This window comes from Anaerospora hongkongensis (genome assembly GCF_004339805.1).
Lineage (GTDB): Bacteria > Bacillota > Negativicutes > Sporomusales > DSM-15969 > Anaerospora > Anaerospora hongkongensis.
Genome location: NZ_SLUI01000013.1, coordinates 57,672 through 115,342, shown reverse-complemented (window position 1 = coordinate 115,342; position 57,671 = coordinate 57,672). Strand labels below are relative to the sequence as shown.

Genomic DNA, 57,671 nt, shown 5'->3' with positions numbered 1-57,671 from the left:
CCAATAGTTCGGCCTCTTCGGTAACCGCACTAAGCGGGGTATTAATGGCCAGTAATAAATCAGGATGCTGATCGTCAGTTCCCACAATACCACCTGCGGCGATGATATGCTCGGCAACCGTCTGGCCAAAAGGCTGGTCTTCATAACGGGGGATTGTCGAGCCGGCAGTTCCGAGGGCATAGTGCACCACGATTACCGGCTTGGCATTGCTGAGCGTATTATAAGCGCGGGCAAGCAATACCATGCCTAACTGGTCAGCTCCGGGGAAAGAAGCAAATTTATCAACAGACAAGTCCTGGGCGAATTGCTTTAGCATACGGCCTTCCTTATGGGATTGTGAAAAAACTGCCGTGTCGTCGCGGCCGGCAATGAAGTAGTCGATCACACCTGTACGGGTAAGCTCGATTAGCTGGGTATTAATCTGATAGTTTTTGGCCCGCCGGCTCATCCAATCTGCCAGTATGTCAGCAGGGAGACTGGCAGCAGCCGTACGCAATTCCCGCTGTTCAGCCTCTGTTAAACCTGCGGCCTCTGCCTTATCCTGCAAAGACGTAACCTGAAAAATTGCACTGCCATATTGGCCATAATATGCTGGCTCCACAGGGCTGCCGCTTGCTTTAGGAGAACGCATAACTGTGCTGAACGTATATAAAGGTGTTTGCGGGCAGATCTTTTTTAGCTGATTGAAGCGTTTTAACCGCCATTCGAGCACAATGCTGCTAAAGTCATGAACGCGGGAATCTACTAAGCCGCCATAGATCAGTGAGTCAGCAGATAGTACCAGGGCATCGGCCTGTTTTGCATTGGCAAAGACCCATTCCCAGAGCTGTTCCGGTTCGCCTTCCCGGCTGCGTCCGGCTAAGAATTCTTTTGGGGGAACCAGAATATCATATTGCGCTGCTGTTACCGTGTCTGCAGCCGATTGCAGGCTGACAGGACGATCGTCTGCAGGAACATACAAAATCGTTTTCGCCGCTGCAGGGGGAGTTACTGCCAAAAATAAGCATAAGAAAAGAATATGCCATAACATTTTTTTCATCTAGTCAGTCACCTTCTATTTTTTATCTACATTCACTCTATACTACATAATGAAGAAAAATCCTGTCACTATTTGGCATTTTATAAACAGCCAGCCAATTCTAGCTAGTTATAATATAGTTTCGCTATGTACGCATTTGATGTGTGCTTGCTATTGTAAAGGGAATTATCTCGCGCAGCAGGCACTTAATTAGCGCTCACAAAATCAATAAACAATTTTGTTGCCTTTGATAAGTACCGCTCCTTATTCCAGGCTAAAGCAATTTGATAGGTGAGAGGTTCGGTTAAGGGCCGGGTAATAATCGTGCCGTGCTTCTGCGCCACCTCATCAACAAGAAAAGAAATACCCACACCTTGTTCGACGAGGCTGCGTACCGTTTCAATCTGACTTGAGCTGAATACGATGTTCGGATTGAACTGGTGCTTATTGCATTCTGCCAAAATAAGCTGACGGCTGTAGGAATCTTCTTTCAGCAGTACAAACCGTTCATTGCGCAGGGCGGTAAAGGGAATGGCATCAAGCGCGCTTAAAGGATGGCCGGGAGGAAGGCAGACGAGGAGTTGACCGGTTGTAATAGCGACTGTTGCCAAACAGGTTGATGTAGTAGATGTGATCATAATTCCCAGTTCAATTTCACCGCGCTCCAGATAATTCGGAATGGTTAGTGAGCCAGCTTCTACTACAGTCAGTTTAAAGTTGGGATAGAGTTTCTGGAAACTGGCAAACAAAGTGGGGAAGGGAAATGCACCAATGGTAGATGGAACGCCAATCTTGATAGATCCCTTTTGTAAGATGCGGTAATCATTCATTTCGACGGTTGCATCATGCAGGCGGCTTAAGATATCATTGATGCGCCGCAAAAAAACCTGACCCTCTGTAGTCAAAATGATTTGCCGTTGTGTTCTGTCAAATAGAGTAACGCCAAGCTCTTCCTCCAGTTTTTTGATCGCAATCGTAATGGAAGGTTGAGCCACGTGCAATTCTGCTGCCGCTTTTGTAATGCTGTTGCAGCGGCAAACCATTTGAAAGTATTCCAGTTGTCGCAGTTCCATAGTTTCCCTCCGATAGATAGTTACAAACTATTCTAACATAGTTTATCGATATTTTTAATTAATATAATACGGGATTATACTATAGTTAACCAATTGGTTCTGGAACTAATGTCTAACTAAAGGAGTGATAATGATGGTGCATGCAGGTGCTGCAAAAATAGAGGTAAGCTCGCGAGAGCAGATAATTGAACTGGCAATGAATGATTTAAATTGCGGAAAGCTTACCAAATTAATTATGTCCCGTCATTCCATGGTAAGTGATGATATTCGTTATGCAGCATTTAATTGGGCTGATTTTAACATTTTTCTTAAACTCGGGGAACAATAGGAATTATTTATAGTGAAATTTTTGGCTTGTCAGTAATGCGCTGACAAGCTTTTTATTTACAGGCAGAGTGTTTTAATTTTTTACATGGAAAAATAGTGCTGAATGCCGTACAATAACAATAATGCAAAGCAGAAGGAGGGGAAGAATTTGCGTTATGAGGGTATTGTATACCGTCCGCCCAGTGAGGCTGACAGTCTGCTGATTCAGGCAACTATTGGCTGTCCCCACAATAAATGTACTTTTTGTGCCATGTATAAAGATAAAGCATTTCGGATACGGCCGCTAGAAGAAATTAAAGAAGATTTACGCCTGGCACAAGCTCATTATGGTACTGCGGTCAAGTCGGTTTTTTTCCCTGATGGGAATACGATTATTATGAAAACCGAGCAGCTAGAGGAAATATTCCGTTACACACGTGAGTTGTTTCCTGCTTGCAGTCGCATTACTTTATATGGCTCAACGCAATTTATTAATCTGAAGAACGCCAGCGAACTGGAGCGGTTAAAAAGTGCCGGATTAAGCCGGATACACTCTGGTATCGAAAGCGGTGACGATATTACCTTAAGCCGGATTCAGAAGGGGGCAGATGCGGAAGCGGTAATTACCGCTGGGAAAAAAATTCGTGCTGCCGGTATTGAACTTAGTGAATATGTCATGATTGGGATTGGCGGCCGAGAACGCAGCAGGGAGCATGCAGTTGCCAGCGCCAGGATTTTAAATGAAATTAATCCTGAGTTTATTCGTTTGAGAACCTTTATTCCCATGGAGGAAACTATACAAAAGGAGCGATGGGAGGCAGGAGAATTCGGTCTGCTCAGACCTCATGAAGCTTTACGGGAGACGGAAGTATTGATTGCGAATTTACAGTCCACAAGTCTTTTGTATAGTGATCATGCTTCCAACTACGCTTACGTAAATGGGCGCTTGCCTGAAGATAAGCAGGAAATGATTGATACGATTCATAAGCTGCTTGCAATGCCGGAAGAAGTTTTCCGTTTGCCCGAATGTGGCGGACTATAAAAGGAGGCTGGTGAAATGCCGCAAATTATGATTCGAGGTATGGACCAAAAGGATATTCAACTGATCAGCAAGCAGCTGGTAACAGAATTAACAGAGTGTATCGGCTGCCCCAGAGAGTACTTTACGATTGAATTGCTGCCAACGATCTTGATTGCCGACGGGGAAATCAGAAAAGGCGATCCTGTTGTACAGGTCAATTGGTTTGACCGAGGGCAGACTGTTCAGGATCAGGCGGCTGCCATCCTGGACAAGCACATTCGCGGTGCTGGTTATCATCAGGTGGAAATTTATTTTCTGGTGCTAAGTGAAACCAAATACTATGAAAATGGATGTCATTATTAGAAACTGGTTTAGGCGGTCTGATTTCTTTTGAAGTCAGACCGTTTGTTTTTTTGAGGCTGTTATACTCGTTCAATTAGCAACTCCCATGAAAAGCAAGGATACCTTGTCTTGCGCAGGGGAATTATAATTTTACCGGGATGAATTTTTTCCGGCAAGGAGATGGTTGCATGGAATTCGCCGGATATATCATTATTTTTTTTGCAAGAGTGGCTGATGTATCGCTTGCCACTATCCGAACGATTATGCTGATGCGCGGCCATAAACTGCTGGCCGGCGCCATTGGTTTTGTGGAAATTCTTATTTACATTGTAGCGCTCCGCTATGTATTTAACACGCTGAACGAATGGACCAGTCTTATTTTTTATGCATTAGGCTTCTCCACAGGCAATATAGTGGGGGTGTGGCTGGAAGAAAAGCTGGCAATGGGTTTTCTTATCATGTGGGTTATTACTCAGCAGGATGGTGTATCGTTCGCCGCTCATCTGCGTGAGCAGGGTTTTGGAGTTACACTGGTATCCTGTCAGGGGAAAGAAGGCAGCTACCATTTACTCAATGTTGTATTAGAACGCCGACGTTTGCAAAAACTGGAGAAATTAATCTTTCAGTGGGATGAAAAAGCGTTTGTTACGGTATCGGATGCACGGGCAATACGAGGTGGTCATTTTATTACGACACGTTAAAATACTTAGAAAAGTACTTTTGACAATTATTATAAAAAAAAAGTATAATAAACTAACAACTTTCATTAGATATTCAGGTTGTCTGATACTGGATAAGAGATTGTCATCAAGGTAGCAGGTGAGGGCTGGGGGGAAAGCTTATGATGAACAGCATTGTGCTTGAGGTTGATTTGGATAAAATCAGAACCAATACGTCCCGCATTGTTGAAAGTTGTCATGCCCAGGGGATCGCTGTATTGGGAGTAACGAAAGGATTTACGGCCATTCATCAAATTGTCGCAGCGATGATTGAAGGCGGCGTAGATGGCTTAGCGGACTCAAGGCTGGAAAATATTGAAGAGCTTAGAAGCAGGGGCTTTGGACAATCCATAACACTGCTGCGAATACCGCGACTGAGTAATGTGAAAGAAGTGGTGCGTTACGCTGACGTCAGTATTAACTCCGAAGTGACTGTAATTGAAGCACTGGGGCAAGCGGCTCGTCAGGCCGGGCGAGTTCATCAGGTTATTCTCATGGTAGATGTCGGTGATCTTCGCGAAGGCGTTTTACAAGGTGATGTAGTTGAGACGGTAGCGCGCATATCGCAAATGCCAGGGGTGCACCTGCAAGGACTAGGCACTAATATGGGTTGCTTTGGCGGGATTTTGCCTGAACAGGACAACTTGAGTGTACTGGTTAATTTAAAAAAAGCCGTAGAAGATAAGCTGGGTATAACAATTGATGTTATATCAGGCGGCGGGACGTCATCGCTACTGCTGGTTGAAACGAAAAAAATGCCTGCAGGGGTAAATCAGCTGCGAATCGGCGAAGGAATATTGTTAGGAACAGATACCACGAACAGCAGGATTATTCCCGGTCTTTGTCATGATGCTTTTCGCCTGCGGGCTGAAGTTATTGAAGTGAAATATAAGCCATCGGTACCGATTGGCAATGTTGGTCGTGATGCCTTCGGCAACATTCCTCATTTTGTGGATAAAGGGATTCGTAACAGAGCCATTCTGGCTTTAGGGAAGCAAGACGTTAACATTGATGGAGTGGTGCCGGTAGATGCCAATATAGAAGTTATGGGGGCAAGCAGCGATCATTTGATAGTGGATATAACCGATTCGCAGCGAGAAATATATGTTGGCGATGAACTTTCTTTTCATTTGACCTATGCGGGCCTGCTTTCTGCTTGTGATTCCAAATATGTTAAAAAGGAATTTAAGGAGAAAAAATATGATTGAAGAAATAGGTACGGTCGAGGATGCGGTAATCAGCCGCTTAGTTGAAATGGACAGGGAAGCATTTGGCAGCGGCGGCATGAATGAATGGCATCTTGTGCCGCTAATTAGGCATGGACGCGTTTTTGCCATCAGGCGTGATGGGGAAATAGTCGGAGCGATTCAATATATGCTGGATTGGGATGAACCGTATAAAGCTTATTTAGTGGGAGTTTCCGTCTGCAGGCACTGGCAGGGCAAGGGAGTAGGTACGCAATTGCTGACAGAAAGCTTCCGGCGTTTAATTCGTTATGGGCTAAAGGAAGTGGAACTAACTGTAGCTCCGGAAAATACCCGTGCGGTTAAGCTGTATGAAACAAAATTCGGTTTTGTTACGACCGGCTTCCGCAAAGCAGAATACGGCGAAGGAGAAGACAGGCTGGTGATGAAATGCCGCCTGCCGGCATAACTGTCCTTCTGCAAATAAGCCTGCCCCGAATCTTTGCATAAGGCAAGATTCGGGGCAGGCTTATTTTAATCAATAACGGGATTCATTAGTGTTCCGATATCGCTGATTGTTAATTCCAGCATATCACCAGGCTGCAAAAATTGTGGCGGTTTCCGTGCGGCGCCAACGCCTGCAGGTGTTCCTGTTGAGATAATATCGCCAGCTTCCAGTGTAATGCCTTGCGACAGTGTGCTAATTAGCGTTGGTATGGAAAATAGAAAATCTGCTGTTGAGGCATGCTGCCGTGTTTCGCCATTAACCTTTAACGATACAGTGAGATTACCGGGATTGGGAATTTCACTTTTATGTACGATACAGGGCCCCATCGGTGCCGAGGTATCGAGACTTTTTCCCCGGAACCACTGGAGGTGCTGCTTTTGCAGATCTCTGGCGGTAATATCGTTTAGTATGGTGTAACCAAAGACATAGTCCATTGCCTCTTCCGGCTTGACATAGGAACCGCGTTTGCCGATAATTACTGCCAGCTCTACTTCGTAGTCAAGTGCTTTCGTAACTAAACTATGGCATTTTATCCCGGCACCGGGGCCGATTACGGTAGTTGGTGCTTTCGTAAAAATGACCGGATGCTGGGGAATGGCTATGCTGGGATCTGTAGTTTTGTCAAATTCCATAGCATGTTCCGCATAATTTTTCCCAATACAAAAGATGTTCTTTAAGGGACGCGGGATTGGCGCCAGTAAATGTACCTGGTCTAATCGTAGTTCAATTTCGCTGACCGGATCATCGGCTGCCTTTGCCGCAATTGCCCGAACCTTTTCCAGAGCGGTATCGCCTTGCTCAATTAGACCCAGCATAGTGGACGGCAGTTCTGTCTTCCCTAAGTAGCGGCGCTCACCTGCCAGCAGAGGGATAACGTGCTGCTGATCGGGGCCTGTCAGTAAACCAATGGCAGCCTGGCCGGCAAATTTATAAGAAATAAAGCGCATGACGGACCTCCTTTGTTTATAAAAGGATTTTCTATCACCGTTATACCATAATTTTCTAATAAATGATATAGCTATAGCTTAATAGGTCCCAGCATTTAGTAATTTCACTGCTTGCCGAGCGTTTTGCTGTAAGCAGGATTCTCAGCCGGCACGGGGAACCAATAATTACGAAACCTATTTCTGTTTTAACCGAGAGAAAAGTTGTTGAGGTGATATGTTTGACCAAGTATAAAGTAGTAATGACCAACAGACTAATGGAACCGGCTTTACAAAACATTTTGGCTAACTGTGAAGTAAAGCTATGGGAAAAGGCAGAACCGATACCGCGCGAACAACTGATAGAGTGGCTTAAAGATGCTCATGGGCTGATCGCCAGTGGGAATGTCCGGGTAGATGAAGAACTGCTGCAACATGCCCCGGAACTTAAAGTTATTGCTCAGGCGGCTGTTGGCTACGATAATATTGATATTGCTGCCTGTACCAAAAGAGGGATTCCCTTTGGCAATACTCCAGGAGTCTTAGTAGAAACAACAGCGGAATTAACTTTTGGTTTATTGCTTTGCGCAGCACGCCGCCTGCACGAGGCCTGGAATTTTGTTAAAGGCGGGCATTGGGTACCAGGTAACAATATTTCTTTCGGTATGGATCTTACAGGAAAAACACTTGGTGTTGTCGGTATGGGACAAATTGGTGTTGCTGTGGCAAGAAGAGCGCGGGCTTTTGGCATGAATATAATTTATCACAATCGGAACCGACGCTCTGATGAACCGCAAATCGGTGCTGTATACCGCAGTTTTACAGAACTGTTGACTGAGGCCGACTGCATTATTGTATTGACACCGCTTGCTGCTGAAACCAGGGGGTTGTTCGGCCGGAAGGAATTTGCCCTAATGAAGAAGACGGCTTATTTTGTTAATGCATCACGGGGGGCGGTTGTTGATACGCCGGCATTACTAGAAGCGTTGGAAACTGGAAAAATTGCCTATGCTGCACTTGATGTAACTGATCCTGAACCACTGCCAGGAAATCATCCGCTGCTAAAACTGCCGAATATTCTTATTGCACCGCATATTGGCAGTGCGACAGTGGAAACGCGTACGGCTATGGCGGTGCTCACTGCGGATAATTTGTTAGCCGGACTGGCTGGCAAGCCGCTGCCGGCGTGCGTTAACAGGTCAGTTAATTATTAATGAAAAATGCCTGGAGACTGCAGCGCTGCAGTCTCCAGGCATTTTATACTAGCAGTAGGAGTAATAGATTCTGGCAATGCCGCAGGCAGTAGACGCTGGCTTTTTGCTGTTGATGACCTGATGGGAATCAATCAACAGGCTTACGAGAGTAAGGAGATGGTTTGAACCAAAAGAAAAGATTGCACAACGCATCATAATCCCTCCAATTTTAAATGAATTAGTGTTTTGCATGCAAAATATATACGTAAAAAAATAACGTGGAGTCTTGTAGTAATGGTTTGCGTAAATATATTTTGCTTGCAAAATAGTTTCTGGCTTTAGTATAATTCAATATACGATAATGTCAAGATTAAAATTTACTGAGAATGACTGAGAAAATATTTGCAAACTTTTCAAAAAACAACTAAAATAATAGTATGAATGCAAAATATTAGCCAACAAAGTAAAAAGGTAGGATAAATGTGCTAGAAATATTTGATAATGTTTGTATGTTACTTGCTAAGTCAGAACAAAAACACTTCCAGTTCACCAAAAAACTGTTAGAAGAGCATGGTCTCGGCATAACGCCAGGTCAGTTGGTAGTTTTATATGCTCTCTATAAGGGTGATGGGGTTTCGATTACCGAATTGAGTAAGAAAAGTTATTTGGATAATTCAACGCTGACAGGATTGATTGACCGTTTGGAGCGGGCTCATCTGGTATCCAGAGCCGATGTTCCTGAAGACCGGCGTTCGTATTGCATTTATTTGACAGAGGAAGCAAATGCCATTCGTGAACAAGCAGTTGCCATTATGCAAAGTGTTGCCAAGACAATGCTGGCAGGCTGCAGTGAGGAAGAAGTGCGTATCTTCCGGAAAGTACTGCTGAATATTTATGAGAAATTATAATTTCTCTTCAGGCCGTTGATAAAGCCCCATCTGCGTTGGCAGGCCTGCGGGAGCTCGCTTGTCGTACCGGCGCTGTACTGTCTTCGCTCGCTTCCTCGGCCTTTCTAGCATCTGGGACTTTCTGAACGGCCTGGGAACGACGGTTCTCAATAAACTAAAGAGAAATTATAATTTCTCTTTTTTTCACATAAATTTTGCATGCAAAATTACAATATCCAAAATTATTGTATAAATAATTTCTGCTAGTGAAAGGATGGTGAACCTAGTAATTTAGCGCAGGTATCTATAACAATATTGGGAGGTAGAAAAAATGGAGTTTGTGTTAACGGAAGAACAGGAAAGTATTCGTAAAATGGTGAGAGATTTTGCGGAGAAATCAATTGCACCGACTGCTGCAGAGCGAGATGAAAAAGAACTGTTCTCCAGGGAAATTTTTGATCAAATGGGAGAGCTTGGCTTTTTAGGGCTGCCCTATCCGGAAGAATATGGCGGTGCCGGCAGTGATTTCCTGGCGTATGCTATTGCCGTTGAAGAAGTTTCCCGTGTCTGCGCTTCAACTGGCATAGGCTTATCTGTTCATACTTCGCTGTGTTCCTGGCCGATTTTTCATTATGGATCAGAAGAGCAAAAACAAAAGTTTTTACGGCCGTTAGCCGAGGGAGTAAAGCTTGGTGCGTTTGGTCTGACAGAACCAAATGCCGGAACTGATGTTGCCAATGCTTCCACAACAGCTGTACGTGATGGTGAATACTATCTGTTGAATGGCACAAAAGTATTTAACACGAATGGCGGGGAGGCGGAAATTGAAGTTATTATTGCTTCAACGGACAAGGCGGCCGGCATTAAGGGCATGAGTGCTTTTATTGTGGAGAAAGGCACACCGGGCTTATCCTTTGGGAAAAAAGAAGTGAAAATGGGTATCCGTTCCTCCGTGCAGCGGGAAGTTATCATGGAAAACTGCCGTGTTCCTGCCTGCAATCTGCTTGGCAAGGAAGGGGAAGGCTTTAAAATTGCGATGACTACGCTGGATGGCGGACGGATCGGCGTTGCCGCTCAGGCTGTTGGGATTGCACAGGGCGCTCTTGAGTCTGCCATTAGATACGCTAAACAAAGAGTACAGTTTGGCAAACCGATTGCTTCTAATCAGGCAATCAGCTTTAAATTGGCCGATATGGCAACAAAAGTGGATGCAGCCCGTTTTCTGACTTACCGGGCAGCTTATCACAAATCCAGGCACTTGTCTTACTCGAAAGAGGCTGCTATGGCCAAAATGTTTGCTTCTGATGCTGCGATGGATGTTACGACAGAGGCTGTTCAAATATACGGCGGATATGGCTTCAGCCGTGAGTATCCTGTTGAGCGATTTATGCGCGATGCCAAAATTACGCAAATCTATGAAGGCACAAATGAGGCGCAGCGTATGGTAATTGCCGGAAATATATTACGATAATCGTTTGTTCTGAGCATAAATGGATGAAAAAGGAGCATTACCGATGCGTGATTATGCGAATTTACTGTTTGAAGTAGCCAGTGGAGTCGGTATTATTACCATTAATCGCCCCAAGGCATTGAATGCCCTCAATTACGATACCCTGCAGGAGCTTAACGAGCTATTCGATCAATTAGCCGAGGATCAGACTGTAAAAACCGTGATCATTACCGGCGGCGGGGAGAAATCCTTTGTTGCCGGTGCGGATATTACCGCTATGCTGCCGATGTCTGCTGTCGAGGGACGCAAGTGGGCTAAATTTGCGCAGGCTGTATTTAACAAAATTGAAAACTTCCCCAGGCCGGTAATTGCTGCCATTAATGGTTTTGCCCTGGGGGGAGGCTGCGAATTGGCAATGGCTTGTGACATCCGTATCGCTTCGGAAAAAGCGAAATTTGGCCAGCCGGAAGTGAGCTTAGGAATTCCGCCGGGATTTGGCGGTACTCAGCGCCTGCCTCGCCTTGTGGGCAAAGGGCGTGCCAAAGAACTGCTGTTCACCGGGGACATGATTGATGCGGCTGAGGCATACCGTATTGGCCTGGCTAATCAGGTAACCGCACCGGAAGACCTGCTGAATGCGGCCAAGACGATGGCGCAAAAGATTATGACCCGTGGTCCTGTTGCGGTCGAGCTTTGCAAAGCTGCTGTCAATGAAGGGCTTGATGTTGATTTGGAATCAGGCGTAGCCTTTGAAGCAGAGGTTTTTGGTCTCTGTTTTGCGACTGCGGATCAAAAAGAGGGTATGGCTGCTTTTGTAGAAAAGCGTAAGGCTGTTTTTACCGGAAAGTAGTTTATTTGGGCAAAAGCTTCGGTAGTGCAACTACACGAAGCTTTTGTGCTTTTTCTGTAACATTGTAAATTTTGATCAATGCACCTATTGACAAAAGACGGATGTCCTGTGATAATGAATAACAAGTATAAATTACATCGTAAGAAAGTGCATCTAGGGTTCCGCTGTTACATACAGGCTGGTCCGAGCGATGCAAGTGCGGCAATGGTGCTGCGCCACACCGTGAGGATAAAAGACTCTGCGGAAGGTTTCTTGCTTCAGGAAATCTTCTGCAGTTTTTTAATTTTATAAGTAAAACAAAAAGTAATGATTGGGATAAAAGCAACAAGGTAAGCGCTCAGAGAGCCGGCGGTTGGTGCAAGCCGGTGCGTGACTGTTGCCGCTACTTCGCCCATGAACTCTTTGACTGAAGATGTATACTGGATTCAAGTATACTTTAGGTCTAAGCGCTGTCCGGCGTTACAGGAGGTTCGGCCATCAGCATCAGGCCGGGCTGAGAGTATAATTGTAGGGTGGTACCGCGATTCCACGCCCCTACTGGCAGGTTATCTGTCCAGTAGGGGCTTTCTATTTTTTACAGCGAAAGGGGAGGTGTGCTGGACATTTCAATATGGCTGATGATTATTATATTGATGATTAATGAAAAATAAAAAAATGAAGGGTGGAAATAAAGATGATGAAAATGAAAAAGCAGATACGAAAATGGACGGCAGCGGCTCTTGCGATGGTTTTTGCAGCGACGGCAGCCGGATGTGGCGGCGGCCAGGCGCCGGCGCAGAGCGGTAATTCCGCAGCAGGAGCGGCTAAAATAGGAGTGGTATCTTTCCTGAGTGGCGGTGGAGCTGCTTATGGAGAAGCGATCCGCCAAGGCTTAGAGCTTGCCACGGATGAAATTAATGCCAAAGGGAAAACGAAACTAGAGCTTGTGTTTGAAGACTCAAAAGGGGAAAAAAATGAAGCAATTAATGCAACAAATAAGCTAATTCATAAAGATAATGTCCTGGCAATTATCGGACCTACATTGAGCGGTGAAATGTTTGCTGCCGGACCGATTGCCAGTCAGGCCGGTGTCTCCATTATGGGTACCTCCACTACAGCCGAAGGAATTACGGATATCGGCGACTATGTATTCCGGAACTCCTTGCCGGAGTCGCTGGCGCTGCCGAGTGTAGTGAAAAAGGCCAAAGAAAAATTAGGGCTGAAAAAAGTTGCCATTATGTATTCTAATAATAATGATTTTACTGTATCTGGCTTTAAGACCTTTGAACAGGCAATTAAGGATAATGGCTTAGAGACAGTAACAGTAGAAACTTTTGCGGATAAAGATACCGATTTCTCAGCACAATTGACCAAGATTGCTGCACTAAAGCCGGATGCGATTTTTATTTCAGCCTTATATCAGGAAGCGGCGCTTATCTTGAAAAAGGCCCGGGAAATAGGCGTTACGGTCCCTGTAATTGGCAATAATGGCTTTAATTCGCCTCAATTGATTAAACTTGCAGGCAGTGCGGCAGAAGGAGCTGTTGTCGCCAGCCCGTGGTATCCCGGCAAAGAAGATGAAAAAGTGAAGAACTTTGTGGCGGCTTTTAAGGCAAAATACAACAAGGAACCTGATCAATTTTCAGCCCAGGCTTATGATGCTTTATATATTATGGCAAATGCCATCGAAAACGCGGGATCGACTACTGACCGTAAAAAACTGCGCGACAGTTTGGCGACAGTAAAAGATTTTCAGGGAGTAACTGGTAAATTTGCATTTGATGCCAAGCGGAATCCGGCAATGGATGTAACCATTCTGGTTGTCAAAGACGGTAAATTTACCGAGTTAAAATAAGAAGAGGCATAGTTAAGAAAAGGGGTGAAGAGAGTGTTCTTGCAACAGGTAGTCAATGGCCTCACATTAGGCAGTACGTATGCAGTGATTGCGTTAGGCTATACTTTGATATTCGGTGTGCTGAACATCGTAAATATGGCGCATGGTGAAATATTCATGATTGGGGCTTTTGTCGGCTTGCTGCTTGTAACAAAGTTCAATGTCAGCATTTTTGCCGCTTTGGCAGGTGCTATGGCAGTAGGAGCGCTTCTGGGATATCTCTTGGAACGGGTAGCGCTCCGGCCCTTGCGCCGGCGCGAAGTATCTCATCTGGCACCGCTGATTAGTACAATTGGAGTATCCATTTTTCTTGAGAGCCTGGCCCTAAAAATTTTTGGGCCCCAGGCCCAGTCTTTTCCGCCTATCTATGCAGGGCAGCTGTTTGAAGTTGGCTCCTTAAAAATCTCGCTAATCCAAATTATTATTCTGGCTGTTTCCTGTGGATTAATGATTGCGCTCAAATTCTGGCTTGATAAAACAAAACTGGGTAAATCCATCCGCGCTACTGCAGAAAACATCGAAACGGCCGGTTTGCTGGGGATTGATACCCGCAAAGTGATTGTATTGACCGTCATGCTGGCATCGGGACTTGGTGCGGTTGCAGGAGTGCTGGTGGGGCTGGCTTTCAATGCCGTTGAGCCTACTATGGGCATATCAATGGGATTTAAAGGGCTGGCAGTACTGATATTGGGTGGGCTTGGCAATATAACCGGTGCAATGGTGGGCGGACTAATTCTGGGAATTGCCGAAGTGTTCAGCGTCGCTTACGGGTCTTCTTCCTACCGGGAAGCGGTGGCTTTCGGACTTATCATATTTTTGCTGTTTTTACGGCCACAAGGGCTGTTTGGCAGCCGGGCTTCTGAAGGGAGGCGATAAATTTGGAAGCGTTACTGAATCCCTATTATTTGCAAATTGCGATGTTTATGCTGATCAATGCCATACTTGGCATTAGTATTTATTTAACATTGTCTACAGGACAACTGTCTTTGGGGAATGCAGGATTTATGAGTATTGGCGCTTATACATCCGCCTTATTGTCGTTAAAAGCGGGGCTGCCTATTTTTCTTGCCATACCGGCAGGTGGTATTGCCGCCTGTCTGCTGGCTGCAGTAATTGGTATTCCGACAACTCGTCTTCAAGGAATCTATTTAGCAATTGCTACGCTTGGCTTTGGCGAAGTTGTACGGGTCATTATCCTGAACATGAAGATTACGAATGGCGCACTGGGCCTTTCGGGCATACCGTCATTAAGTATTAGCATCGGTAAGCTGTTGGCTGCCGCGGGTCTGGGACAGGGGATACTGGGTCTTACCCTGCAGCAAGTGAGTAACCTGGCTGTTATTCTTTTACTTGCTCTTCTGGTGGTTTTTCTCGTGTTTTTCTCACTCAGGCTGCGCAGTTCCCGAATTGGCCGTGCCTTTGCAGCAATAAAAGAAGATGAGCATGCTGCGGAAGTAACGGGTGTGAATACCGTATATTATAAATTGCTGGCTTTTTTTCTGGGAGCCTTTGTTGCAGGGATCGCCGGGGGGTTGGCGGCGCATCTTACCTTCTACATTGGTCCAAAAGACTTTTCGTACCATCGTGCAGTGGAAATTTTGCTGTTTGCTGTCTTTGGCGGCAGCAATGTGGTATGGGGGCCGCTGCTGGGCGCTGTCATTTTAACGTCACTTCCTGAAGTGCTGCGTTCGGTTGCGGAGTATCGCGAAATGATCTATGGTGCTATTTTAGTTGTCATGATGATATTCAGACCTCAGGGACTCATTGGCGAAGATACGATTCGCTTTTGGCGGTCGAAAATGCCCGGGCTGAGAGTCAGACCGGGCAATACAGAAGCGTCAAGGAGGCCTGCAGATGATGCTGAAGCTTGAAAAGGTAAGTAAGAATTTTGGTGGTCTGGCTGCATTATCAGGCATCAGTTTTGATGTAAAAGCAGGAGAAATCCTTGGTGTAATTGGCCCGAACGGGGCGGGAAAAACGACATTGTTTAACCTTATTACCGGTGTGCTACAGCCTAGTGCCGGTGCTGTCTATTACCGGGAGCAACCGATAACAGGTATCAAACCGCACAAAATTACGGAACTAGGGATCGCCCGTACTTTTCAAAACATCCGCTTATTCGGACAAATGAGTGTTCTGGAAAATGTCATGATCGGTGCTCATTGCCGGACAAATGCCGGCCTTTGGCAAGGTCTGTGGAGGACCGCAAAACAGCGTGGCGAAGAGCAAGCTATTAAGGCCAGGGCGATAGAGATGCTGCGGTTAACTGGAATTGCGGATGAAGTGAATACACTGGCAGGTGCGCTATCTTACGGCAAGCAGCGCCGACTGGAGATTGCCAGGGCGCTTGCTACCGATCCTGAGCTTGTTCTGCTCGATGAGCCCGCGGCTGGCATGAATGAAAGTGAAACAGAGGATTTGCGGCTGCTCATTACCAAAATTCAGCAGCTTGGCAAGGCAGTTATTCTGATTGAACATGATATGCATTTGATGATGAGTATTTGCGAAAGACTGGTCGTATTGAATTTTGGCCGGAAAATAGCAGAAGGAATACCGTCAGATATACAGGAGAATCCGGAAGTCATTGAGGCTTATTTAGGAAAGGAGGACGCATAATATGCTTCGCATTCAGCAGCTTGTGGCTGGTTATGGCAGCATAACAGCCCTGAAAAACGTTGATATTGCCGTCCCCAAGGGTTCAATCGTGTCGCTTATCGGTGCCAACGGCGCGGGTAAGACTACCACAATGAAAACCATTATGGGGCTGATTAAGCCTCAGTCAGGACAAATAGAGTTTCACGGCGAAAATGTTACCGCCATGGCGGTGCACAAAATTGTCAATAAAGGCATTTCGCTTGTTCCCGAAGGGCGCAGTATCTTATCGCAAATGACGGTGCTGGAAAATCTGGAGATGGGAGCCTTTCAGCGCAATGATAATGGGATTAGCCAGGATATTCAAAAAGTTTTTAACCGCTTTCCCATTTTAGAAGAGCGTAAGCAGCAATTAGGCGGAACACTTTCCGGAGGTCAGCAGCAGATGCTGGCAATTGGCAGAGCATTGATGGCGAGACCGAAGCTGCTGCTGTTGGATGAACCTTCTATGGGGCTGGCACCTCTGGTGGTAGCTGACATTTTTAAGGTAATCCAGGAAATTAATCAAGATGGTACAACGGTACTGTTGGTAGAACAAAATGTCCGTCAAGCCATTAAAATTGCCCATTATGCATATGTCATGGAAACAGGGCGGATTGTTTTGCACGGCAAGGCGGAGGATATTGCCAATGACCCCAGAGTTATGGAAGCTTACCTAGGCGGAAGAAAAGTGTGCTAAACAATAAAGGCTGTGTGAAGTTTCTTCACACAGCCTTTAATATTGTCAGGGGGACGGTTTCGTTGTCCCAGAGCTCTAGCTTTTTTTTAATTCCAGTACTTTGTCGACCATATAAAGAAGAATATCTACGCCATGGGGCAGGCAAGCTTTATCAAAAGTCATGCCCGGGTGGTGAAGACCGGGAGTCAGATTAGCTCCTAATCCCAAATAACCAACCTGCAGCGTTGGCTTATGCTTCACGTAAAAATGAAAGTCCTCACCACCGGGCGTAGTAATAGGATCAAGCAGGCCAGTGCTGCCCAGTACATGTTGAATTGCTTCTTTGGCCAAATTGACAATCGCAGGACTGTATTCAGCGGCAGGACAACCGCCAAGTACGGTTGCTTCTGCCTGACAGCCTACCGTGGCGGCACCTGCTTCTATGGCGTGGGCAGTCTTTTTTAATAGTTCTTCCATTGTAGCATTATCTTGTGCTCTGAGATCAACTGTCATTAGGGCTTGATCGGGGATGGCGTTAGACGCAGGACCACCGGCATGAAGTTTGGTAACCTTCACAGAAGAGGCAATAACAGGATTTACGCGAATGGCATTAATAGCCTGGACAGCTGCTGCAGCCCCGTCAATAGCATTAATACCCAGATGAGGCCTTGCACCGTGAGCGGCAGCTCCCTGGAGCGAGGCGTTCATTACGTAGCTTGCGCCGTGATACAGCGCTGGAGTCGCCTGGCCTAGCCTGGCTTCCTGAATTGGGCGTAGATGCAATCCCAGTAGAACATCAACATCGTCAATGGCTCCATCCTCTATCATGCGGATAGCACCAAATAATTTTTCTTCTGCAGGTTGAAATAGTATTTTCAGCGTTCCTTTGGCAATTCCCCTGCGGGCAAGTTCCTCTGCGGCGGTTAGTACAATAGCGGAGTGGGCATCATGGCCGCAGGAGTGGATAGCACACTCCTGGTTGTCGATCATGTGAGCCAAGGCATCCATATCTGCTCGCAGGGCAAGGGTAGGGCCGGGCAGGGCGCCGGTAAGTGTTCCAATGACACCCGTTTTACCAACGCCTGTGCGAACCTGATAACCGGCGGCTTCAAGTTGAGCTGCCAGATAAGCGGAAGTTTTGATTTCGGCAAAGCCAACTTCCGGTATGCCATGGAGAGTTTGCCAGACTTGCTGGACTCGTGTTTGTGATGTTGTCATAATAATCCTCCGTATATTTGTTAGGCAATGAGGCGCATTAGCAGCATAGCAACAGCGGCATTTATTACGGAAATAGCTAATAAGCCAGGGTAATACTTAGCAGGAATACCTACCGTGCCGAGTAAACGACCGAAATATTGAATTTTTGAGCCGAGTAAATAGATAGCGGGAATTAAAATCGTAATATGAGTACCATTGAGAATCCCGTTAGTGTAGAGTCCGTGGGCCACGCCGACTGCACCGCCCATAGACATCATAGCGCTGAACAGTACCATAACCGACTGGCCGGGCAGACCGAAAACTGCCATAACCGGAGTAAATAAGTTGCCGAGCAAAGTGAGTAACCCGGTTACCTGCAGGATGAGAATACAGACATAAGCCATAAGGACATTGGGGATGATGTTGTTAACACCCATATTCCAGCCCTTCTTCGCACCCTCAACAAATACGTCAATGATTGTTTTATCGTTCATTGGTGATATTCCTCCGATCCACAGTGTATAAGTAGAAGCGCATAATGTTAGCACCAAAAATCTTCATTAAAAACAGGACGACCAAAGGCCACATTGTGGGAACGGTGAGGAAAGCAAAAAGTGCGGACCCGGAGCTTAAATAGTTGGTAACAGTTCCTCCGGCAGTAAACTGGAAGGCAGAGAATATCAGCCGCTCCTTGTCTGTTAGCTGGCCGTTTTCATAGAGGGCGCGAGTCATACCGGCCCCGGCATCTGTGCTTTGCAAACTGGATATCAGTGCAACACCGGTAATTCCGGGAATGCCCAGAATCGGACGCAAGATAGGCGACAAGAGTTTTTGGGCTGCTTTTAATCCGCCGAGATGCTCGACCACTTCAATGATACCCAAAGCCAGCATAACGCCTGGTACCAGGCTTAAGGCAAACATAAAGCCGTCTTTGGCTCCAATGCCTCCGGCTCCGACGAAGGTGGCTTTGGCGGTATCTTTCATTGTGCCGAATTTGCCGTTCAGGGTATCAAAATCTAAGATGGAAATCCAGCCCTTAGAGCCGGCGAAAATGCCGGAAAAAATTAAAATAGCAATAACTAAGATGATATAACCGGATACGGGAACAGAAGAAGTTGGCTGCGACTGGTATTGGGGTTCAGTGTTGTTCATTTTCATCCTCCTTAGCATTTTGGGTTTTCCACCATATGAGTATGCAAGTATTATGCCAGTGGCCATTTGTGTCTAAAACAATGAGTGGGGCTAGATTATTGCCGGTTTTTATTGTAAAATAAACAATTAAGGGATAAAAAGGGATATCCCCTTTCATCCCTTTTTATCCCTTAATTGCTGCATTTAACTCTTTGGGAGGATATAACCAGTGAAAAAACTCGCACTCATTTCCAAACGCCAGAATACGTCCAACGCACTGACAGCGCAGCTGCAGGGCCTCTTAAAGGATAAAGTCAGCGTTATCGGCTATTACCTGGAAGGAAATATGAAATTCATAAGTGACGAAGATCTTGTTGTTATTACCAGCCAGCAGATCTATCAGGAAGCGCAGCAATATATTGCCGCAAGCTGTCCAGTCATTGTTGCCAGACGGTCAATCAATTATCATGAAATAGAGCGGCTGTTTACCATACCGGAAGGTACGGAAGTATTATTGGTAAGTGATTTACTGACAACTACGGTAGAAACAATTTTATTATTAGAAGCGCTGGGAATGGATCACATCCGGTATTATCCTTGTGCACCTGATACCAGTCAGTATCCACGCTTAAAGATAGCGGTTACTACCGGACAAGAAGAGCTGGTTCCCGATTTTGTGCAGCAGGTCATTGACATCGGACACCGGAACATCGATTTTACTACTCTGGTAGAAATTTTAGGAGCGCTTTCTTTATTGGATGATACCGCCAATTTACTGTCGGCGAACTACGTCAGGGAGATGATAGATTTTATTAAGCAAACCAGGCTGCTGGCAGCCAGGCATAGTCAAATGCAGCATCAGCTGCAAGTCATTATTAACCGGGTTCACGATGGCATCCTTGCCTTTGATGAGAAAAACAATATTACTGTCATAAACTCAATTGCCGCCGAACTATTGAACCTAAACAGTGACGATGTAATTGGCAAAAAACTGAATGCAAAGCTGCTCGACAAAAATAGTTTCCGGATTTTTTCTAAAGCAGCCGATGAAGAGCAGATTATTAGAATAAATAACCGTCAGTGGATTGTTACCACCGCCGCAATGCAAAAAGGCGGGTCGGGTGGTAAGGTTTACACGTTTAAAGATGTGACTGAAATTCAACGCATGGAAGAAGAGTTGCGCCGAAATTTAGTTCGTCAGCAAAACTTTGCCCGGTATACACTGGAACAGATTATTGGGGAAAGTGAAGAAATTAAGCGGGCAAAAGCATTGGCGTGCAAATTGGGAAGCTCTGAATCACCAATTCTGATCCAGGGCGAAAGTGGCACAGGTAAGGAGTTGTTTGCCCAGGGAATTCATAATGTATCTTCGCGCCGCAAAGGCCCCTTTATTGCGGTAAACTTTGCAGCTCTTACCGAGAGTCTGCTGGAAAGTGAATTGTTTGGCTATAGCGAAGGCTCCTTTACTGGTGCCAAAAAAGGCGGCGCACCCGGATTATTTGAACAAGCCCATAAGGGAACGATTTTTTTAGATGAAATCGGTGACGCTCCTTTATCCTTCCAGGTTAAACTGCTGAGAGTGCTGCAGGAGAAACAGGTCCGCCGCATCGGCGGTGCTCAGCTTATTCCCGTTGATGTGCGTGTGATTTCAGCCACAAACGTCGATCTGCAAGCGCTTATCCGGCAAGGAAAATTCCGCGAGGATTTATATTACCGCCTGAAGGTTTTGCCGATTAAATTACCGCCACTGCGAGCAAGAAAGCAGGATATCCTGCTGCTGGCAGGTTTCTTTTATCAGGAATATTGTAAGTTTCGCCCAATGTTAGAGGCGGAAGAGTATTTGCGGCTGGTTGCGCCTTATCTGACCGCGTATGACTGGCCGGGCAATATCCGGGAACTGCAAAATGCGGTAGAGCATTTAGTCAGCCTCTGTCCAGCCGAGAGTCCCAGTGAGCAGCTGCTGCCGGAAGAAATACTGGCTACTTATTTGGATACTGCGCCCCGCCAAAGTGAAACAGCTACTGTTCACCTGCTGTTATCAGCCATTGATCATGCCAATCAGAGCTATCGGCCAGTTGGTCGCAGGTCATTGGCGTGTAAGCTGGGGATTCCCGAAAGTGCTATGCGGCGACATATTGCTTATCTGGAGGAACAGCAATATATTATTGTCAACCGGGGTAGAAACGGCTTGGAACTGACGAAAAAAGGGAAGGCATTGATAGCTGATAACGGCAGGTAAGTAAAAAGACAGGCTGCTTTGGCAAGTACCAGTTTAGCCAAACAGCCTGTCTTTCTTGTTATCTATGAAAGTGGTATTTTCTTAAATGCTTCATTGAGTATTCGATTCATCATTGATTCGGGACCTGTTTTATCGTACCCGTCAGTCCAAGAGCGGGAATCACGAGAGCGTATGTCCGTATAAATCCAGACGGATTTTTGCGTAACTGGATCAATTAATCTCATTTCTATTTCCGCGCAATCAGAAACGTCATAATAGGCATCGTGGTGAACGGTAACAGTTTTAGGGATTTCAATCCAGCCGGAATATTCTTTTCCTTCGGGAGTGACTCCGCCATATTTTACTCGTTCCATCTGAGTTTCCGTAGTGTCATACGCTGCTACGTAATAATAGTACCAGCCAAAATCATTTACTTTTGTCTCTAGTACTAGATTTACATGCTTAGGAAGTGCAGCAGCAAATATTTCGCTGCTTACCGTTTCAAGCAATGGCAAATCGGGATCACCTTTAATTTGTTCCTCTATATATGCTGATGAGACAATGCGAAACTGTTTTTTCTTTTTTAGCCGTTCTTCCAGTAGAACATTTATTTTTTCTTTAAAGTTAGGATATTTGTTGAATTTATTTTTGCTAGTCTCGGGAATATTAATAAATGTAAAAGTGGGATCTAACATAAAAATTGTTTTTACTTTTTTAAAATCAAAAGCAGGGTCTTTCCAATTGGTGTTTTTAGCTGTTGCTGTAGTGCATAGTAAAATTAAGGACATAACTATTATTAGCCTAAGTAAGTTTCGGGTCATGCAATCCCACCTCACAAAAAACTTTAACAATTAGACTTTCCAATTACTACTAGTGTAACAGCGTTGCGATATGTGGTCAACTTGAAGAAAAAAGAGTGTCCATACCGTGTTGAACGGTCTGGACACTCCTTGCATTTTACTAAGCTTGTAGAACGGGCACTGTATTTGCGGCATGAGCCATAACGGTAATGGTATAATCCTTGCGGCCGAGCTTTTCTTCGGCAATTGCCATGGCTTCCTCCAGCGTCGATACGGCTATCATACCGGCTTTTTCAATAAACGCTTTGTTTTCAGGAAGGGTTACAACGATATGCGGTATTTCTTTCGCCATAAGACCGCATTTTACAGCAATAAACCCTGGAACGGTAAAGCCTTCGCGCAGGGCAACTTCGCGGTCATACAAAGACTCATAATTGAACCAGCTGCTGAAATCCGGCGGCTCCATAATATCACGGCACTCTAACAGCAGAATGATGACGCCGCCTTGTTTTGTGGCCATAAAGGCATTATCAATAGTTTTCGAACCCTGATAAAGATTAATATCTTTCGGAAAACCACCAGCAGAAGCGATAACCAAATCAGCTTTGCCATTAATAGGTACGCCGAAAATCCGTTCAACTGTACGCGTTCCTTCCAACCAGGCGTTATACCAATGACCTGCGACAAAACGGGCAAATTTTCCTTCGGCGTTGAAAACGACATTTAGTAAAAATGCCGGGTTTAATAATTCGGCCATTTCAGTCATGTCTTCATGCATATTATTGCCTTCCAATTTGCCTGAGACACAGTGAGGGCTAACTCCTTGACCAACTACATCATGCAGGCAGAAACTATGGTTTCCCTGAATGGTAGCATAACCGGAAATACCAGGCATAACAGCTTTGCGGCCGCCTCCGAAGCCTGCCATCAAATGATAGACAATGCCGCCTGTTAAAATGACTTTATCGGCGTTAACTACATGCTTATTGAAATAAGTATCTACACCGCGTGAAGTTTTGCCGACATAGACAAAGTCTTCTTCAGTGGGTGCATGACTTTGAACGATTTGTATGCGATTGACAGTTTCCTGACCATAGACAAGGACATTTTCCTGGTCAGTATGATGGCGGTGAGCACCTAGCGCAACGACGAGCTTAATATCGTGGTCTGGGATGCCTGCTGCATTTAGTTCATTAAGCAGCACTGGCAGGAATTGGTCGTGTTTAATCCATTGACGGGTAATATCACTGGCAATAATGGCTACTTTGTCACCTGATTTTACTACTTCTTTTAATGGTGGTGAGTCAATCGGATGATTCAGTGCCTCTTTTACTGCGGCGGCGATATCGCTAATGGCGTCCGCAGGCTTACCTTCGACCACATTTATCACTTGTTCTTCCGGCAGGGTAATGGTTAGTTCCTTATCACCAAATCCTAAAGCGTATTCTTTTAACATTTGAATCCCTCCTATAGTTTCCGTTCGCTCTCTCTGGCAGCTTTTATTAAAAAAATAAACTCCGCAGAAAGTCGCAAAGTACGACCTTCCGCCGGAGTTCTCTCTCTGCGGTGTAGTGCAGCATTGCACCTGTACTACCTGGTTAAGACCGGTCGTATCAAACTACGGTCTTTGTGTACATTATTACATTGTTGTATTTTGTGTACACACAACTATGCTTGAGTATTATTATAGACATTGTTCATTGTACAGTCAATACACAGGCTTAAATATTTTAGCTGACAATAATATAAAAAATTAGAACCCGTTGATAATTCAACGAGTTCCTGTAATCGACATATATGTTAGGTGTGTATTAGCAGCCTTGGCCAATAGAGGTTATAGCGCAGAGATTAACCGTAACATTACTTAAATGGAAGGAATAGTCTAAGCCCGGTGGAAATACTTCTACATCCGTAAGCAGTGCCAGCCGGTCTTCGACGCGAGCCAGTCGTCCTTCCGCATTAAATTGGAACAGGCCTACCGTTCTAATATTTACGCCTTCTTCGCCCTCTAATCTCCGTAAAACATGAAGAAGACGGCAGTTAAAGTCGCGATTTACCAATTCGTCGCTCACCTTATTTCCCTCCTCTTTCGCAGTCATCTTCCTCGAAAGGATTTCCAATTACATTTTTCGATAATGCAACGATAGTGCAAAGCTCAATGTACGATAATTCTTCTGTTACTACGTCGCCTCCGGGAGTTAAGATGAACACCTCATTTTCCCCTGCGGCCGGAAGCAAAATAACGATGCCGTCTTCTACCCGGTCCAATAAACCGAAGAAGGCGAAGCCGTCAGCTGTAAATATTACGACATTAATTCCGCAGCTACATTCTAGCTCCTCGCACCAATGTCTATTACATATGTCATCAAAGAATCCCATATGCACTTTTCTCCTCCTTTTTGCTGATTGCTGGTTCTATTACAATCTATGCAGACACAGTAAAAAAGTACACTAAACCGATAAATTTGTTCCCAGACTTGCAATAGGAGCAGCATAAAAGGAAAACGCTTAAGCATTGCTTAAGCGTTTTTTCTTGACTATAGTTATTTTGCTTCAGGAGCGCAATGGGGACCTTGTTTGGGCCCATGCTCAGGACGCAAGGCATCAGCAACCAGTTTCGCCTGTTCATCGGTCAAATCGCCTGCGGCAGCCAATTCCGCCAGCCGGTCAGAATGGCTAATGTGGTGTTTCTGATCAAGATAAGCTTTTCTTTCGTCTTCCGTCATGCCTTTCATTTTTTCAAACTCCGCTTGCCGTTGAGCGTGCTTTTCTTTAAAAAAGGCAAGAAGTTTATCAGATTGATCCTGTGTGATAGTGCCTTGGCCGACTAATTCACTTAACTTGACAGTTATGCGTTCGCCCATTTTTTCGTGCATTTGCGGTGGCCGAAGCGCCTCTAACACTTCTTTAGCCTGTGTATCGGATAAGCCGGCAGCAGCGGCTAGATCGCTGGCCAGCTGCTGGTGATGCTTTCTGAATTCCTGTGCTTTTGCCGCGCGATCACCAGGCAGACTATTTTTCATTTCTTCCCTGTTGGCACGGTGCTCTGCTCGTTTTTCGCGAAAGAAGCTGGCGATTTTATCAGATTGCTCCTGGGTAATCGTGCCTTTTTCGACTAGAGCGGCCAGGGAGCTGTTAAAATGCTGTTCCATGCCGCCGTGGTTGGGTCTGCAGGTCTGGAAGGCCGATTGCGGCCTGCTTTCGCTAGTTGCTTTGGCATCTTTGGCTAATACCAGACCTCCCAGTGAAAGAAGCAGACATCCAATGGCGATTCCACTAATTACTTTTTTTGACATTTTTGGTTTCATGTATTTCACTCTCCTGAGAATTATTGTGTTTCTGATTGTTATTATGCAGGAGAATTGTTACAGTTTTGTTACAAGAATTTAAACATATTACTAATTTTCTGCTTTGGATAGATCAAACCAGAAGGTGACACCATCGGGCGTATTGAAACTGCCATAACGATTGCCATGCAGTTCCTGTAGAGCCCGGACAATGGACAGCCCCAGTCCATAACCGCCGTTTTCTCTGGTGCGGGCTTTATCTGTTTTATAAAAGCTTGTCCAAATTTTTTCCTGACTGTCCTCTGGAATTGGTCTGCCTGAATTATAAACAAAGAAGCGAAGCTTATCCGATAAGGGAGTAATATAAATTTTGATGGTCTTAGAAGACTCGGCGTGGTCAATTGCATTGTTCAGCAGATTAAGGATGATTTGCTCAATCCTAAGCGAATCGCCGTTAATCAGTAATTGATCGTCTTTTGTAATCTCCAGCAAAATGTCTTTATCCTGCAGTACTGTTTGATATTTCAGCAAAATTTCATCAAGCAGAAGCGAAAGATTAAAGTTCGTCCGGTTGAGTTGATAGAAGCCGGATTCAATTTGTGATAAATTTAATAGATCCTTGATAAGCTTATCCATTTTTTCTGCCTCATCAATAATGACCGAGCAGTAGTAATTCTTGCTTGCTTCATCACGGGCGACGTTTTCCTTTAAGCCTTCAGCATAACCCAGTAAGAGCGACAGTGGTGTTTTCAACTCATGAGATACACTGGAAATAAAGTCTTTTCTCATTTTGTCCAATTTCCGCTCTTTTTCCACATCGGCCCGCAATTGTTTGTTTTTGAGATTTAAATCGGATATTGCGGTATCAAGCTGATCTGACAAATGATTAATATTGCGGCCCAGTTCGCCAATTTCGTCGCTGCGGTCGATTGTATATTTCTGCGAAAAATCAAGCTGAGCCATGTTTTGGGCGAGGCGATTCAGTTCAAGAACAGGCTGGGTAAATTTTCTTGCGAAGAAAAAAGCCCAGATGCAGCCTGCCAGCAGGCAAAGAATGCCGGTAAAGGCGATGAAATGAGCAGTAGCTGCGGCGCTTTCGGACATAGGAGCCAGCGGCTGTCTGAGCAGCAAGATGTCTTCGTTGTTTAATTGATGCTTTAAGACGATGAAATCGATTTTTAAATCGCGGTCCTCTTGCATCTCCAGCATTGTTTGAGGGCTGATGATTTCCTGCTCTTTCATTAAGGCCAGCGGCAGGCCGGGTAAGCGAAACATTCCCTGATGGTGATGTTCAGGCGGGGCAGCAGCGGGAGGCAGGCGCAGCATTCCCGGCAGGCGCTCCATGATCCGCTGATTAAAAATGCGGCCAAAAGAGCTGTATTTTACATAGCCGTCTTTGGTGAGAATGACGATTCCTGTACCCAGTCTATTGCCAATTCGCTCCAATTCAAGCGAAATTTCCTCCGGATTTCCCGGGTACAGCTCATCAATTGTTTTGCTGGTCGCAATGAGGATGTTTTTCTTTTGCCAGATATAGAACTTCTCCAGACCCAGGAGAGTTAACGTTAGGGAGAGAAAGACAAAAAACAAAATTAGCGCGGTGAGGCTGAAAAACAGTCGCGTGCGTATTGATATTTTCATTTTTCTGCCTCAAAGCGGTACCCATAGCCTCGTATGGTTTGAATCAGTCCGCTTTTCTGGTTTAACTTGGTGCGGAGCCGGTTAATGTGGGTATCGACGGTGCGAAGATCCCCAAAATAATCATAGTTCCATACTTTATCCAGGATTTGCTGGCGGCTGAGTGCGCTTCCCCGGTTATCGGTTAGATAAATAAGCAGTTCATATTCTTTAGGACTTAAATCAAGTACTTGTCCATCGATGAAGGCTTGACGGGCAATAGTATCGATTTCCAAGCCGCAGCAAACAAAAGCTTTATCTCTTTCGTGGCGGCGGAAGAGAGCATTTACCCGGGCTGTTAAAATTTTAGGACTAAATGGTTTGGTGATATATTCATCGGCACCGATTTCAAAAGCAAATAATTGATCGACTTCTTCTCCTTTAGCTGTGAGCATAATAACGGGAATAGCAGATTTTTTCCGAATTTCCCGGCATACCGTCCAGCCGTCGTGTTCAGGCATCATTACATCAAGAATGACCAAATCGATCTTTTCTCTGGCCAAAATGTCCAGAGCAGCCTGACCATCAGCAGCTTCCAGGATGGTATACCCTTCTCGCAGAAGAAAGTCGGCGACCAGTTTTCGCATACGCAGTTCATCATCAACAATTAATATCGTTTTATTCATTTGGGTCACCTCCAGCCAGGCTCCGGTCTGGCATAAATGGAATAATTAGAAAAGTTTGACGGGAAAACGCAGGATTTTTCTATAAGTAAGGGAATGTTTAACCAAAAGCAAGATGGCAATAAGCTGTATGAGGTGAAATCATATGCCTGATATTATAACGCTTGGTGAAAGCATGGTCATGATGGTTGCCGACCAGAGTGACTCACTGCAGTTTGTAACGAATTATAGCCGTAAAATAGCAGGTGCCGAGTCCAATGTGGCAATTGGGCTTGCCAGGCTTGGTCATAGTGTCGGTTGGTTGAGCGCACTTGGTCAAGACCCATTTGGAACGTATATTCGTAACACCATCCGAGGCGAAGGTGTTGATACTTCTCAAGTCGCTTTTTCGGCCGAGTATCCTACCGGCCTCTTAGTTAAGGAGTTAAATGAGATTGGTGATCCGCTTGTGCTATATTATCGGCGTGGGTCAGCCGCCAGCAAAGTAACGCCTGCTATCATAAACGAAGAGTATTTTACTAATGCCAAATTGCTGCATGTTACGGGAATATTTCCGGCACTAAGCCCATCCTGCCAGGAAACTCTTTACGCGGCTATTGCCATTGCCAAGAAAAAAGGGTTGTTAGTATCTTTTGATCCTAATATCCGCTTACAGCTATGGACGAAAGACGCTGCCAGGGAAACGCTGCTCAAGATTGCCGGCATGAGTGACCTTATATTGCCGGGGATTGCAGAGGCTGACTTGCTGCTGGGAACGGCAGAATGGGAAAGGGTATCTGCTTTTTTTCATGAGCTGGGCAATCAATATGTAATTATGAAAAACGGACCGGATGGTGCTTATCATTCGACCAAACATCGCGATGGAAGCGTTGCAACAGGGTATCAGAAGGGGTTTCGGGTTAACCGGGTTATCGATACCGTTGGCGCCGGCGACGGTTTTGCCGTGGGGGTACTCTCCGGTCTGCTAGAAGGCTTGCCGCTGGCCGACGCCGTTGTCAGGGGAAATGCAATCGGTTCCTTGGCGATTACCGTCAGGGGCGATGTGGAAGGATACCCTACCAGAAACCAGTTAGAGGCTTATATTGCCCATCATGCAAGAAATGAATAAAAGGATGTAACTTCGTTTCCTTTCGGCCCTTCTGGAAAAATGCGGTCCGCAGGATGGGAAATGCTCAGCTTACGTTAAGAAATTCGTTTGTTTGAGCGCAGCGAGTTTCACGAATTTTAGTAAGCTGAGCATTTCCCAAGCATTTTGCAAGACAGGCCTAGACTTTTTGCTACTTTTGGGGCAATGCCAAAAGTAGAAATACGGGCTTTTCCAGTCATCTTTTTACATGTACCAAAGGGGGACCGCAATGATGCTTTTTTTGAAGCATTTTGCGATATCCCCCTTTTTTATTGCTACATCAGGCAAAAACCGCCCTGGCACATAGCCAGGTCAACATCAGGATCGTGTTCCATCGGTAAATTAACACGGGTGGTTAGTTGACAGTCGGGACGCATGTACCGGATTTCATGCACAACAAGCCGATAAATGACTAAACTATTTTCATCCTGTTCGGCAAAATAATGCTTCATATCCGGTATTTCAGCTACCATTAAATCCCGCAAAGCCCTAAAAACAGCTGAGCCGGGTTTTGTATCATCTTTGATGCGGCCATATATGCTTAATACTTCCTGGTCTTTCCCCATCAAGCACAATTCGACCCTTGGATTGGCTTGTAAGGCAGCAACCTTTTGGGAGTCGTAGCGGCTAAATAACCAAATATGTCCATCTTTATCGATGTAAGGCTTCATCGGCCGCACCCGGGGACGATTATCATCAACACTGCCCATGAATGCTGTTCCTGAGCGTACCAGATCAATGACTTCCTTCTCGTACATAACGCTACCTCCTAATATAGCTAGTTTTGCTTTATTGTATTTTGTTAGACGGAAGCGGACGTTTTCCTGCTATTACAGCTGCCTTACAAGAATAGTTCCCGGATTTCGGCTTCGGTTAATTTTGTTATTACTGTTTCTCCCGGCTGAATCAGTGTGTCGATTAACTCTTTCTTTTTTTGCTGCAGCAGGTAGATTTTTTCTTCAATGGTATCTTTCGTAATTAATTTTAAAACCTGAACCGAATTATTTTGACCGATGCGGTAGGCACGGTCGGTAGCCTGCTCTTCAACAGCAGGATTCCACCAGGGGTCATAATGAATGACCATGTCGGCCCCTGTTAAGTTTAGACCGGTTCCTCCGGCTTTAAGGGAGAGTAAGAAAACATTTTTTTCACCTGCATTGAAGGCATGGACCAAACGGATGCGCTCCTGTGCTGGTGTTGCTCCATCCAAATAGTGGCAGGCTATCCCTGCAGAATCCAGCTGTTGTCTAATTAACTGCAGCATGCTGGTGAATTGAGAAAACAACAAAATTCGGTGACCGCCGCTTATGGCATCTTGCAGCATTTCCTCCAGAGCTTCAAGCTTACCGCTGCCACCTTGGTAGTTTTCCAAAAACAGGGAGGGGTGACAGCAAAGCTGCCGCAGCCGGGTAAGCAGCGCGAGGATTTTAATTTGGCTTTTCTCAAAGCCGCTCAGTTGAAGCTCCGTTTCCAATTCGGTGCGGGCTTGCAAGAGGCAGGCTTCATAAAGTTTGGCCTGCTCAACAGTCATTTCGGTGACGATTTTACTTTCAATCTTTTCGGGCAATTCTTTCAGCACAGCTTTTTTCATACGCCGTAATAGAAAGGGTTTAATATGGCGGGTTAATTCCTGCCTGGCAGCAGTATCGCCATTTTTTACTATCGGAATTTCGAAGCGGCTGGTAAAAACTTTGTGACTGCGTAAATAGCCAGGCATAACAAAATCAAAAATAGACCACAACTCGGTCAGGGTATTTTCAATTGGTGTACCGGTAAGCGCAAAATAGCTCAAGGCTTTAATCCGTTTTACTGCTTTCGCATTCAACGTATTGGGATTTTTAACATGCTGGGCTTCATCCAGGAAGCAATAGTTAAACTGTTTTTGCTCATAAACAGATATGTCCCGTTTAATTAAGCCATAAGAAGTTACAATTAAATCTGCCTGCTCAATTTCTTGCAACTGCTCCAGGCGGTTGCTTTGCTGTCCGGCTACGACAATTGTTTTGAGGTCAGGAGCAAATTTATTTACCTCATCCTGCCAATTATAAACTAAAGACGTTGGCGCTATGACAATGGATGGTCCTGGAGAAGTTTCTTTTTCCGATAACAGGAAGGTAAGCACTTGCAATGTTTTCCCCAGTCCCATATCATCAGCCAGAATTCCTCCTAGGCCGTAACTGGCAAGTGACTTCAGCCACTTAAAGCCAAGTTTTTGATAATCACGCAGTTTGCCCTTGAGACCTCTAGGCAGGCTGAATTCCGCGTCCTGAGGTTCACGGATATCCTGCACCATTTTTTTGAAGGAGCGGTTGCGCTCCATTTGAAAGTCTTCGCTTTCCCGTGCCAGACTGTCTAAGTAAAGTGCCCGGTATCTGGGTAATTCGATTATCCCCTTTTCAAGCTCCGCAGGCCGGATACTGAGTTGTTCAATTAATGCTGCTGCTGTTTGAAAATCAGGCGCATCAAGCGAAATAAACGATCCGTCCTGCAGGCGGTGATAGCGTTTTTTTAGTTTATAGGAAGCAAAAAGGGCGAGCAGCTCTTTGGCGGAAGTGCCCTCATGATTTAAGGAGAATTCCAGCATGTTGCTGTCGGTATTTAAACGGATTCCGGCTGTTATTTTATTGGTAACGGAACATTTCATATGTTTAACATTATCGGCATAGAAAATTTCAGCACTATTGCGCAGTTCCGGTAATGCTTGCTGTAAAAAAGCATAAACAGCTTCTTCATCGGACAGAAGCAGCATGTCGGATGATTCTGTAAAGCCGTACTGCTTAAACAAACTAAGCAAACGGGCTTCTTCCAGTGTTTCCCGTACAAGCCATTTTCCGCTGTCTGTTGTTTGCTCCAATACGGGAGACGCCAGAGGATTGATGACCGTGTCACCATATCTCAATTCAATCCGGGCGCTGATTCCGTCACCAAAACGATCAAAAAAAATCAGCTTTTCCAAGGGAGCCTTATAAAAACTTTCTTGCACTGCCGCATCTATCTGTACAGGGATGACCGTCTCCAGCGCAGGCAGTGCGGTAGTGATAAAGTCTGACACAGCAGCAGCAGGAATGCGGATTTCCGGCTTTTTACCCTCCTGAAAGCAGTTAATCAGCGGTTTAGTATGAATGGCAAAGGACGGATCTACGTGATACAGCGTTTGTTCGTGGAAAAGATAGGTGAAATCCGTATCAAGTCCATAGACGGACTCTGCCGGGCCGCCAGAGACCAGCAGGCCGCCATCGATCGCCTGGATGACAATCGGCAAAGACGGCCGCCCATTGATAATTCGGAGGGCAGGATAGCTGGTTTGATTAATCTGTGCGGCAAAAGGGCGGCTGCCCACTGCAGTAAAGAAGTGCAGTAAATTCGTGTTTGTGAGACGAAACCGGCGGGCTTCGGCAAAAGCGGAGGTACCGGCTCCATATTGATGAGCCCATGAAGACCGCTGTTTTTCCTCCTGATAGGCGCTTTGCAAAAGGGTGAGTAAAGACCGGGAGAACGGATCAAACAAAGCCTCCTGGGGGCGTAAAGTAAAGTTTTTGGCATAAGTCAATTCCTGCCCATTTTCCAAAGCGGCCATTAGCTGCGGGATATCTCTGACCACATACATGCGCTCCGTACCAATCATAAATTCAAGCCAGCTTACCTTTTGGTAAGGAGTGCTGATAAAGCCGTAGGTAGGGCGAAGGCATACCTGCTGTAGGTAAGCAGCAGGTTCAAGCGCCGCTTTGGCATTGTGGTGAAAAAAAGCCAGCATTTCCTCTGTTGCCCGGGTTAAGGGAAGCTGCTTTTCCAGACCGAAATATAAGAACCAGTCTTTTTGGAGTGTTTTTAAAGCGGCAATGATATGTTTGCAGGCACCGTTATCGCTGTAAAAAGCCGGACAGTCGCATTTGAAACGCTGGATTTCCTGCTCTTCATTAAAGTTGAGGTAAGCGGTATAAAGTTCCCGCCCCAGCACTCTTGCCTCAAAGGTATAGTCACTCAGCAAGCGCAGTTTCCGGACATGCTTATCGCGGTAATACTGGCACCCCTTGTTATAAGCTGAGCTGGTGGCTGCCTGGAGACGAATGGTTTCATCAGATAACATAGGTTCTATCGTCCCTTCTCCAAGAGTTACTTATTATTTCAGTATAACATATTTACGGAACAGGCGGGCACTTCGCAAAGGAGATTGCTTTTCTGCACAGAATAGGTATGGTGAATTGATTACCGAAGTGATAAAAATGGAGGAGATAAAGATGTTTTTAAGCCGCATTGCTAATTTAGAGCAAGACAAGTTCATATTAACTGATAAATTGCATACAGGCCTTGAATATCTTAGCCAAGCGGACTGGGCAAAAATCCCCGATGGCAGGCATGAAATTGATGGCCGGAATTATGTTATAATATCAACTTATACAGTAGAACCACAGGAAGACAGACAGCCTGAAGCTCATAAAAAGTACATTGATATTCAGTATATTATTGAGGGTGAAGAATTGATCGGTTATGCCGACCATAGTCAGGCTGGCGAGCTTAAAGAGCAGCTTTCCGACAAAGACTTGTATTTTTACCGTTCGGTAGATAATGAAACCTATTTACAGGTATCTGCAGGCAGCTATGCCGTATTTTATCCATGGGATATTCACCGTCCTAATTGCCAAAGTGTAGCCGGAGCAAAAGTGCGCAAAGCAGTAGTGAAAGTTTTATATACGAAATAATGTATAGGATCATTGTTCCTTGCAGCTTGAGCCGCTTATTCTCAAGCTGCTTTTTTTATACCGTCATTAACCGCAAAGCAGAAAAGGATTTCTATTTTGCTACTGGAATAAAGAGGATATAGTATTTCCCGAAAAAAGGAAGAGGAGTGAAGAATATGCAATATCGCTCGCTGGGCAGCACTGGCCTGGAAATCTCTGAAGTGGGTTTCGGCTGTATTCCGATTATTCGCTTGTCTACTGACGAAGCGGTCCGGGTATTGCAGCACGCTTACGGCCGGGGCATCACATTTTATGATACGGCCAATGCGTACCGTGACAGTGAAGCTAAAATCGGCTTGGCTTTTCGCGGTATACGCGAAAAAGTCGTATTAGCTACAAAGACCATGAAACGGGATGCTGCCGGGGCAAGAGAGCATTTGGAAACGAGTTTACGGATGCTGAAGACCGAGTACATTGATTTGTTTCAGTTGCACCAGGTCGCCCAGGAAAAGGACTGGCAGGCGGTTACTGCTCCCGGAGGTGCACTGGAGGCAGTCATCAAAGCACAGGCAGAGGGGAAGATTCGTCATATCGGCATTACCTCGCACAGTTTGCCGATGGCTTTGAAGCTAATAAAAACGGGACTATTCGCATCAATTATGTTTCCCTTTAATTTTATCGAAGATGCCGCTAAAGAGGAAATGATTGGCCTGGCTGGAAAAAGCAAGATGGCGTTCATTGCAATGAAGCCATTTGCCGGTGGTGCCATTGACAATGCGGCTCTGGCATTTAAATTTTTGCGCCAGTATCCGGAGACTGTTGTGATTCCCGGCTTTGATTCGATAGCATCGATAGAGGAAGTAATAGCTTTTTATGAGCAGCCTAACCGGGTTGAAGAACAAGACAAGGCCCAGATCGCACAGTACCGGCAGAGGTTAGGCAAGCAGTTTTGCCGCCGCTGCGAGTATTGCCAGCCCTGTCCGCAGGGAGTAGCAATTACACCGGCAATGGGATATCCGATTGTGGCTGCGCGGATGTCTCCTGCTGTTTCGGTCGAGTTCTCCAAAGGGGCGATGGATACAGTGCCTAAATGTGTTGAGTGTGGTGTTTGCATCAGCCGCTGTCCGTATGAACTGCCAATACCTGACATCCTGAAGCAGAATTACACGTTATTTGAACAGCATAAAAAGGCTTAGCAAAGGAGCGGACCATGATCACGAAAGATATAAAAGCAAAAATTCAAGCCGTTGTCGGCAAGGAGCATGTACTGGATGCTCAGATCGATCTTTTTGGCTACTCGTATGATTCTTCTTTTGTTCCCCTGGTACCACCCAATCTGCCGGAAATGGTCGTGCGGCCTTTGACAACGGAACAGGTGGCAGCTGTTATGAAAATTGCCCGCGAAAACAAAATTGCTGTAACCCCGCGGGGCGCTGCCAGCGGCCGAACCGGCGGCAGTATACCGCTGGCAGGAGGAATTTCCCTGTCGCTTGACCGCATGAAAGAGATAGTTGAATTAGATGAAGAGAATATGATGATAACGGTAGAGGCCGGTGTTCTTACAGGTGACTTGTATCAATACTGCGCAGCGCGAGGCCTTTTTTATCCGCCTGATCCGGCAAGTTACAAATATTCCACGATTGGTGGAAATATCGCCGAGAATGCCGGTGGAATGAGGGCCGTAAAGTATGGTGTTACGAGCAGCTATGTAATGGGCCTGGAAGTCGTGCTGGCAGATGGTTCCGTGATCCATACCGGTGGCAAAGCGATAAAAAATGTAACCGGTTATAATCTGACACAGCTTTTCACAGGCTCGGAGGGAACTTTGGGAATCATTACGAGAGCACTGCTCAAGCTGATTCCTATGCCTAAGGCCCGCAATACTCTGCAATTGATGTTTGCTTCTCTGGATGAAGCCTGTGCTACTATTCACAAAATGCTGCAGTCCGGTATCGTACCGGCAGCGGCGGAACTAATGGATACGATCAGCCTTCAGGCCGTTGCCCGCCATCGTAAGCTGGAGATTGATCCTGCTACAGAGGCCTGTGTAATCGTCGAAATTGATGCTGACAATCAGGAAGGTCTGGACAGGCAGGCCGGTCAAATTGAAAGTATCGCCACAGGCTTTGGCGCACTGGCTGTACGTATAGCTCAGTCAGCCCAAGAGGCGGAAGAAATCTGGGCAATCCGCCGCGGCCTAAGCTCAGCAGTTGGAGCAATGGCACCAGACCGGCTGGGCGAAGATATTTCAGTGCCCCGCAGTGCCTTTCCTGAAATGGTTCGCCGCATTCGGGCCATTGGCGAAAAATATGAGTTAACCATTGCTGTATACGGCCATGCGGGCGACGGCAATCTTCACCCCTCTGTGCTTTGCGACTTATCGGACAATGCACAGGCTGAGCGGGTACACAAAGCTGTGCACGAAATATTTGCAGAAGCGCTTGCTGTTGGCGGTACCCTATCGGGTGAGCATGGTATTGGTATTACAAAAAGACCCTATATTACCAGTGCGCTGGGAGACGGTGGAGTTACTGCCTTAAAGCTGATTAAGCAGGCACTTGATCCCTGCGGTATTTTAAATCCCGGTAAGATATGGTGATAATTAGAGGGCAGGGGGAGAAAATGAAACAAAACGTTCAAGAGTCTTTATTAAAAGACGCTCAGCAGATTGTCAGCCAATGCGATCGCTGCGGCAGCTGCCGGCTGGTATGTCCCTTATTTGGTGTGCGTGATATTGAGGCAGGCAGTGCCAGAGGGAAAAACAACATTATCCGGGCCTTGGCTATGGGAGGGCTTGAGCCAACGGCAGAGGTGGCAGCAGCTGTTGATTTTTGCCTGCTGTGCCGTGCCTGTGTGGATAATTGTCCCAGTAAGGTGAAAACTGATGAAGCAATGATTGCTGTGCGTCAGCATTTTGCAAATCTTCGTGGAGGCACTAGTGTCAAATACAAGCTGCTCGGTACGATGTTAAAGAAGCGTGGGTTTGTTAAAATTGCAGCCGGAGCAATGGACATGATGCGCCGTACCGGCATAAACCGCATTATTCCCAAGGGCGTTGTACCGGCAGCATTTACACGCCAGCAGTTTCTTGCTGCTTTTGCCGGGCCGGCGGCAATTGACAAGACAGCACCCGTTTCAACGGCGATGCTGCCGGACGAAGCTAAGGTTGCTTATTTCTACGGCTGTGGTATGCGGATGATGTTTCCTGAAGCTGCTGCCGATACGCTGGCTATTTTGCGCAGTCTGACAGAGGTCAGGCAAGTCGAAAATGTCTGCTGCGGGCTGCCCCATTTAGCCCATGGCTTACGGCAGGATTTTCTTGATTTAGCCAAAAAAAACATTTGCTTATATGAAGATGCCGATGTGATTGTCAGTGACTGCGCAAGCTGCAGCAGTATGCTTAAACATCTTGCCGGTTATTTTGCCGAGGAACCCGAGTGGCGGGAGCGGGCACTTATATTCAGCCAAAAGGTCATGGATCTTTCAGAATACCTGATGAAGGCCGGGTATCAGCCTCGCCAGCGGATGAATGCGAAAATGACGTTTCATGAGCCTTGCCATTTGGGCCGCGGACAGGGGATTAAAAGCCAACCGAGAAAATTGCTGCAGGCGGCGGGTGAATATATCGAGATGGCTGGAGCCGATACATGTTGTGGCGGAGCAGGATCATTTCATATGGATTACCCGTCTATTGCTGATCAGGTACTTGCAAAGAAGCAAGCCGCTATTGAGCAAACCTCCGCGCAAATTGTTGTCACGGCGTGTCCTGTATGCTTAAGTCAAATGAGTAAGGCCGCCGAGCGAAGCGGGGGCAGGTTCCGTGCGATGCATATCAGTCAGGTTATCTGAAGCTCAGCTGCTCTGGTTGACAGAATAAAAAGTTTATTCTTCAACAAACGCCTATTGAGTTGCCTGAGTCTTATGATATAATGAAATTGAACGGCCAACCAACCAGAATGAACTTCCTGGTGAGACTAACAGGACTGTGCTTGCCGAGCAAAAGGGAAGCTGCAATGAATGTTAGCGACAGATAATCTGCTCCGAGAAGTTCTCATCTAACCGGATGTCCGCCTGCATATTATATGGAGGTGCATTCGAGTGAACGGACAGGAAATCGTGCTTCTCGTTTTGGTAGGAATCGGTTGGTGCTCAGCATTATACTACCAGTCATGCAAGATCCTGAGCTTAGAATCCCAGAACAAATAGTACCATTTTCTACACAGCAAACCCCACCAGTGTGAACTGGTGGGGTTTGCTGTGTTATTGATCATTTTACTATAAATTAATGGCTCCAAAATATTTGCTGGATTTCTGCAGGGTCAGTGGTTTGGGTCAGGGCAAGCATGAGCAAAATCCTTGCTTTTTGCGGACTCAGCGTATCCGCCACCACAAAACCATAATAATCGTCATCAATCGCACCGTTCCGTGTCACGACTCCGTTGCTGACACGGGAGCTGCGGACAACAACAACGCCTGCTTTTTGAATATCGCTGAGTGTTGTGCGAAGCTGCTGCGACATATTGCCATTACCCAATCCGGCATAAATGATGCCTTTCGCGCCGCTTGCAACTGCAGCTTGAGCCAGTGTTCCAACGTCATTAACATGACCATACAGAATATCCACCTGAGGAAATAACAGGATGTCTTCAATGGCAAAATTGGTTAAATGGGTGTGCCTGCGTGTAGGCATACGATAAAAATGCGGCTGACCATCGATGATATATCCCAGATACCCCAGCTCAGGAGCTTTAAAGGTATCCTGCAGCGATGTATTGGTCTTCATTACATCCCGGCTTGAGTTAATCGTATCATTCAAGGCGACAAGGACGCCTTTGCCAGATGCCGCCGGGCTTGCTGCCAAGAGGATTGCATTATACAGATTCATCGGCCCGTCTGAGCTGATTGCCGTGGAAGGCCGCATAGCACCCACTAAGACGACTGGCTTAGCCGATTGTACAACCAGATTTAAAAAGTAGGCTGTTTCTTCCAGTGTATCAGTGCCATGGGTAATGACAATCCCATCAATGGCGGCTTCTCGCAACAGGGCGTTAACACGTTTGGCCAGCAGCAGCCACAGGTCATGATTCATATCAGCACTGTCAATTTGCGCGATTTGCTCGCTGTATACATTGGCAATCGTATGCAGGGAATCAATTTCGGCCAGCAGTTCTTTAATTGGCAGAATTGCCGATTGGTAACTGGTTGTGTCGGTCGAGGAATGGGAAACTCCGGCAATAGTGCCGCCGGTTGCTAAGACAACAATATTTTTCATTTGTGCTCTCCCTCTATAAAAAAATGTGTTTTACAGTAGAACCATATATACCGGAATCGCCACCATGGAAGCGAGCGTAGTGATAGAAGTCATGACGGCAGCATATTCGGTGTCGGCTTCATAAATCTTGGCTAATATTGCGGTTTGGGTCATAGCGGGCATTGCCGCCTGAATAACAAATACTTTGCGCATTAGGTCAGAAATTGGAAAGTAATGAGCAACAAGTAAAACCATCAGCGGGGAAATAATAAAGCGTCCAATGAGCAAGGCAAGCATGTCTTTGGATACTGTTACTTGCTTTAGATTAACAGAGTAAATGATCATCCCGATAAAGAGCATGGAAAGCGGAGTGGTCATAGCACCCAGATTTTTAAAAGTAGCGGCCAAAAAGTCCGGTAAGGGAACGCCAAGAAATATCAAGGCAGTAGCAAGCGTAAAGGCAGTAAGGGGCGGAGAAAAAATATTTTTGACCGTGGCCCAGCTAAAACCGGGCTTGACAAAGTTTTTTCCATCTGAACTGATACAATATACTCCTAGTGTCCAAAACAGGACAGCGTTGGCTAAAAAGAACAGTAAGACGGATGGAACACCGGCATTGCCGAAAAGTGCTAAATTTACCGGCAGTCCAACGAAAATTGCACTTGAGACGAAAAACATGGACCGGAAGAGGCCGCGCCGTCCGGTGGGTAATTTCAATATACTGGCGGTAATATGCCCGATGCAATACGTTAGCACCATCGCTATTAATGGTATCAGTGTTCCGGGAAGGATAGCCAGCAGCTGGTCATGTGTAAAGGTGGTCATAAGGTTCCAGGTCATATAGGTTGGCAGCGCCACGTAATTTACCAGCCGCGGCAACAGCGTTCTGGCATCAGCTGTAAGCCAGCCTTTATGAGTGAGTACATACCCTGTCATTACCATGAGCAAAATGGTTAATACACCCTGGAGGGCTTGAATAAAAGGCAATGTGATCACCTGCCTGAATTCATAAAAAGGGGACAGTCCCCTTTTTTATTACAGAATAGAAGCATAAGCAGCCACGATCATAATTACATTTAGGACAAAGACAGGCCGCAGCGTCTTGAAAAAATCAGCATTGAAATAGTCCAGCGTAACTAACAGGCACATATGAGCGGGAGAAAGCATTTGGCCGGCAGTTCCCATGACAAACGATATCATGGCTAATGTTAAATCGCCAGGCGCCATGACGGCAATAAAGGGAAAAGCGATGGCGACGAAGCCTTGGGAAGTGCCTGTTAATAATCCGGCAACAAAGGCAATGATCCCGATAACAACGGTAGGTGGTATGGCAACTGCATGGAGCAGCAGGGCGATTTCATTTATGGCACCGGACTGCTGTAATATTTGCTGAAAAAAGAGAATACCGCCAATTCCGCCCAGGAGTTTACTGTCCAGCGCATGAACCAGCATAGCACGAATGTCGGTTAGGCTTTGGTGCAAAACAAAAATCATGGTTCCGACAACCATTGCCATTGAAACAGAAGCCGGCAGTTTTACGAAAACGACGAGGATAAAGTTTGCTATAATGGGGGCGGTTGCCAGCAATAGATAGTGATATCCGGTGCTGGCCGGAGCGGAATTACCGGCAGTATTGGCAGCTGTCAGGTTTTCCTTGAGTGGGGAAATCAGCACCAGCCATCCGATTACGGCCGATAATACTGTGAGCCAGGCCATATGGGAAATCAGTGAACTCAGAGAAAGCCCGGAAATTTGACTGGCCAGCAGCATGCCGGTAAATATAGGATTCGTATATTCCCAGACGTGACGGAACCAATAGTTGATCGTTGTTTTGGTTTCAGATGAAAGGCTGTAGGGTTTACTGGCGCTTTCTACTAAAGGGGCAGAGAAAATAGCTCCGCCTAAAGATGGCAGAAAGCCCAAAAATGCCGGCATTATCGCCAGCAAAACGCGGTCGCTTTTAAGCAGGCTGCGGGCAGCTGCCATAAGTCCGTCAATAATCCCGCCGGTCCGGAACTGATACTCAAGACACATGACAAAGTACAGGGCGAAGAGAATCTCCCAGGTACTGTGACTGGCTGCAGTGCGCCAGGCGGCTGTCGTCAGTTTAGCTATTGACGGCTCGGAACAGATAAATAAAATAGCCGATCCGGCCAGCATAGCAATGCCCATTTTAACCTTGCGGTTCAAAGCGATAACGATAACGGCAAGGGTGGCCACTATTTTTAATACGGCAAGCATGAAGATTACAACTCCTGTCCGACGAAATGAGAGCATTTTTTACATGGTATTCCCTATGCCGCTATGGTATACCTGCAACAAAAAAGAGACTGAGCTTGATTTTCTCAGTCTCTGGTGTGCCGTACTTATCTTTGCCTGATTCGTTTGAGAAAGGCTTGTGTCCGTTCCTGCGCAGGATTTTCGAACAGCATTTCAGGCGGGCCTTCTTCTATTATCGTGCCGTGGTCCATAAAGATAACCCGGTCGGCAACTTCGCGGGCAAAGGCCATCTCATGAGTTACCACTACCATTGTCATGCCCTCATCCGCCAACTCACGCATGGTAAGCAGCACTTCACCAACTAATTCAGGATCAAGGGCAGATGTAGGTTCATCGAACAATAGGATTCTAGGGCTCATGGCTAATGCCCGGGCAATTGCGACCCGTTGCTGCTGGCCGCCTGATAATTCACGGGGAAAGGCACTTTTTTTGTCAGACAACCCGACTTTTTCTAACAGTTTCAGTCCACTGGCTTCTGCTTCTGCACGCAGCATTTTTTTTACAATTAACGGTGCTTCAATGATATTTTCTAAAACTGTTTTATGAGGAAAAAGGTTAAACCGTTGAAAGACCATGCCGATTTGTGTCCGCAAAGCGCATAGATCGGTTTTTTGATCGACTGGACTGCCAGCAAACATAATACGTCCGGAATGAATGCTCTCCAATTGATTCAGACATCTCAGGACGGTGCTTTTCCCCGAGCCGCTGGGCCCGATAATTACGACCTTTTCTCCCTCCGCCAGGCTCAGGCTAAAGCCTTTCAGTACTTGTACCGGACCGAATGATTTGTGAATGTCCTGCATTTCAACGATATAGCTCATTGTCTGGCCATCCTTTTTTCTAATCTGTCTGCGATGATCATAAAGACGGAATTCATCAGCAGATACAGAACGGCAATTGCCGTATAGACTTCAAACGTTCGAAACGTAGTATAAATAAGCTGTTCGCCGGTACGCAGCAGTTCGGTAATGGTCACAAGGGAGGCAATCGAAGAATTCTTAAGGGTCATAATAAATTGATTTACCAGAGGCGGGATGCAAATTTTGGTAGCCTGCGGGCCAATTATCCGGATCATAGCCTGCCGGTAATTCATACCAAGTGACATGGCCGCTTCCATTTGACCCTTGTCAACAGCTTGGATACCGCTGCGAAAAATTTCGGTGACATAGGCCCCGGTATTAACGGCCAACCCCAAAATGCCTGCCGTCATACTGGACAGTTTGATACCAAGCTGAGGAAGACCGAAATAAAGAATAAATAGCTGTACCATTACAGGTGTACCGCGAATGATCCATACATAGAGGAAGGCAAGTGTATTGAGCAGCCGGCTGGAAGATGTCCGGCAAAGAGCCCCGGTAATGCCAAATGCCATGCCAAGCAGCAGGGAGAAAAAGGATATTTCCAGAGTTACTAAGCAGCCTTCCAATAAAATCGGCAGTTTGGCGTAGATAATGGAATAATCAAGGTTCATGCTTAGATGTCCTTTCTGATTGCTAGTTAGGGGAAGTAACCCATTTTTTGAAAAGTTTATTGGCTTCGCCGTTTTGCTTCATTTCAGCGAGTACGCTATTAATAACAGTCAGCAGTTCGGTATCGCCTTTTTTAACTGCGATTCCCAAGGATGATTTCGTAAAGGGTTCGCCGACCACTTTCACTCCAGGATGGGTCTTGTTATATTCCAGCTGGTTCAGCAGATCATTAATGGCGGCATCTAAGCGGCCGTTTTCCAGGTCCAGCAGATAATCTACCGTTTCTTTGTAACTTTTAATGGTAATTGCTGCTCCCTTTTCCTTGAGCTCGTTGGCGACTTTTTCGCTGGTAGCACCTGTTTTTACGCCGACAACTTTGCCATTCAGATCGCTGGTCAACTTTATATCGTTATTCTCTGAACGGACAACCAGCACCATTCCAGTGTCCATGTAAGGATCGGCAAAATCGACGACCTCTTTGCGGGCATCGGTTATATACATGGCGGCAATTACCAGATCAGCCTGACCGTTTTGCACAGAGGGAATCAAGCTGGTAAACTGCATTTCCCGTATCTCTAACGGAACACCAATCTTTTTGGCAATCGCTTCCGCCACATCAATGTCATAGCCGATGACTGTATTGGTCTTTTCATCGTGATATTCAAATGGACGGTAGTTGCCTGTAGCTAAAACCAGTTTACCGGCTTTTTTTATTTCCTCAATTCGGCTTGCCTTTTTTCCCGTCTCACTGGATGAGGTTGGTGTCTGACTGCAGCCGGAGAGCAATGCTGCAGTCAATATGAGTATTACTAGTAGGCCAAGGCTTTTTTTCAGAGTTTTCATATCCTATCCCTCTTTCCAAATTTAATTTATAGTAAGGCTGCTGCCCTAGTACCAAATAAAGAGACGGAGCCCGTGTTTTGGTTAACACGAGGCTCCGTTGCCATAAAACAGAAAAAGCCCCGGAATATGTTTCCGAGGCTTCATTGCCTAATTATGTATTTGATTACATACAGCATAGCAAATAAAAGGAGTGTTGACAAGAAGTTTATTTACGGCTGTATCCTTCTTTTCCTTTGGCAATGTGTGAAAAGAACAAACTATTGCGATAATATTCTGATTATAGTAAAATATAATGGAATATTCTATATTATTTGGAGGAAAGTGGAATGAGGAAATCAATTGCTTTTTTATTGGCAGCACTACTTATGCTTACTATTGCAGTCGCAGGCTGCGGCGGTTCGCAAACGGCTAAAAAAGAAGAGGTAAAGTATCCGACTAAACCAATTGAGCTGATTGTACCATTTGCTGCAGGCGGTGGTACGGATGCGGTAGGCCGTGCTTTTGCTGAAGCACTGAAAGGCAATCTGAAGCAAGAAGTTGTTGTAGTCAATAAAACAGGCGGCGGCGGTGCTGTCGGTATGGCCGAAGGATTAAAGGCGAAGGCTGATGGCTATACGCTGACCATGATTACCCGCGAAGTTGTTTCGCTTCCACTCCAGGGGCAGGCTCCCTTTAAAACGCAGGATTTTCGCCTCATTGCCAATGTGAATTTCGACCCAACGGTAATTGTTGTGTCCACAGATTCCAAGTATAGGACGATTGAAGATCTGCTGGCCGATTTAAAGGCTAATCCCGATAAATTGAATTTTGCGGCCTCTGTTACTCCTAACTTTTATGCAATTCAGTTTTCGCAGGCGGCAGGAGTTAAATTTGTAACAGTACCGTTCCAGGGCGCCGCACCGGCCATGACTGAGATTCTGGGCGGCAGGGCTGATTTTGGCATTTACGGACCGGGAGAAGTAAAGGCACAGATTGACGCAGGTAAGTTACGCCCGCTGGCCGTTATGGCAGATAAGCGTTTTGATGGCTTGAAGGATGTGCCGACGCTGAAAGAAAAAGGAATAGATGCTTCTACAGGTACTTACCGCGGTATCGCTGTTCCGCCCGGAACGCCGGAGGCTGTTGTGAAAGTGTTGGAAGAGGCTGTTGCAGCTGCCGTTAAGGATGCTAAGTTTGTTGAATTTATGAATAAGTCCTTCCTGGGAATCGACTATAAAAATGCAGCAGACTATAAGACTTTCCTGGAAAAGGATATTAAAATACTGGAACCAATTATTGAAGCCGGTAAAAAGAAGTAAACCGTCAATGAGTGCACGAGCGAAGACTGATAGCTATCATTCTTCGCTCTGCTATTTTTGAAAGGATGTGCTATGCATTGAACAATGCAGGAGTGTGGGCTGGCGGCATCATATTGGTATATGCAGTCATTATTTTTTATCAGTCGTTTTCACTGGACTATTCAAATCAGCTTGGGCCAGGCCCCGGGTTCTTTCCAAGATGGCTGAGCGGCTGTTTGATTATCCTGGCTTGTCTGTATATTGGGCATTCCGTAAAAAACAAACTGGTTACAGCCAGCGATATATGGCCTAAGGGCAGGGCGCAGGGCAGCATATTGGCTATGCTGGCCGGACTGGTGGCATTTACGCTAATTGTGAATACTACCGGCTTTGTTGTTGCAGGAAGCATTTTGCTTTTTACTATGTTCAGCCGGGATTATCGGTGGTATAGAGCATTGATTGCTTCTCTTGCAATTTCAGTTTTGCTATTCATTGTTTTTCAATCGCTGCTCGGGGTATCGCTTCCTGTAAATGAGTTTGGGTGGTAGGGGGGAACCAAATGGAATCATTTTTACCGTTGCTTGACGGCTTTACCACTGCTTTGGCAGGCTGGAATTTGTTGTATTGCCTTATCGGTGTAACGATTGGTATGCTGGTGGGAATACTGCCGGGGCTGGGACCGACAACAGGTACGGCACTGCTGCTGCCGATTACCTTTTCTATGGAACCTGTACCGGCAATTATTATGCTGGCCGGAATCTATTATGGTTCGCTCTATGGCGGAACGATTACATCGGTACTGATTAATACGCCCGGTGAAGCCGCTTCGGTGGCAACTTGCTTTGATGGCTATCCGATGGCCAGGCAGGGCCGCGCCGGAACCGCTTTGGGAGTTGCTGCTATCGGCTCGTTCATTGGCGGAACATTTGCTGTTGTGAGTCTTGTTTTCATTGGGCCTCCCTTGGCGGAATTCGCCTTAAAATTCGGCCCTGCTGAGTTTTTTGCTTTAATGGTACTGGGGTTGGTAATGGTCGTGGGGTTAATGGGAAAATCCATAATTCGGGGAATGATCTCGGCGGTGATCGGTTTAACATTATCGCTGGTCGGTATGGATCCCATCTCGGGTGCTCTCCGGTTTACCTTTGGCGAGCTTCATCTAATGGAAGGATTTGATTTTGTAACCATTGCAATGGGGCTCTTTGGGATATCTGAGGTGTTACAAGGCATGGAGACAGCCCACCATGCGGTAAAACAACCCAAAGTCGGTTCTTTGTTCCCCCGGCGTGAGGAATGGAAGCCTACTTTGCTGGCGATTGCCCGGGGAACAGGAATTGGCTGCTTAACCGGTTTAATCCCCGGATCGAATGCGGTCATTCCCACAATTTTATCGTATTCGGTGGAAAAGAAAGTGGCGAAAGATCCGTCGCGGTTTGGTCAAGGTGCTATTGAGGGCGTGGCCGGTCCGGAAACGGCTAACAATGCCTATTGTGGAGCGGCGCTCATTCCGTTATTTACCCTGGGAATTCCCAGTTCGCCGACGATTGCCGTATTATTTGGGGCTTTTATTATGCATGGTTTGACTCCCGGACCAGCCTTGTTTCAAAGCAATGCAAATTTTGTATGGTCAGTCATTGCCAGTATGTTTATCGGCAATGCGATCCTGCTGGTGATGAATTTGCCCTTAGCCCGCATGTGGGGGAAAGTCGCCGCTATTCCACCGCAGATGCTGTACCCGGCAATTGTGATTATCTCTGTTCTGGGAGCATACAGCGTCAGCGGAAGTGTCTGGGATATTTGGGTGATGATTATTTTCGGACTGCTCGGCTACATGATGAAAAAACTGGATATTCCCATGGCGCCAGTTGTACTGACTTTTGTGTTAGGCAAAATGATTGAAAGTTCCTTACTGCAATCGCTGATGTATTTCAAAGGCGATGTTATGGGCTTTTTTTATCGCCCGATTGCCGGTTCCTTGCTTGTCTTAGCAATGGTTCTGCTGTTTTTAGCTGTAATTGCCAGTATGAAAAATAAGAGAGGTATGCTGGCAGATGATGCAGAAGTATAATGCCGCGGAACACAAAAACCGGAACATACGGGTTCCGGTTTTTGTGCTCTTACACTTCGTCGTCTTCTTCTTCCTGTGTCTCTTTGGGTTCCGTTCCAGTTTCTTCTTCCGGACGCTCCAGGGACTGAGTGCCGTTGAGCCGGATTTTTTCCAGTAATTCGACCATTTGTCTGTTCTGCACGATGATGATTTCCTGGTTCTTTATCATGGCCTGTAAGGGGGTTAATGCTGTTTCAAATCTTTCCGTAACATATTTGACCACTTTTTCGTAGGAAGCCAATGAAATCCCTCCTTAAACTATTGCGGTACTTCATAGTATTGCAGGACGAGTGAAAAAGTGACTGATTGAGGAAAGGTTTGCATATTTAATTAGAATATATTAGTATAACAGTAACGAAATATGGGCGGGGGGTGCCGGAAAAGGCCGGCTGAGATACAGAACGAGTTTTCTGTGACCCTTATACACCTGATCTGGGTAATGCCAGCGTAGGAATAGCCAATAAGGTATTGTATGTGTCGTTATGCGCATCCCTTATGGGGATGCGCTTTTAATTTTAAAAGAAGGTGAAGAAATGAATCGTGCAATTGCTACTATGGACTTTAAGCACTTCTTGTTTTTATGGTTTGGTGCCGCTGTATCTATTGCCGAAATTTTTGCAGGCGGGATTCTTGCTCCGCTTGGATTTACCAATGGCCTCAGTGCAATTTTAGTAGGTCATTTGGTAGGTGTCGGCATGCTGGTATTGTGTGGTATCATCGGCTCGCGCGAACGAATTTCGGCTATTGAATCTACGCGGACTTCTTTTGGCAGCTACGGAGTGTATCTGTTTTCCCTCTTGAATGTATTGCAACTAGTCGGCTGGACTGCCATTATGATCCTATCTGCGGCAAAATCGGCTAATGAAGTTACGAAGGTGCTGTGGCAGAAGGATCAGCTGGTTTTGTGGCAGCTGGCCATTGGCGGACTTATTGCATTATGGATCGCCTTGGGACGTGAAGGCGGCTGGAAAAAGGCTAATATGGCAGCGGTTATCCTGTTAATTGTCCTGACGCTTACGTTAAGTGGGCTCGTATTTAAAAATATTGGCAGCCTTTCGCAAATACCGGCTACTGGTGAGATGCCGTTCAGTGCAGGTCTGGAGCTTAGTGTCGCGATGCCTCTTTCCTGGCTGCCGCTTATTGCCGATTATACCCGTTATGCGAGATCCACGAAAAGCTCTGCCTGGGGAAGTGGGCTGGGATATTTTATCGGCAGCTGCTGGATGTATATAATCGGCTTGGGAGTTGCTCTTACAGCCGGAACAGCTGATCCCGCTTCCCTAATGGTAGCAGCTAATCTGGGTATGGCAGCTTTGGGAATTATTATTTTAGCGACTGTGACGACAACATTTATGGATGCTTATTCGGCAGGAGTCAGTTTTACCAGCCTCTGTCCCGGACTAAACGAAAAATATATTGCACTGTTGATGACAGTAATCGGAACAATTCTGGCGCTTATAGCAGACATGGAGCAATATGAAAGTTTTCTGCTCGCTATCGGCTCAGTATTTGCACCATTATTTGCGATCGTGCTTACCGATTATTTTTGGCTGAAAAACCGCCGCATCAGGCCGGAATTGAAAGCGAATCTGCTCGCTTTGGCAGTTTGGGCCGGGGGAGTAGCATTGTATTATAAATTCTTATCATTAGAACTTGCCATAGGAGCAACAATTCCGGTTATTGTAGTGGTGAGCCTGTTATATGCTATTTTAAGGAGGGTGACCAATCCATGGATATATTGCAAGCTGTCTCAGAAGCACTTGAACAAGTAAAAGCAAAAAAACCACTTGTACACCAATTAACCAATTTTGTTACAGCTAATGACTGCGCGAATGTAACATTAGCTTTGGGAGGTTCGCCGGTAATGACGAATGACCCTGGCGAGGTTGAGGAAATGGTGAGCTTTGCTTCTGCTCTGGTTTTAAATATCGGCACATTAAACGGGCAGCTGGTTGATTCTATGATTCTCGCCGGCAAAAAAGCGGCGGAGAAAGGGATTCCCGTTATTTTCGATCCGGTTGGAGCCGGCGCTACCAGGCTGCGCAGCACGGCAGCAGAGCGAATTATACGCGAAATTCCACTGGCAGTAATCAGGGGAAATATGTCGGAAATCAAGACGCTTGCCGGCATAAATGAAGGTATCCGGGGAGTCGACTCAACAGCAGGGCAGGAGCAAGGAGAAGCTGTTGCTATGAATCTTGCCACGCGTCTGGGCTGCGTGGTAGCGATAACCGGTCCGATAGACATTATTGCCAGAAAAGATGAAGTATACCATATCAGCAATGGCCATCCCCTGTTAGCCTCTGTTACCGGGACAGGCTGCATGTCTACTGCTTTAACGGCCTGCTTCTGTGGTGTTGGCGATTCTTTCATCGGCGCTATTGCCGGGGTTGCCACCATGGGAATAGCCGGTGAGATTGCGCAGAAGTCGCTCACTGGCACGGAAGGCCTGGGAACTTTTCGAGTCCGACTGATTGATGCAATATCCAATATGACAGGCAGTACCTTTCAGGCCTATGCGAAAATTGCACAAATGAAGGGGGCGTAGACAGGTGGATGTGAGAAAAGTAAGCTTTACGGCACTGTTTATGGCAGTAGGAGTTCTCTCTGCACATCTGATCTATATTCCTGTGGGAATTGCAAAATGTTTTCCTGTTCAGCATGCTATTAATGTCTTGCTGGCAATTCTTTTAGGGACGCGTTATGCTGTGAGCGCTGCTTTTGGCATATCACTGCTGAGGCTGGTGCTTGGCACCGGCTCCCTGCTGGCCTTTCCGGGCAGCCTCTTTGGGGCGCTGCTGGCCGGACTCATCTACAAACGGACGCAGCATGTTGCCGGAGCCGTGGCGGGTGAAATTATTGGCACAGGAATTATCGGTTCATTGGCAGCATATCCTGTGGCTGCATATATTATTGGATCAAAGGTAGGGGCGCTATTTTTTGTGGTTCCCTTTCTGGTCAGCACCGTTGGCGGCAGTCTCATTGCCTGTATGCTGTATTATACCCCTGTTACTGCCTATATTCGTGAACATCTCAAGCAGAAAACGGCGTAAGCAGGAATGCCCTATCCTCCGGTCGAACTAGTTTGATTATTAGGCAGTTGACTGTAAAGGAGACGGTAATCATGTCCAGAACAGCTTATTCGGCAGAAGGTGCTGTGGCAGTCGGTCCTTATTCACATGCTGTCGATTCTGGAGAACTCATCTATTTCTCAGGGCAAACCCCAATTGATCCGGCTACGGGACAATTGGCAGCAGGTAATATTGCCAGACAGACGGAGCAGTGCTTTTGCAACTTGTTTCATGTTTTGGCAGCAGCAGGATTAACAGCGGACAACATCGTAAAAGTCAATGTGTTTTTGACAGATATGGCTGACTTTCAGGCAATGAATCAGGTTTATGCTAAGCAATTTCAAGCTCCATATCCGGCGCGAACCACGATCGGAGTTGCTGCCTTGCCGCTGGGAGCCTGCGTGGAAATAGAGATGATTGCCTGCAAGACAATGAAATCCGGGGAGTGAGTACAATGATTACATATAAAACAAAAGGGGTATGTGCCACTGAAATTCGTTTTGACGTGGACAATGGCATTGTAACCGACTTGGTGTTCGTTGGGGGATGTCCAGGTAATTTAAGTGCGATGACGACTTTAATTAAAGGGATGCCTGTAGATGAAGTTGTTCGGAAACTAAGAGGAACAATTTGCCGGAATGCTACTTCCTGTGCGGATCAGTTAGCTCAGGCACTGGAGCAGCATGCTGCTCCAGCTAAATAAAACTCTGTACAAAGTAAGTAACCATTGCCTCATGAGGCAATGGTTACTTTTTTGTTAAAAAATGTATATGAATTAAAGTGGCTAAAGTATATCAAATTAACAAGAAAAATGATATACTTTCTTATGACTGACCAGTCAGAATTTATACTGCTGCTAACTAGGAAGGGTGAAGGTAAGTGCCTTTAATGAAAAACAAAAAACTAGCGATTGCTCTTGCTATTGTTATTACCCTTACCGGGGTAGTGGGATTCAGAATTTATCAGAACGTAGCTGCGAGCAAAGCTCGTGCCGGCAATATGCAGACTAAGGCTGCTACTGTTCAGGTTGCCCAGGTTGGCAGGCAGGACGTTGTTCCGAAGGCAGAATATACCGGCAGTCTGGAGCCTGTTTGGAGTACCGATGTTTCTGCGAAGGTTGACGGCCGGATTAATACGATGAATGTTTCCGAAGGGGATATAGTGAAAGCCGGAGCGGTGCTAGCTACCCTGGATACCAGTGAGTTGGCGGCACAGGTTCTGCAGGCCGAGGGCAACTTAATAGCTGCTCAATCCGGTTTGGAGCAAGCAGAACTCGATTATAACCGGTATGTGGCATTGGCCGATAAAGGGGCAATTGCTGCCCAAACGTTGGACGGCGCCCGTACGAAGCGGGATTTGTCGCTTGGCCAGGTCCGCGCTGCTGAAGGCAGTCTGGCTTTAGTGCGGGAGAAGCTGAATAATGCTAATGTGCTTGCTCCGCGTGACGGGGTAATTACCAAACGCTATCTGCAGGCCGGTGCTTATACGCGGGCCGGTTCGGCAATTGTTACAGTAGCCGACTTGTCCGGCTTGCTTGCCAAAGCAACAGTCGGTGAGGCCCAGGTAGCTGATCTGGCGGTCGGAACTCCGGTTAAAGTAACGATCAGTGCCCTGGGGGGCCAGGAGATTACCGGTACTGTTGCCCGTGTGTCACCTGTAGCTACTCTGCCGGCCCGGACTTTTACGGCTGAAATCGTTGTTCCTAATGAAAGCGGGATCATAAAAGCCGGAATGTTTGCCAAAGTAGAGCTGGCAACCCGTACCCATCCGAATGTAATCACTATTCCGGAAAGCGCTTTGGTTATGCGGGAAGATCAAAAGACGGTTTTTGTTGTTACTGCTGATAATAGAATCCAGCAGCGTTTAATAAAGCCAGGTTATATTGGCGCTGGCCTTGTTGAGGTGCTGGAAGGGGTAAATGAGGGTGAAACAATTGTTGTTGACGGTCAAAATAAAGTAAAGGATGGAGCCGTAGTTTCACCAGTGAAAGATGGTGGTAAATAATGGGGGGGATTGCGACATTTATCAAGCGTCCTGTGTTTACTACTATGCTGGTTATGCTGCTGGTTGTATTTGGATTGGGATCTTATCCGAGTCTGGGGATTGATTTAAACCCGGATGTAGATTTTCCTCTGGTTATGGTGTCGGTAAGTTTTGCAGGTACTTCACCGGAGGAAATGGAGAGTTTGGTAACTAAGCCGATAGAGGATGCAGTCAGTTCGCTGTCCGGTATTAAGAATCTTTCCTCAGTAACAAGAGAAGGAAGTTCCCAGATTACGATTGAGTTTGAATTCGGAACCGACCCTAAGCTGGCGGCGAATGAAGTGCGCGAAAAAGTAGCCGTTGCCCGCAAGCGCCTGCCTGATCAGGCGGATGAGCCCGTGATTCAGCGTTTTGATATGGGGGCTCAGGCAATTGTGTATTACAGTTTGTCGTCTGATACCCGCAGTTCGGGAGAAATCCGCAAGTTAGCGACCGATATCGTAAAAGATGAGCTGCAGCGTATCGACGGTGTCGCTGATGTGACCATATCAGGCGGCTCCGAGCGGGAGATCCGAGTGGCGGTAGACTCCAAAAAACTGTCTGCCTACCATATTTCTATGGCGCAGATCCTGGATGCCGTTAACAGCCAGAACCTCAATGCTCCTGGCGGCCGTGTCAGCGAAAAAGGTACTGAGCTGACGGTGCGTACCATAGGAAAATACAAGAATGTTGCCGATATTCAAAATGTCATCGTTGCCAACAAAGATGGACTTTTAATTCGGCTGAGTGATGTGGCAACTGTTGCCGATACCTGGGCAGAGGAGCGCATGCTGGCACGAGCAAATGGTCAGCCGAGTGTTTTGATTGCGGTACAAAAGCAATCGGGCACCAATACTGTGGCGATTGCCGAAAAAGTGAAAACCACAATGGCCAGTATCCAAACACTGCTGCCGCCTGACGTAAAAGTGGCAATTACCCGCGATAGTTCGCAGTATATCCGCAGCAGTGTGAACGATGTCATGGAATCCATGATTTTCGGTGGGCTGCTGGCAGTGGCAATAACATTTCTTTTCCTTCAGAATACCAGAGCGACCATAATCGGTGCTATTGCGATTCCCACATCAGTAGTGGCAACCTTTTTCCTATTAAAGATGATGAACTTTACGTTAAACAACATGTCTCTTATGGGACTTAGTCTTGCTGTTGGTATTTTGATTGACGATGCTATAGTGGTTATTGAAAATATATACCGCCACATGGAATTGGGAAAATCACCAATGGAAGCTGCCCGTGACGGTACTTCCGAAATTTCGTTGGCCGTTATGGCTACTACTTTATCAATATTAGCCGTATTCGTCCCGGTTGGTTCGATGAACGGCATTGTAGGACAATTTTTCAAGCAATTTGGCTTAACCGTTGCTTTTGCGGTTGCATTTTCCCTTTTTGTTGCGTTAACCCTGACCCCAATGCTATCGGCATACTGGCTTAAGGGCGGGCACGAACAAACTGCCGGACAAAGCGGTAAAAAGAGCCGGATCAAGATTTTTCTGGACCGGTTTGAAGCCGGGTTTCTGGAATTCCAGCAGTTTTACCGCCGTGTTTTAAGCTGGTCGCTGGCGCATCCGAAGAAGCTGGTTGCTATTGCCGTCTTATCGCTGTTTGCTAACGGGCTTTTGCTGCCATTTCTTGGTTCCGAATTTCAGCCCACTTATGACTCTGGTGAGTTCAATATTACGATGAATGCTCCAGCCGGAACCTCCCTCGAAAAAATGCGGGAGCTGGTAAAGCCCGTGGAAGAGCAGGTGCTTGCTATTCAGGAAAGAGAATCATCGTATCTGATTATTGGTTCGGGCGGGCAGGCCGGTAAGGCTACCATGGGTATTAAGCTGGTACCAGCCGGTGAACGCTCCCGTTCAATGGATAAAATTATGGACGAATTGCGTCTGAAATTCCGTGATATAGGGCGCCTGAAGGTTACGGTAACCAATAACCAGGGAATGGGCCGGGGGGATTCCCGACCTGTCCAGATTGCTCTCAGGGGGCCTGAGCTGGATAAGCTTAATCAGATGGCACAGCAGCTAGTGGAAAAAATCCGGCAAATTCCCGGAACCACCGATGTTGATATCTCGGCCGAGCAGTCATCGCCTGAAATTCAGGTGGCGGTTGACCCGGTACGGGTAAGTGATGCCGGACTGGATACAACTACAGTTGCCACAACCATTCAAATGGCCTTTTTAGGAGCGACAACCCGGAATGAGTTTAATCCAACCGATAAAGACTATCAAATACGGGTGCAGCTGGAAGAACAGGGACGCAGCAGTCTGGATGATGTGGCCAACCTGTTGATTGCTTCTAAAACAGGAAACTTTGTGCGGCTGGGTGATATCGCCAATGTAACGCTTTCGTCAGGTCCAACCCAGATTGACCGCGAATCGCGGCAGCGGCAGGTTATCGTTTATGCCAATGTAGTCGGAGTGTCTGCCGGCGATGTGACAGCCAAGGTCAAAGAGTTGATGCCAAGCCTGAACTTGCCTCTCGGTTATTCCTACAAGTTCGTAGGGCAGGCTCAGACAATGCAGGATTCGTTTATGGAAATCGCCAAAGCATTGCTGCTGGCCGTTGTACTGATTTATATGGTGCTTGCCGCGCAGTTTGAAAGCTTTGTGCATCCGTTCACCATCATGCTGTCCTTGCCCTTCTCTCTGACAGGAGCAATTTTAGGGCTGCTAATTGCCGGTCAAACTATGAATATTATTTCGCTTATTGGTGTTATCATGCTGATGGGGCTTGTAACAAAGAATGCGATCCTGCTGGTTGATTATGCTAACCAGCTGCGTCACCAGGGAATGCCCATTATCGATGCGCTGATTGAAGCCGGTGCAGTACGCCTCAGACCAATATTGATGACAACCGCGGCCATGATCTTCGGAATGATGCCTATTGCCTTAGGTATCGGCTCAGGTGCAGAAATGCGCCAGTCCATGGGCGTGGTGCTGATCGGCGGTTTAATTACGTCTACCATGCTTACCTTACTGGTTGTTCCTGCTGTATATCTGTTAATTGAACGATTCATGGAGCGTTTTAAAAAAGCCTAGCTATATGTAAATGAGAAAAAGGAGAAAACCCTGTTTGGGGGTTTTCTCCTTTTTAAATGAAAGACAAAGAGAATGTTTAACCATTGAGCAAATAATCAACCAGCAGCCAGATATTCAACCCGCTGACGATGGCACCGATAATAAGCAGGGTAAGCTTCAGCCGGAAGTTATTGGCATATTTGCCCATAATTTTAGGGGATGAGGTTAAATAAATTTGTAAGAAAATAGTGATCGGCAGCTGGACACTTAGCAGTAATTGCGAAAAGATCAATCCAGAGAAGGGATCATTTATAAAAAATATAATCAGAACAGCACATACGTACGTGAGTAGAACGCCCCAACGGGAATGGGGATCCTTAATGTTGTAGGCTTCGCCAAAAATACCGGCAAAAATACTGCCGCCAGCCATTCCGGCGGTGCTGGTAGAGGCAAACCCCGCAAACAGCAGGGCAACGGCAAAAATCAGGGAAGCGGCATCCCCCAGCAGCGGGCGCAGCATAGCTTCTGCTTGCTCCATCGTTTCCACATGAATGCCTGCCTGGAAAAATGTAGCGGCGGCGACTAGAATCATCGCACTGTTGATGGCCCAGCCAATCAGCATGGAGAAGAGCGTATCGAGAAATTCATACCGCAGCTGGCGGCGAATCAGGAGATCGTTCTCCAAATTCCATTGGCGGCTTTGAATGACTTCGGAATGCAGAAATAAATTATGCGGCATAACCACCGCACCCAACACACTCATGATAATCGGCAGAGAGCCTTGAGGCACTTCGGGAACAACCCAGCCATGAGCGGCTTGAAGCCAGTCGATGCTGGCCATATTTAATTCCAGCAGAAAGGAAAAACCGATTAAAGAAACAAAACCAATAATCCATTTTTCCAGGCGGCTGTAGGAGTTGGTCCATAAAAGAGCTGCAGAGGTTATGCCTGCCAAAACGGCACCAACGGTGAGCGGAAGACCAAATAAAATCCTAAGGGCAATTGCCATCCCCAGAATTTCCGCTACCGCAGTGGCGATGGCAGCTCCAACGGCAGACCCCAGAACTGTTCTCGATAGCCATTTGGGTAAAAAGGCCGAGGCTGCTTCCGAGAGGCAGTACCCGGTAGCAATGCCGAGATGAGCGGCATTATGCTGGAGGATAATCAGCATGATCGTTGATAAGGTGACCATCCATAAGAGTGTATAGCCGTAATCAGAGCCGGCGGCAATATTGGCTGCCCAGTTGCCGGGGTCGATAAAGCCTACAGTGACAAGAATGCCGGGTCCCAGATAGCGAAGCAGCTCTCTGGCTTTAATGTCAGGCAAGTGGACTTCTTTCGGTAATAAATTATGCCAGTTCATACTAACTCCTTCTCGTCATTTTTACTACATACTATTCGCACCATGCCGGATTGAATCCTTCGTTCGCCAGGCAGTTATCTTTTTAAAAACTATACATACCAATCATTGACATCCGCATAAGGGTCTGATAGCATTAGAACATGGTACCCAAAAAACCGTTTGAGTTTCCGCGGTAATAGAGCAGGAGGTGTAGATTTGCACCATAGAATTATGGATGCTGCGGCTGAAGAAATCAGCCTAAGAGGTGTCAAGTTTACCATGCATGATTTGGCGATCCGGTTAGGCATCAGTAAACGTACTTTGTATCAGTGCTTTTCTTCTAAGGAAGAATTAATCGAGTCTATTATTGTTGCCAAACTGGAAGATGTGAAGCAGCAGCGGGATGAGGTCATGCGCGACAATCAGATGCCTTTCGATAAAAAACTCTATAAGGTTCTTACGCTTTGTCCGCGTATTTATTCCTCGGTAAACGGCAGCCACCTTGAGGAGATCAGGCGCTATCTTCCGGGTGTATGGAATAAAATTGAACAGTTTATCGATGCTGATTGGAGCACGGTGGAAACGATTCTTCAGCAGGCAATCGAAGCAAAGTGTTTTCGTCCTATTTATATTCCTTTAGTCATAAATATCCTAAAGGGTTCTACTAAACAAATACTCAGCTATGATTTTGCCGCCTGCGGGGATATTTCCAAACCGGATATGTTTAATTTACTGGCGGAAGTCGTCCTATATGGAGTTGTGAAGCCTAAAAATGATCAGGGCAATTTGCCCTGATCTATATAATCTCCCGATACCACCGGGAGAACTACATTAGAGGAGGGAAAAACGGTGAACAAAAAGAGCATCATATGCCTGGCTGTACTTCTTTTATTTGTAACTACAGGCTGCAGCAAACAGCAAGCTGCCCGTCCACCGCAAGAGGTTACGGTTAAGGCGATGCAAGTTATCCAGAAGGATACGCCGGTTACATATGAGTATGTCGGTGAAATAGTAGCAAAAGATGAGGTTCAGATTCAAGCGCGAGTCTCCGGCAATATTGCCCGTAAGCTGGTAAAGGGCGGGGATACTGTCCGTGCCGGGCAGCCTTTATTTGAAATTGACAACCGTCAATATACGGCTTCGGTAGCTGATATTCAGGCCCAGGTCGCTCAAGCCCAGGCTTCACTCAGCAATATCCGCCGCGATGTGACCCGCTATCAAAGTCTAGCAGCGCAAGGCGGCATCGCCGCCCAGACGCTTGATACTTCCCTGGCCCAGGCCGAACAGGCACAGGCTCAGGTAGACGCCTATCAGGCCAAATTAGCGCAGGCCAATAATGACTTGACCGATACGGTCATTGTTTCTCCTGTTGACGGCCGTATTGGAGTGGGTGAGCTAAGTGTCGGTCGTTATGTACAGGCTGGCAGTACCGTGCTGGCGACAGTTTCCTCTGTTGACCCGGTACAAGTTCGCTTCAGCATGAGCGAAAATGAATATTTGAAATTTGCCCGGATGGGTAATTCTCCTGATGCCTGGGGCCAAAATCTTAAGCTGCTTTTAAGTGACGGCAGTGCTTATCCGA

General features: G+C 46.3%; 57 protein-coding genes and 1 riboswitch (2 of these 58 cut by a window edge). Of the genes, 33 read left to right on the top strand and 24 right to left on the bottom strand.

Features of this window, described 5'->3' with window-relative positions; all coding sequences use genetic code 11:
* A protein-coding gene (locus EV210_RS17620; RefSeq protein WP_132082675.1) for a DUF4127 family protein crosses the window boundary here: on the bottom strand, positions 1–1,039 show its 5' portion. The gene continues 533 nt to the left of window position 1, outside the view; only the first 1,039 of its 1,572 coding nucleotides appear in the window; it begins with the start codon at positions 1,037–1,039; the stop codon falls past the left edge of the window.
* Between the two features lie 185 nt (positions 1,040–1,224).
* Complete coding sequence (locus EV210_RS17615) at positions 1,225–2,091, bottom strand: LysR family transcriptional regulator (RefSeq protein WP_132082674.1); 867 nt, start codon at positions 2,089–2,091, stop codon at positions 1,225–1,227.
* 130 nt (positions 2,092–2,221) lie between these two features.
* On the opposite strand from EV210_RS17615, the gene EV210_RS17610 reads away from it, so the two are divergent.
* The 6 genes from EV210_RS17610 to EV210_RS17585 all read left to right on the top strand — a co-directional run bounded on the left by EV210_RS17610 (position 2,222) and on the right by EV210_RS17585 (position 6,132).
* Positions 2,222–2,419 carry a hypothetical protein gene (locus EV210_RS17610; RefSeq protein WP_132082673.1) on the top strand — a complete coding sequence of 66 codons (198 nt, stop codon included), beginning with the start codon at positions 2,222–2,224 and terminating at the stop codon, positions 2,417–2,419.
* 147 nt (positions 2,420–2,566) lie between these two features.
* A complete protein-coding gene (locus EV210_RS17605; protein WP_132082672.1) occupies positions 2,567–3,439 on the top strand; it encodes a radical SAM protein in 873 nt (290 codons plus the stop codon).
* 15 nt (positions 3,440–3,454) lie between these two features.
* Complete coding sequence (locus EV210_RS17600; RefSeq protein ID WP_132082671.1) at positions 3,455–3,781, top strand: DUF1904 family protein; 327 nt, start codon at positions 3,455–3,457, stop codon at positions 3,779–3,781.
* Between the two features lie 167 nt (positions 3,782–3,948).
* Positions 3,949–4,461, top strand: coding sequence for a DUF2179 domain-containing protein (locus EV210_RS17595; RefSeq protein ID WP_132082670.1), 513 nt, complete (start codon positions 3,949–3,951; stop codon positions 4,459–4,461).
* A 140-nt stretch (positions 4,462–4,601) separates the two neighbouring features.
* A complete protein-coding gene (locus EV210_RS17590) occupies positions 4,602–5,687 on the top strand; it encodes an alanine/ornithine racemase family PLP-dependent enzyme (RefSeq protein WP_132082669.1) in 1,086 nt (361 codons plus the stop codon).
* Entirely contained in the window at positions 5,680–6,132 is a 453-nt protein-coding gene (locus EV210_RS17585) for a GNAT family N-acetyltransferase (RefSeq protein WP_132082668.1), read from the top strand. Before EV210_RS17590 ends, EV210_RS17585 begins: the two co-directional genes overlap by 8 nt.
* Positions 6,133–6,197: 65 nt before the next feature.
* Here EV210_RS17585 and EV210_RS17580 read toward each other — a convergent pair whose 3' ends face one another.
* On the bottom strand, positions 6,198–7,118 hold the full coding sequence (locus EV210_RS17580; RefSeq protein ID WP_132082667.1) for a fumarylacetoacetate hydrolase family protein: 921 nt from the start codon (positions 7,116–7,118) through the stop codon (positions 6,198–6,200).
* 209 nt (positions 7,119–7,327) lie between these two features.
* Between EV210_RS17580 and EV210_RS17575 the strand changes: the two genes are divergently transcribed.
* Complete coding sequence (locus EV210_RS17575) at positions 7,328–8,308, top strand: 2-hydroxyacid dehydrogenase (RefSeq protein WP_243650615.1); 981 nt, start codon at positions 7,328–7,330, stop codon at positions 8,306–8,308.
* Positions 8,309–8,356: 48 nt separating this feature from the next.
* Here EV210_RS17575 and EV210_RS22750 read toward each other — a convergent pair whose 3' ends face one another.
* Positions 8,357–8,503, bottom strand: coding sequence for a hypothetical protein (locus EV210_RS22750; RefSeq protein WP_165898957.1), 147 nt, complete (start codon positions 8,501–8,503; stop codon positions 8,357–8,359).
* A gap of 266 nt (positions 8,504–8,769) precedes the next feature.
* On the opposite strand from EV210_RS22750, the gene EV210_RS17570 reads away from it, so the two are divergent.
* The 8 genes from EV210_RS17570 to EV210_RS17535 all read left to right on the top strand — a co-directional run bounded on the left by EV210_RS17570 (position 8,770) and on the right by EV210_RS17535 (position 16,678).
* Positions 8,770–9,195 (top strand): MarR family winged helix-turn-helix transcriptional regulator, encoded by a 426-nt coding sequence (locus tag EV210_RS17570; protein WP_132082665.1) that lies wholly within the window; start codon positions 8,770–8,772, stop codon positions 9,193–9,195.
* A 310-nt stretch (positions 9,196–9,505) separates the two neighbouring features.
* Complete coding sequence (locus tag EV210_RS17565; protein WP_132082664.1) at positions 9,506–10,645, top strand: acyl-CoA dehydrogenase; 1,140 nt, start codon at positions 9,506–9,508, stop codon at positions 10,643–10,645.
* Positions 10,646–10,688: 43 nt separating this feature from the next.
* Positions 10,689–11,474, top strand: coding sequence for a short-chain-enoyl-CoA hydratase (locus EV210_RS17560; protein ID WP_132082663.1), 786 nt, complete (start codon positions 10,689–10,691; stop codon positions 11,472–11,474).
* A 673-nt stretch (positions 11,475–12,147) separates the two neighbouring features.
* Positions 12,148–13,308 carry an ABC transporter substrate-binding protein gene (locus tag EV210_RS17555; RefSeq protein WP_132082662.1) on the top strand — a complete coding sequence of 387 codons (1,161 nt, stop codon included), beginning with the start codon at positions 12,148–12,150 and terminating at the stop codon, positions 13,306–13,308.
* Between the two features lie 33 nt (positions 13,309–13,341).
* The gene (locus tag EV210_RS17550; RefSeq protein WP_132082661.1) at positions 13,342–14,223 is read left to right on the top strand and encodes a branched-chain amino acid ABC transporter permease; all 882 of its coding nucleotides are present in this window, start codon (positions 13,342–13,344) and stop codon (positions 14,221–14,223) included.
* 2 nt (positions 14,224–14,225) lie between these two features.
* Positions 14,226–15,218: a branched-chain amino acid ABC transporter permease gene (locus tag EV210_RS17545; RefSeq protein ID WP_132082660.1), complete on the top strand. Its 993-nt coding sequence runs from the start codon at positions 14,226–14,228 to the stop codon at positions 15,216–15,218.
* Positions 15,202–15,963, top strand: a complete 762-nt coding sequence (locus EV210_RS17540) for an ABC transporter ATP-binding protein (protein WP_132082659.1) — start codon at positions 15,202–15,204, stop codon at positions 15,961–15,963. Before EV210_RS17545 ends, EV210_RS17540 begins: the two co-directional genes overlap by 17 nt.
* A 1-nt stretch (position 15,964) precedes the next feature.
* On the top strand, positions 15,965–16,678 hold the full coding sequence (locus tag EV210_RS17535) for an ABC transporter ATP-binding protein (protein ID WP_132082658.1): 714 nt from the start codon (positions 15,965–15,967) through the stop codon (positions 16,676–16,678).
* Positions 16,679–16,753: 75 nt separating this feature from the next.
* Here the strand turns inward: EV210_RS17535 and EV210_RS17530 are convergent, their stop codons facing one another.
* The 3 genes from EV210_RS17530 to EV210_RS17520 are packed head-to-tail and all read right to left on the bottom strand — an operon-like array spanning position 16,754 to position 19,006.
* The gene (locus tag EV210_RS17530; protein WP_132082657.1) at positions 16,754–17,875 is read right to left on the bottom strand and encodes an amidohydrolase; all 1,122 of its coding nucleotides are present in this window, start codon (positions 17,873–17,875) and stop codon (positions 16,754–16,756) included.
* Between the two features lie 20 nt (positions 17,876–17,895).
* On the bottom strand, positions 17,896–18,348 hold the full coding sequence (locus EV210_RS17525; RefSeq protein WP_132082656.1) for a YjiG family protein: 453 nt from the start codon (positions 18,346–18,348) through the stop codon (positions 17,896–17,898).
* Positions 18,338–19,006 carry a nucleoside recognition domain-containing protein gene (locus EV210_RS17520; protein WP_132082655.1) on the bottom strand — a complete coding sequence of 223 codons (669 nt, stop codon included), beginning with the start codon at positions 19,004–19,006 and terminating at the stop codon, positions 18,338–18,340. The genes EV210_RS17525 and EV210_RS17520 overlap by 11 nt, the downstream gene beginning before the upstream one ends.
* Positions 19,007–19,214: 208 nt before the next feature.
* Between EV210_RS17520 and EV210_RS17515 the strand changes: the two genes are divergently transcribed.
* Positions 19,215–21,224, top strand: coding sequence for a sigma-54 interaction domain-containing protein (locus EV210_RS17515; protein ID WP_132082654.1), 2,010 nt, complete (start codon positions 19,215–19,217; stop codon positions 21,222–21,224).
* 62 nt (positions 21,225–21,286) lie between these two features.
* Here the strand turns inward: EV210_RS17515 and EV210_RS17510 are convergent, their stop codons facing one another.
* From EV210_RS17510 to EV210_RS17480, 7 genes are all read right to left on the bottom strand, one after another.
* On the bottom strand, positions 21,287–22,024 hold the full coding sequence (locus tag EV210_RS17510) for a hypothetical protein (protein WP_132082653.1): 738 nt from the start codon (positions 22,022–22,024) through the stop codon (positions 21,287–21,289).
* A gap of 139 nt (positions 22,025–22,163) precedes the next feature.
* Positions 22,164–23,459 carry an NPN-dependent 2-hydroxyacid racemase, LarAH10 family gene (larAH10, locus tag EV210_RS17505; RefSeq protein ID WP_132082652.1) on the bottom strand — a complete coding sequence of 432 codons (1,296 nt, stop codon included), beginning with the start codon at positions 23,457–23,459 and terminating at the stop codon, positions 22,164–22,166.
* A 355-nt stretch (positions 23,460–23,814) separates the two neighbouring features.
* Positions 23,815–24,075, bottom strand: a complete 261-nt coding sequence (locus EV210_RS17500) for a hypothetical protein (protein ID WP_132082651.1) — start codon at positions 24,073–24,075, stop codon at positions 23,815–23,817.
* A gap of 1 nt (position 24,076) precedes the next feature.
* Positions 24,077–24,388, bottom strand: a complete 312-nt coding sequence (locus EV210_RS17495; protein ID WP_132082650.1) for a hypothetical protein — start codon at positions 24,386–24,388, stop codon at positions 24,077–24,079.
* Between the two features lie 158 nt (positions 24,389–24,546).
* On the bottom strand, positions 24,547–25,311 hold the full coding sequence (locus EV210_RS17490) for a hypothetical protein (protein WP_132082649.1): 765 nt from the start codon (positions 25,309–25,311) through the stop codon (positions 24,547–24,549).
* A gap of 90 nt (positions 25,312–25,401) precedes the next feature.
* The gene (locus tag EV210_RS17485) at positions 25,402–26,931 is read right to left on the bottom strand and encodes a sensor histidine kinase (RefSeq protein ID WP_132082648.1); all 1,530 of its coding nucleotides are present in this window, start codon (positions 26,929–26,931) and stop codon (positions 25,402–25,404) included.
* Positions 26,928–27,593: a response regulator transcription factor gene (locus EV210_RS17480; RefSeq protein WP_132082647.1), complete on the bottom strand. Its 666-nt coding sequence runs from the start codon at positions 27,591–27,593 to the stop codon at positions 26,928–26,930. The genes EV210_RS17485 and EV210_RS17480 overlap by 4 nt, the downstream gene beginning before the upstream one ends.
* Positions 27,594–27,735: 142 nt before the next feature.
* Between EV210_RS17480 and EV210_RS17475 the strand changes: the two genes are divergently transcribed.
* Positions 27,736–28,698: a sugar kinase gene (locus tag EV210_RS17475; protein WP_132082646.1), complete on the top strand. Its 963-nt coding sequence runs from the start codon at positions 27,736–27,738 to the stop codon at positions 28,696–28,698.
* Between the two features lie 293 nt (positions 28,699–28,991).
* Here EV210_RS17475 and EV210_RS17470 read toward each other — a convergent pair whose 3' ends face one another.
* Complete coding sequence (locus tag EV210_RS17470) at positions 28,992–29,474, bottom strand: pyridoxamine 5'-phosphate oxidase family protein (protein ID WP_132082645.1); 483 nt, start codon at positions 29,472–29,474, stop codon at positions 28,992–28,994.
* Between the two features lie 83 nt (positions 29,475–29,557).
* Positions 29,558–32,803 carry a DEAD/DEAH box helicase gene (locus tag EV210_RS17465; RefSeq protein ID WP_132082644.1) on the bottom strand — a complete coding sequence of 1,082 codons (3,246 nt, stop codon included), beginning with the start codon at positions 32,801–32,803 and terminating at the stop codon, positions 29,558–29,560.
* Positions 32,804–32,954: 151 nt separating this feature from the next.
* Here EV210_RS17465 and EV210_RS17460 point away from each other — a divergent pair, with 151 nt between their 5' ends.
* The 4 genes from EV210_RS17460 to EV210_RS17445 all read left to right on the top strand — a co-directional run bounded on the left by EV210_RS17460 (position 32,955) and on the right by EV210_RS17445 (position 37,244).
* Entirely contained in the window at positions 32,955–33,416 is a 462-nt protein-coding gene (locus tag EV210_RS17460) for a NanQ anomerase/TabA/YiaL family protein (RefSeq protein WP_165898956.1), read from the top strand.
* Between the two features lie 155 nt (positions 33,417–33,571).
* Entirely contained in the window at positions 33,572–34,591 is a 1,020-nt protein-coding gene (locus tag EV210_RS17455; protein WP_132082642.1) for an aldo/keto reductase, read from the top strand.
* 14 nt (positions 34,592–34,605) lie between these two features.
* A complete protein-coding gene (locus EV210_RS17450; RefSeq protein ID WP_132082641.1) occupies positions 34,606–35,994 on the top strand; it encodes an FAD-binding oxidoreductase in 1,389 nt (462 codons plus the stop codon).
* 23 nt (positions 35,995–36,017) lie between these two features.
* A complete protein-coding gene (locus EV210_RS17445) occupies positions 36,018–37,244 on the top strand; it encodes a (Fe-S)-binding protein (protein WP_132082640.1) in 1,227 nt (408 codons plus the stop codon).
* A gap of 433 nt (positions 37,245–37,677) precedes the next feature.
* Here EV210_RS17445 and EV210_RS17440 read toward each other — a convergent pair whose 3' ends face one another.
* From EV210_RS17440 to EV210_RS17415, 6 genes are all read right to left on the bottom strand, one after another.
* Positions 37,678–38,667 carry an asparaginase gene (locus tag EV210_RS17440; protein ID WP_132082639.1) on the bottom strand — a complete coding sequence of 330 codons (990 nt, stop codon included), beginning with the start codon at positions 38,665–38,667 and terminating at the stop codon, positions 37,678–37,680.
* Positions 38,668–38,697: 30 nt separating this feature from the next.
* A complete protein-coding gene (locus EV210_RS17435) occupies positions 38,698–39,642 on the bottom strand; it encodes an AEC family transporter (protein WP_243650614.1) in 945 nt (314 codons plus the stop codon).
* A gap of 39 nt (positions 39,643–39,681) precedes the next feature.
* Positions 39,682–40,887, bottom strand: a complete 1,206-nt coding sequence (locus tag EV210_RS17430) for a DUF401 family protein (protein WP_132082637.1) — start codon at positions 40,885–40,887, stop codon at positions 39,682–39,684.
* Between the two features lie 125 nt (positions 40,888–41,012).
* The gene (locus tag EV210_RS17425) at positions 41,013–41,738 is read right to left on the bottom strand and encodes an amino acid ABC transporter ATP-binding protein (RefSeq protein WP_132082704.1); all 726 of its coding nucleotides are present in this window, start codon (positions 41,736–41,738) and stop codon (positions 41,013–41,015) included.
* Positions 41,739–41,743: 5 nt separating this feature from the next.
* Positions 41,744–42,397 (bottom strand): amino acid ABC transporter permease, encoded by a 654-nt coding sequence (locus tag EV210_RS17420; protein ID WP_132082636.1) that lies wholly within the window; start codon positions 42,395–42,397, stop codon positions 41,744–41,746.
* Positions 42,398–42,419: 22 nt separating this feature from the next.
* Positions 42,420–43,238, bottom strand: a complete 819-nt coding sequence (locus EV210_RS17415; RefSeq protein WP_132082635.1) for a basic amino acid ABC transporter substrate-binding protein — start codon at positions 43,236–43,238, stop codon at positions 42,420–42,422.
* A gap of 326 nt (positions 43,239–43,564) precedes the next feature.
* Between EV210_RS17415 and EV210_RS17410 the strand changes: the two genes are divergently transcribed.
* From EV210_RS17410 to EV210_RS17400, 3 genes are all read left to right on the top strand, one after another.
* Positions 43,565–44,536, top strand: a complete 972-nt coding sequence (locus EV210_RS17410) for a tripartite tricarboxylate transporter substrate binding protein (protein WP_132082634.1) — start codon at positions 43,565–43,567, stop codon at positions 44,534–44,536.
* A gap of 77 nt (positions 44,537–44,613) precedes the next feature.
* A complete protein-coding gene (locus EV210_RS17405; protein WP_165898955.1) occupies positions 44,614–45,063 on the top strand; it encodes a tripartite tricarboxylate transporter TctB family protein in 450 nt (149 codons plus the stop codon).
* Between the two features lie 11 nt (positions 45,064–45,074).
* Positions 45,075–46,580: a tripartite tricarboxylate transporter permease gene (locus EV210_RS17400; RefSeq protein ID WP_132082632.1), complete on the top strand. Its 1,506-nt coding sequence runs from the start codon at positions 45,075–45,077 to the stop codon at positions 46,578–46,580.
* A 49-nt stretch (positions 46,581–46,629) separates the two neighbouring features.
* Here EV210_RS17400 and EV210_RS17395 read toward each other — a convergent pair whose 3' ends face one another.
* Positions 46,630–46,860: a hypothetical protein gene (locus tag EV210_RS17395; RefSeq protein WP_132082631.1), complete on the bottom strand. Its 231-nt coding sequence runs from the start codon at positions 46,858–46,860 to the stop codon at positions 46,630–46,632.
* 117 nt (positions 46,861–46,977) lie between these two features.
* Positions 46,978–47,091, top strand: a riboswitch (TPP riboswitch).
* Between the two features lie 61 nt (positions 47,092–47,152).
* Here EV210_RS17395 and cytX point away from each other — a divergent pair.
* The 7 genes from cytX to EV210_RS17360 all read left to right on the top strand — a co-directional run bounded on the left by cytX (position 47,153) and on the right by EV210_RS17360 (position 54,768).
* On the top strand, positions 47,153–48,391 hold the full coding sequence (gene cytX / locus EV210_RS17390; protein WP_132082630.1) for a putative hydroxymethylpyrimidine transporter CytX: 1,239 nt from the start codon (positions 47,153–47,155) through the stop codon (positions 48,389–48,391).
* Entirely contained in the window at positions 48,349–49,167 is an 819-nt protein-coding gene (gene thiM / locus EV210_RS17385) for a hydroxyethylthiazole kinase (RefSeq protein ID WP_132082629.1), read from the top strand. Before cytX ends, thiM begins: the two co-directional genes overlap by 43 nt.
* A gap of 4 nt (positions 49,168–49,171) precedes the next feature.
* Positions 49,172–49,672 carry an energy coupling factor transporter S component ThiW gene (gene thiW / locus EV210_RS17380; protein ID WP_132082628.1) on the top strand — a complete coding sequence of 167 codons (501 nt, stop codon included), beginning with the start codon at positions 49,172–49,174 and terminating at the stop codon, positions 49,670–49,672.
* Positions 49,673–49,743: 71 nt separating this feature from the next.
* Positions 49,744–50,139, top strand: coding sequence for a RidA family protein (locus EV210_RS17375; protein WP_243650613.1), 396 nt, complete (start codon positions 49,744–49,746; stop codon positions 50,137–50,139).
* A gap of 5 nt (positions 50,140–50,144) precedes the next feature.
* On the top strand, positions 50,145–50,393 hold the full coding sequence (locus tag EV210_RS17370) for a TIGR03905 family TSCPD domain-containing protein (protein WP_132082627.1): 249 nt from the start codon (positions 50,145–50,147) through the stop codon (positions 50,391–50,393).
* 185 nt (positions 50,394–50,578) lie between these two features.
* Positions 50,579–51,694, top strand: a complete 1,116-nt coding sequence (locus EV210_RS17365) for an efflux RND transporter periplasmic adaptor subunit (RefSeq protein ID WP_132082702.1) — start codon at positions 50,579–50,581, stop codon at positions 51,692–51,694.
* The gene (locus tag EV210_RS17360) at positions 51,694–54,768 is read left to right on the top strand and encodes an efflux RND transporter permease subunit (RefSeq protein WP_132082626.1); all 3,075 of its coding nucleotides are present in this window, start codon (positions 51,694–51,696) and stop codon (positions 54,766–54,768) included. Before EV210_RS17365 ends, EV210_RS17360 begins: the two co-directional genes overlap by 1 nt.
* A gap of 76 nt (positions 54,769–54,844) precedes the next feature.
* On the opposite strand, the gene EV210_RS17355 is transcribed toward EV210_RS17360, so the two are convergent.
* Entirely contained in the window at positions 54,845–56,110 is a 1,266-nt protein-coding gene (locus tag EV210_RS17355; protein WP_132082625.1) for an Nramp family divalent metal transporter, read from the bottom strand.
* Positions 56,111–56,305: 195 nt separating this feature from the next.
* Between EV210_RS17355 and EV210_RS17350 the strand changes: the two genes are divergently transcribed.
* Positions 56,306–56,884 (top strand): TetR/AcrR family transcriptional regulator, encoded by a 579-nt coding sequence (locus tag EV210_RS17350; protein WP_132082624.1) that lies wholly within the window; start codon positions 56,306–56,308, stop codon positions 56,882–56,884.
* A 54-nt stretch (positions 56,885–56,938) separates the two neighbouring features.
* Positions 56,939–57,671: the 5' portion of an efflux RND transporter periplasmic adaptor subunit gene (locus EV210_RS17345; protein WP_132082623.1), read on the top strand. The gene runs 401 nt beyond the window's last position; the window shows 733 of its 1,134 coding nt (coding positions 1–733); the start codon lies at positions 56,939–56,941; the stop codon falls past the right edge of the window.

Coding starts and splice junctions, on each gene's coding strand:
- EV210_RS17375 (WP_243650613.1), top strand. CDS start 49,744: ATGTCCAGAACAGCTTATTCGGCAGAAGGTGCTGTGGCAGTCGGTCCT.
- EV210_RS17600 (WP_132082671.1), top strand. CDS start 3,455: ATGCCGCAAATTATGATTCGAGGTATGGACCAAAAGGATATTCAACTG.
- EV210_RS17530 (WP_132082657.1), bottom strand. CDS start 17,875: ATGACAACATCACAAACACGAGTCCAGCAAGTCTGGCAAACTCTCCAT.
- EV210_RS17565 (WP_132082664.1), top strand. CDS start 9,506: ATGGAGTTTGTGTTAACGGAAGAACAGGAAAGTATTCGTAAAATGGTG.
- EV210_RS17420 (WP_132082636.1), bottom strand. CDS start 42,397: ATGAACCTTGATTATTCCATTATCTACGCCAAACTGCCGATTTTATTG.
- EV210_RS17365 (WP_132082702.1), top strand. CDS start 50,579: ATGAAAAACAAAAAACTAGCGATTGCTCTTGCTATTGTTATTACCCTT.
- EV210_RS17610 (WP_132082673.1), top strand. CDS start 2,222: ATGATGGTGCATGCAGGTGCTGCAAAAATAGAGGTAAGCTCGCGAGAG.
- EV210_RS17595 (WP_132082670.1), top strand. CDS start 3,949: ATGGAATTCGCCGGATATATCATTATTTTTTTTGCAAGAGTGGCTGAT.
- EV210_RS17560 (WP_132082663.1), top strand. CDS start 10,689: ATGCGTGATTATGCGAATTTACTGTTTGAAGTAGCCAGTGGAGTCGGT.
- EV210_RS17580 (WP_132082667.1), bottom strand. CDS start 7,118: ATGCGCTTTATTTCTTATAAATTTGCCGGCCAGGCTGCCATTGGTTTA.
- EV210_RS17455 (WP_132082642.1), top strand. CDS start 33,572: ATGCAATATCGCTCGCTGGGCAGCACTGGCCTGGAAATCTCTGAAGTG.
- EV210_RS22750 (WP_165898957.1), bottom strand. CDS start 8,503: ATGATGCGTTGTGCAATCTTTTCTTTTGGTTCAAACCATCTCCTTACT.
- EV210_RS17490 (WP_132082649.1), bottom strand. CDS start 25,311: ATGAAACCAAAAATGTCAAAAAAAGTAATTAGTGGAATCGCCATTGGA.
- EV210_RS17485 (WP_132082648.1), bottom strand. CDS start 26,931: ATGAAAATATCAATACGCACGCGACTGTTTTTCAGCCTCACCGCGCTA.
- EV210_RS17415 (WP_132082635.1), bottom strand. CDS start 43,238: ATGAAAACTCTGAAAAAAAGCCTTGGCCTACTAGTAATACTCATATTG.
- EV210_RS17480 (WP_132082647.1), bottom strand. CDS start 27,593: ATGAATAAAACGATATTAATTGTTGATGATGAACTGCGTATGCGAAAA.
- EV210_RS17520 (WP_132082655.1), bottom strand. CDS start 19,006: ATGAACAACACTGAACCCCAATACCAGTCGCAGCCAACTTCTTCTGTT.
- EV210_RS17465 (WP_132082644.1), bottom strand. CDS start 32,803: ATGTTATCTGATGAAACCATTCGTCTCCAGGCAGCCACCAGCTCAGCT.
- larAH10 (WP_132082652.1), bottom strand. CDS start 23,459: ATGTTAAAAGAATACGCTTTAGGATTTGGTGATAAGGAACTAACCATT.
- EV210_RS17540 (WP_132082659.1), top strand. CDS start 15,202: ATGATGCTGAAGCTTGAAAAGGTAAGTAAGAATTTTGGTGGTCTGGCT.
- EV210_RS17475 (WP_132082646.1), top strand. CDS start 27,736: ATGCCTGATATTATAACGCTTGGTGAAAGCATGGTCATGATGGTTGCC.
- EV210_RS17445 (WP_132082640.1), top strand. CDS start 36,018: ATGAAACAAAACGTTCAAGAGTCTTTATTAAAAGACGCTCAGCAGATT.
- EV210_RS17430 (WP_132082637.1), bottom strand. CDS start 40,887: ATGCTTGCCGTATTAAAAATAGTGGCCACCCTTGCCGTTATCGTTATC.
- EV210_RS17525 (WP_132082656.1), bottom strand. CDS start 18,348: ATGAACGATAAAACAATCATTGACGTATTTGTTGAGGGTGCGAAGAAG.
- EV210_RS17460 (WP_165898956.1), top strand. CDS start 32,955: ATGTTTTTAAGCCGCATTGCTAATTTAGAGCAAGACAAGTTCATATTA.
- EV210_RS17370 (WP_132082627.1), top strand. CDS start 50,145: ATGATTACATATAAAACAAAAGGGGTATGTGCCACTGAAATTCGTTTT.
- EV210_RS17590 (WP_132082669.1), top strand. CDS start 4,602: ATGATGAACAGCATTGTGCTTGAGGTTGATTTGGATAAAATCAGAACC.
- EV210_RS17615 (WP_132082674.1), bottom strand. CDS start 2,091: ATGGAACTGCGACAACTGGAATACTTTCAAATGGTTTGCCGCTGCAAC.
- EV210_RS17555 (WP_132082662.1), top strand. CDS start 12,148: ATGATGAAAATGAAAAAGCAGATACGAAAATGGACGGCAGCGGCTCTT.
- EV210_RS17440 (WP_132082639.1), bottom strand. CDS start 38,667: ATGAAAAATATTGTTGTCTTAGCAACCGGCGGCACTATTGCCGGAGTT.
- thiM (WP_132082629.1), top strand. CDS start 48,349: ATGGATATATTGCAAGCTGTCTCAGAAGCACTTGAACAAGTAAAAGCA.
- EV210_RS17510 (WP_132082653.1), bottom strand. CDS start 22,024: ATGACCCGAAACTTACTTAGGCTAATAATAGTTATGTCCTTAATTTTA.
- EV210_RS17470 (WP_132082645.1), bottom strand. CDS start 29,474: ATGTACGAGAAGGAAGTCATTGATCTGGTACGCTCAGGAACAGCATTC.
- EV210_RS17410 (WP_132082634.1), top strand. CDS start 43,565: ATGAGGAAATCAATTGCTTTTTTATTGGCAGCACTACTTATGCTTACT.
- EV210_RS17585 (WP_132082668.1), top strand. CDS start 5,680: ATGATTGAAGAAATAGGTACGGTCGAGGATGCGGTAATCAGCCGCTTA.
- cytX (WP_132082630.1), top strand. CDS start 47,153: ATGAATCGTGCAATTGCTACTATGGACTTTAAGCACTTCTTGTTTTTA.
- EV210_RS17400 (WP_132082632.1), top strand. CDS start 45,075: ATGGAATCATTTTTACCGTTGCTTGACGGCTTTACCACTGCTTTGGCA.
- EV210_RS17355 (WP_132082625.1), bottom strand. CDS start 56,110: ATGAACTGGCATAATTTATTACCGAAAGAAGTCCACTTGCCTGACATT.
- EV210_RS17450 (WP_132082641.1), top strand. CDS start 34,606: ATGATCACGAAAGATATAAAAGCAAAAATTCAAGCCGTTGTCGGCAAG.
- EV210_RS17360 (WP_132082626.1), top strand. CDS start 51,694: ATGGGGGGGATTGCGACATTTATCAAGCGTCCTGTGTTTACTACTATG.
- EV210_RS17535 (WP_132082658.1), top strand. CDS start 15,965: ATGCTTCGCATTCAGCAGCTTGTGGCTGGTTATGGCAGCATAACAGCC.